A 57671-nucleotide genomic window follows, 5' to 3' on the forward strand; every position below is an offset into this window, starting at 1 on the left:
TGATGTTATTTGCCCACCACCTAAACACGCTTAATCTTACCAAGCTTTTCTGAATTTTTCAACAAATTTCTGCCAACTTGCAGAAATGACACCTGGCATTCATAATCCATGTATGCCAAAAAATTCTATTCATTTTTTACAAATTAGATTTTAAGGATCATTTTGAATTTCCTAAAAATTCAATTATGGAAGTTTGAATTTTCTCAACTTAATAAAGATTTTATGTTTAAACATCTAAATAAAGATTTTCCTGCAAGTATCGTCGTTTTTTTCGTAGCCATCCCGTTGTGTTTAGGAATTGCCCTTGCCAGTGGAGCTCCATTATTTTCAGGCTTAATCGCCGGTATGGTTGGAGGTATTGTAGTAGGTAGTATTTCAAATTCTCAACTTGGGGTTAGTGGTCCCGCAGCCGGTCTTGCTGTAATTGTTTTAGGAGCCATACAGTCACTTGGTAGTTATGAAATATTTCTCGTTGCGGTAGTAATTGCCGGATTGCTTCAAATCATTATGGGCGCTTTAAAAGCCGGAATCATTGGCTATTATTTCCCATCTTCAGTAATAAAAGGAATGCTGGCTGGTATTGGTATCACTATTGCCATATCACAAATTCCAAATGCACTGGGCCTTTCTCCCAATGTGGAAAGTTTTTCAATAGATCAGGGAGTTTGGGCTGCTTTTAGCCAATTAGCCAGTAATCTTCATTATGGCGCTATTTTAATTACTTTACTTGCACTTTCCATTTTACTATTATGGGAAAAGGTTCTAACAGGAAAGCACAAAATTTTCAGTATTATTCCAGGACCCCTGGTTGCAGTAGCCATGGGAGTGATTTACTACCTAATAGCAGAAGGTCCTGTTTTGGGAATTCAACAATTTCAATTAGTAACGGTACCAGTTCCTGATAGCGCAGCTTCTTTCTTTGGACAGTTTTCAATGCCAAATTTTGCTGAAATCACAAATTCGGAAGTATGGGTAGTCGCTATTACTCTGGCCATTGTTGCCAGTTTGGAAACTTTACTGAGCGTCGAGGCAATAGATAAATTAGACCCCTTAAAAAGGACAACGAATACCAACCGGGAGCTCTATGCCCAGGGAACAGGAAATATTATTTCGGGACTTATTGGGGGTTTACCAGTGACTCAGGTAATTGTAAGAAGTTCTACCAATATGCAGTCCGGAGGTAGAACAAAGATGTCGGCTATTTTGCACGGTATAATTATTCTTTTCTCCATTATTGCGATCCCTACAGTTTTAAATATGATTCCACTGGCTGTACTTGCTGCCGTCCTTTTAATGGTAGGTTATAAATTGGCAAAACCAGCCCTGTTTAAGCAAATGTTTAAATTAGGAAAGGGACAATTTCTTCCTTTTATAATCACCATTCTGGGGGTTGTGTTTTTAGATCTTCTTATGGGAATTGGACTTGGACTTGCAGTAGGCATTTCCGTTATTTTAATAAATAGCTATAAAAACTCTCATTTCTTGCATAAGGAAGGTTACGAACTTAACGATGGGCAATATAAAATCACTCTTGCCGAAGAATTATCTTTTCTAAATAAAGGAGCAATTTTAAGAGAATTAAATGAAATTCCTGATGGATCTACTGTAAGTATTGATGTTAGGAAAACAAGAGTGCTTGATTATGATGTATTGGAAATTTTAGATGAATTCGCTATTAAAGCAAAACGAAAAGATATTACCATTAAACTTATTTCTGACAAGGGTGAAGTAGTAAACCCTGATAGTTTCAGAAGGTTTTTTGGACTGGATGTTCCGGTTTAAAATTGAATAAAAAAGAATTTATAAGGGAAAGTCTGTTTATTCGGCTTTCCCTTATTCATTTTCCAAAAAGTCATTTTCTTGGTCTAAAATGTCCCTTTCCTTCGCTTCACGTATTACTGAAGGCAGAATAATAGGAGCAATAACTTTAACGGGCTTATAGAGTTTGGAGGCTTCAAGGCTTTCCTGGTCAACCAGATCGATTTCTTCGTTTGTAGCAGCAAAAAACATAATTACAACACTAGCTATAAAACCCATTTTTAATAATCCGAAAACCCCACCAAGTAATTTGTTTACAATGCCAAGGGCAGCAAAACCCGCCATTTTGGTTAAGATTTTTCCTGCCAGGGTAACGAGAAAAAGAATAAGGATAAAAGTGATAGCGAAAGCGATTAAATTTAAATACCGGGAATCCCATCCCATATTTTCAGAAAAGAAACTACTCAAAATATAAGAAAAATGAATAGCTCCGTAAATACCTGCTACAATACCTACTAAAGAAGCAATTTCGGCCAGGAGCCCTCTAAAGAAGCCTCTAACAAGTCCGTAAAGCAGAATTAACGCCAGGACAATATCTATTGTATTCATATATCAAATATAGTAAATTACCTTAGTCACTAATTCACCATATAAAATTGAAAGAAATCACTCCTGCCAGTAATTTCAAATACTAAGATATTATCTTTGTGGCATGACAAGAGACGAAAATTTGAAAGGCAGATGGAATAGCTTACAGAAGCAGCTCTCAAACCAGTTTGCCGATGGGGAACCTATGGATTTGGATGCGATAATTTATGTTATCGGAGTTCAGGAATTAGGTCAGCCTCATAGAAAATTTAAAAAAGACCAGAAGATAGATTTGATGCATATCGCTATTTGCCGTTTACTGGAACCCTATGGGTATTACGAATTTGACTATTTTGATGAAGAGGGATGGCCACATTATAAGATTTTAGAACAATTACCTACCCTTAAAGCAGGGGAACAATCGGTTTTAATGAAAGAAGCTATCGTGAATTATTTTATAAATAATGGATACATAGATTAAAGGTTGCTCGTGAGGTCTAAACCTACATTTTTACTAAATTTACCCCTTTGAAAAGAAAAGGAACTGATGATAGAAAAAATAAAGAAACATATTGCTGAAGTAGAAGCTTTTAAAACCGAATCGGCAAAAGAAGTTGAAGCTTTCAGAATAAAATATCTTGGTAAAAAAGGAATTTTAAACGATTTCTTCGCTTCTTTCAAAGAAGTTCCCAAGGAGCAAAAAAAAGAATTTGGACAGGCAGTAAATTCACTCAAAAAAGCTTCTGAAACCAAAGTTACCGAGCTAAAGGAAAACCTGGAAAATAAACAGGAAGTAAAAGGAATTTACGGCGATCTTTCAAGACCGGGAGAGCCTATTGAAATTGGTTCTCGCCATCCTATTTCTATCGTGAAGAACCAAATTATTGAGATTTTTTCAAACATAGGCTTTAATGTTTCGGAAGGCCCCGAAATGGAGGATGACTGGCATAATTTTACTGCTCTGAATCTGCCGGAATACCATCCCGCTCGGGATATGCAGGATACCTTCTTTATTCAGACAGATCCCGATATTTTGCTGCGTACCCATACCTCTTCAGTGCAGGTTCGCTATATGGAAGATAACAAACCTCCAATTAGAACAATTTCCCCAGGAAGAGTATTCAGGAATGAAGCAATTTCGGCCCGTTCCCACTGTATCTTTCATCAGGTGGAAGGACTTTATATTGATAAAAACGTCAGTTTTGCTGACTTAAAACAGACCTTGCTCTATTTTACCAAACAACTTTTTGGTAAATCAAAAATTAGATTAAGGCCTTCATATTTTCCATTTACCGAACCAAGTGCGGAAGTCGATATCTACTGGGGCCTTGAGACGGAAACTGATTATCGAATCACCAAAGGAACCGGCTGGTTAGAAATAATGGGCTGTGGTATGGTAGATCCCAATGTACTTAGAAATTGCAATATAGATCCTAAAGAATATTCTGGATTTGCTTTTGGAATGGGTATAGAACGAATAGCTATGTTGCTTTATCAAATAGGGGACATTAGAATGTTCTATGAGAACGATCTAAGGTTTTTGGAACAATTTAAATCTTCTTTTTAACAAACCTACCTAGCGCAGTTCTAGGACCATAACAATAAGAATTATGAAAAATATTGGGCTTTTTATCTTTGGTATAATTGCCCTGGCAGTTATAGTTATTCTAGTGAGTGGTATTGGAAATAATCGAACTGGCATTAGGTGCCATTTTATTAGGTGTTATTGGCCTTATTCTTTGGGGGGTGTTTAAATGGGCTAAAAAAAAGATTGATGATTAATGAAGAAAGATATAGATATTCCTAAAGTTCAAAAAGTATATGTAGCTGCCGTAAAGGTTTACAATGAGGCTTTTAAAGTAGACGAATGGAATGCTTATCTCATCAACGATAGAGATAAGTCCATTGAAATGGCTTTAATTGTAAGCAAAGGTTTCGATAAAGAAAAAGAAACATCAACGATTCGTCATAAACTGGAGAAACTCCCGGCAAAATCATTTGCTAAAATAGAGTTTATTCAGGAAGAAGTACTGGCTTTTAACAACCAGTTTCAGGTTACTTTTTTTGCTGAAGGAAAGATGTTTGAAAAGAAATATTTATTTCGAAAAAACAGTATACACGAAAAAGCCTTAAGGGAAATTCCCATAATTCCGAACAAAGGAATTTTGGCTGAATAAATAGATTCAAGTAAGTTTTTCAGCCAGCTTCTTTATAACCTTTTTTGGGTTTTTTCCTTCATATAGTATTCCGTAAACTGCATTAATTATAGGTGTTTTAGCACCTTTAGCCTGGTTGATTTTATAAGCACTTTCTGTGGCATAATACCCTTCTGCAATCATACTCATTTCCATTTGGGCACTTTTTACGGTATAGCCTTTCCCAACCATATTTCCAAACATACGGTTTCGGCTAAATACGGAATATCCTGTTACCAAAAGATCTCCCAAATAAGCTGAATCATTAATGTTACGCTTCATTTTATGCACTTTCTTTATAAAGCGCTTCATTTCTTTAATAGCATTACTCATCAGTACACTCTGAAAATTATCTCCATATCCTAATCCGTGGGCAATTCCCGCCGCAATAGCGTATATATTCTTCAACATTGCAGCATATTCGGTTCCTGTTACATCATCGCTTATTTTGCATTTTATATATTCACTGTTTAAATTCTTAGCAACGATTTTTGCTTTTTCCTCATCGGTACAGGCAATAGTTAGGTATGAAAGCCTCTCGAGTGCAACTTCTTCAGCATGACATGGCCCGGTAATTACTCCAATATTATCAGCCGGCACAAAGTGATATTCCTCAAAATGCTCGCCCACTATAAGGCTGCTTTCTGGAACAATTCCCTTAATAGCCGAGAATATGATTTTATTTTCCAACGAAACTGTTAATGCGTCCAATTCGCGCTTTAAAAAGGCGGAAGGAATTGCAAAAATAAGATAGTCCGCTGCTGCAATTGTTGCATTAATATCACTACTTAATGCTAACTGATTTACATCAAATTCAACCGAGCTAAGATAATTAGGGTTGTGGTCCTGTTTCTTAATATGCTCTATTGCATAAGTACTACGCATATACCAATAAATAGTATCTACATTTTCACTTAACATTTTTACAATCGCGGTAGCCCAGCTACCTCCGCCAATCACAGCAAATTTTGGAGATTTATCCATAGGTTGGTTTTCTGTAATTCAAAAATAAACAAATTTCTAAGTATATCTAAAGAGACGTTGTATATAAACAGGTTTCTTGAATAATAAACAAGAAAAGCCATTAAAAATTTAACATATTTAAATTCTGAACATTACAATTCTATAGGATTTTCAACGTTTTCTTTTAGATGACGGATCCTTCCTTGTGAAGGAGACGGATTTTCTTAGTTTTTTTGGTTGGTTATTTAGTTAGAAAACCGCAAACTCTCAATAGAATTGTAGTTTGCGGTTTTTGTTATTAAAAGACAAAAAACTAACAAAAATTTAGGACTAACAATAATTAGAATCCGACATTCCTTTCGTACTTTTCTTTTTACTAACTTAGTAATCAATGATATGGGGATATTTTCATTTATAAAAGATGCTGGAGAGAAGATCTTCGGAAAAGAAAAAGAGCAGGAAGAAGAAAACATGGAAATTACTGAGGCCAAGAGAGAAATTCTTAGAAAAGAAAATGTAAAAGCTGCGGAGAAACTTCTTGACACTATAAAAGCGATGGATTTAAAAGTAGAAAATGCTGTGATTGATATTGAAGGAAATACGGCTACGGTTTACGGTCTTACAGATTCACAGGCAATCCGTGAAAAAATAGTGCTTGTAATAGGAAATTCTGAAGGAATTGCCAAAGTAGACGACAGGTTAGCTGTTAAAATTGAAGCACCTGAATCTGGTTTTCATACCGTTGAAAGAGGCGAAAATTTAAGCAAGATCGCCCAGGAACATTATAACGATGGCAATAAATTTCAAGTGATTTTTGAAGCAAACCAACCAATGCTTAAAGATCCTAATAAAATATATCCGGGGCAGGTTTTACGCATTCCACACCTGGAAAAGAAATAAAGATTAAAGACTGTTTAAAATTTTGAGGTTGTTATTTTGAGGGCAGACGACGTCCTATAGTTTGTAGTTCCACAATGAAAAAAGTAGGTTCAATCAGCTAAAGCGGACAACTAAAATGAATTCTAAACAGTCTTTTTCTTAAATATACGTTACTTAAAAAAATTCATCAGTTGAATATAATCCCAGACCGAATCTGGTAACATAGGTTTTATAAACTTACCCTCTTTAACTGCCTTCCTAATAAATGTTGAAGAAATTTCCATCACCGGCGCCATAATTCGGCTAATTTTCGGATGATCTCTAAACTCATTTATCACATTCCCACCGGAAATTCTGGGATATACATAAATTTGATGATTTTCTAAGATCACCTCGTAATTCTTCCACTTATGGAAAGTCTTCAAATTGTCTTCCCCCATAATTGGGCAAAATTCATTTGTAGGAAATTGCTCCTGAAGATAGGCCAGAGTTGTACAGGTATAATTGGGTTGTGGTAAACCAAATTCAATATTGGAAGGCTTTATATGTTCATAGCCTTCGCAGGCTTTATAAACCATATCCAGCCTGTGATGATTTTCTAAAAGAGTATTTTTCTTTTTATGTGGATTATGCGGAGTAACCACTAACCAAACTTCATCCAAATCCGAAAACTCGGCCATATGGTTGGCAATAATAAGATGACCGACATGTATAGGGTTGAAAGTACCAAAGAACAAACCGACTTTCCTATTCATCTTGCGGATTTTTTTACACCAACATAAGTTGCCACCAGTTCGTAAGCTTCCTGAAGTGCAGTCTCTAAGTCGTGATTTTCAATAATAAAATCGAATTGAGGTGCTGTAGCTAATTCAATAGAGGCCTTTGCCACCCGCATATTTATTTTATCGTCACTTTCTGTTTTACGTTTTTTAAGCCGAATCTTTAACTCTTCAATACTTGGAGGTTTTACAAAGACTGCCAGCGTTTTCTCCGGGTATATATTTTTAATGTCCAATCCACCAACTACATCAATATCAAAAATCACATTTTTCCCGTGCGACCAGATTCGTTCTACTTCACTTTTTAGAGTTCCATAAAAATTATCACGATAAACCTCTTCCCATTCCAAAAATTCGTCGTTTTTTATTTTCTTCTTAAAATCCTCTAAGGAAAGGAAGTAATAATGCTGTCCGTCTTTTTCGTCCCCCCTTGGTGCCCGTGAAGTTGCAGAGATTGAAAATTCAAGATCTAATTCTTGGTGTTTTAATAAATGTTGGACGATTGTGGTTTTTCCAGATCCCGAAGGTGCCGAGAATACGATAAGTTTACCATCACTCATTTTAGAGTACGTTTAAAAGTTGTTCTTTAATTTTTTCCAATTCGTCCTTCATTTGCACCACCAATTGTTGCATAGGAGCATAGTTGGATTTACTACCTATTGTATTGATCTCCCGACCCATTTCCTGAGAGATGAAACCTAGTTTTCTTCCGTTTGAATCCTGAGAATTTATGCTTTCGTTAAAATACGCAAGGTGGTTTTCCAACCTCACTTTCTCTTCAGTAATATCAAATTTTTCGATATAGTAAACCAATTCCTGTTCAAAACGGTTTTCATCCACATTCTCTTTAAGATCAGTAACTCCCTTTCGCAGGCGTTCCTTTACAGCTTCCACTCTTTCCGGATCAATTCTTAAAACATCCTGCAATAATGTCCCAATATTATTTACTCGAAGTTTCAGGTCTTTTTCCAGCGCATCTCCTTCGTCAGTTCTAAACTGGTTTATCTCTTCGAGAGCTTCAATCACGGCCGCTTCTATTGCTTTAAACTCAGATTCGTCAATTTCTTCGCGTTCCGTGGTAACCGCATCTGGCATTCTTAAAGCCATTTTCAGTAATTCGGTTTGGTCGCCGTTCACAATACTTTTTAATTGTTGCATATAATTTTTTACCACACCTCGGTTTACAGAGGCAGTCGTTTCCTCGCCTGTCACTTCAACAAATATGGAAAAATCCACTTTCCCGCGAGTAAGCGATTTAGAAATTGTATTTCTTAACTGAAGTTCCTTCTCGCGATACTGCGAAGGAATCCGAGCGTTTACATCAAGATTCTTGCTGTTAAGCGATTTGATCTCAACGGTTACTTTTTTGGAAGGGAGTTGCGTTATGCTTTTCCCAAAACCTGTCATTGACTGAATCATGCGTGATTTTTAAGCTTGCGCAAAGATAATCAATTCTATAGCAGGGCAAAACAGGCGAATGGCTATTTTGCAGGTTCGGTATTTTCTGATTTGATTTGGTTTACAAATTCCAACGCCCGAACTTCATGATAATAAGGTTTTCTATGTTGGATAAACCCCACATGTCCACCGTGTTTTGGAATTTCCAAATGAAAAAATTCAGAATTTTTCGCCACCTCCACAGGATAAGAATTAGGGGAAAGAAAAGAATCATTTTTCGCATTTAACAAAAGTGTAGGAATATTTATATCAGCTAAAAATCCTATACAACTACACTTTTTATAATATTCTGAAGCATTCCTGAATCCATGAGCTCTGCTGGTGTATAGTTCATCTATGGCGAGTAAAGAATTACACTGAGCTATCTCTTCTTTACTAATTTTTGAAGGAAAATAGATTTGCTTTAGATATAATTCCTTTTTCAGGTTTTTGATAAATCGTTTTGAAAATAGAAAATTATGAGTTTTGTTAAGTTCATTTAAGGAAGCTCCAAGATCGCAAGGTGTAGAAATAGCAACCGACGATTTAACTTCCGATGGAATATTTTTTGCTTCTCCTAAATATTTAAGCATTAAATTCCCACCTAGGCTAAATCCAACCAAAGCAATTTCACTATACTGCCCTGGCTGTTGAAGATGATTTATTACGGCTTCAAGATCTTCCGTTGCGCCTGCATGATAACTACGGTAAAGTCGGTTCATTTCCCCGCTGCAACTCCTAAAATTCATTGAAGCTACGTCCCATCCATTTTCATGAAATTGCTTAGCCATTCCCAACATATAGGGTCGTTTAGCATTTCCAGCCAGACCGTGAAGTAAAATAATGACTTTGTTATTCCTGGTAGAATAAAAACTGCGTTCCAGATCCAGAAAATCACCATCGCTTAATTCTATTCGATCTTTAGAGGTAAACTTAAAATCTATTCTTCTTAAGATAGCTGCATAAATACTGGCGAAATGGGCATTTCTAAAAATCCCGAATGCATTATACTTGGTCTTTATTAAGGGCATATGGATCAAAATTAAGAAGTTTAAAATTAAGGCAACAAATTTGAAAAAGCTTACAGAGTTTTCAATAACACTTAAATGATTAGAAAGTAAAACTTAACGATAATTATGCACGCATAATATTTATGCTTAATTTTATTAAAAAATAGAGAGAATGTATACCAAAGAATTTGAAATACGCTGGAGTGACATAGACGCGAACAGGCATTTGGCCAATACAGCTTATGTAAATTTTATGAGCCATACCAGAATGGCATTTTTAATGGAAAATGGGTTTGGGCAAAAGGAACTAGCAAAAAATAATATTGGTCCCGTGGTTTTCTATGAACATGTTTATTATTTTAAAGAAGTTTTTCCTGGAAAACCAATAAAAGTAACATTACAGCTAAAAGGTCTTGCAGAAAATGGTATGTATTTTGAATTTATGCATAATTTTTATGACCAGGAAGGTCGAAATTTTGCTAGTTGTGAAATGATGGGTGCCTGGATAGATTTAAAAGAAAGAAAACTTACAAAATTGCCAAGAGCACTTCGGGATAATTTAAATAGTTTGAGCCATACTAACGATTTTCGGATATTAACCAAGGAAGATACCAGAAAATTCGGAAAACGACCACGGGATCTTGAACCAGAAAAGTTATGATTTTAGAAGTTCCTGCTTTTGAATTGCTTAAATTCACCCATCGAAAAACATAAGTTTTATATAAAATCAAATAAAGAACAAACCCTGGAAATTCTTAAATTTTCAGGGCTTGCTTTATTAATATTTCTAGGATTTGTACTCATTGGATTATTCCTGGAATGGTATTTTTTGCCTTTGCTTGCACTACCACTGATTCTTTCTGTCTTGGCACCGTTTATTGATACCCCTCAAGGAAAAAAACAAGGTAAATTAATTTACTATACGCCACTGTTTATTACGGAAAAAATAAAAAATGAAAAGATCATCATTCACGGGGGAACATTATTCGACTACTATTATGTTCTTGATAGAAACTGGAAGGAACGCCAAAGAATAAGGTTTATTCTTAGACAATATATTTTAGGTCTTTTGAAACTTTCGGAATCTTTCCATGCAAAAAATGCTGAATATATCAGCCTGGAAGGCACAAGCTATATACTCAATGAAAGAACCGCAGAAAAATTAGGTTTTCATAAAAAAAGAACAAATTTCCTTCAGCAATTTATTTTGACTTATAATTATCTACAGATACTTCTTGCCAATTCAATAGCCAAGGGAAAATTGAGTTTTCCTGATCTTGCCAGGGTAAACACTTACACAGCTCCCCTTTCGGCTATAAAGCAAAATAAAATTTTTTTAAAGCAACTTGCTGATAAACTAAAAGATTAAGGCTCAAGCTCGAATCTCTGTTTTCTTTTTAGTTACCATATAAACCCCTATAAATACCAGCATTGCTGCCACAATTTTTACTGTATTTAATTCATCAGCACCGCTTAAAATTGCGTAAGTAATTGCAATTAGTGGCTGCAGGTAAATAAACACGCTTATGGTGGAAGCGGAAAGTTGTTTAAGTGCATAAATATTCAGCAAGTAAGTAGAAAATGTTGTTCCTGCCACCACGAAAGTCATTTTCCAAATAGCATCAAAAGGCAAATTCGTCCAGTTAACATCGATAAATTCACCTATTGTTATAGGGAAGTTTATAATAACCCCAATAAGAAAGAGCCACTTCATTAAAGTAAATGCATGATATTTTGCAGTAAGCGGCTTTACAAGAATAAGGTAAAGTCCGTAACTAAATGCGTTTATTATAAAAAGCACATTTCCCATAGGTATGTTGGGGGCGTTCCCGGTGCTTTCGGCACTAAAAAGTACCAAAACCAAAGCTCCGGCCAAACCAACGATAATTCCTAGGCTTTTTAATAGGGTAATACGTTCCCTGATAAGGACGGAAGCCAGTATGAGGACCATTACAGGGGAAAGCGTTACAATCACCGAACTATTAATAGGCGTAGAAAGGCTTAATCCTTTAAAGAAAAAAAGCATATTGATTACCATCCCGAAGACCGCACAACCTAGAATTCTTGGCCAGTCAGAAGTGGCGATTTTTTCCTTTGGGCCCAAAAAACTAATTCCCCAAAATAAAATTGCAGCACCAAAAACCCTTAAAAAAATAAACCCGAATGGTTCAATATACGTAGGCATTACTCCTTTAGCAATGGTATGATTTAGTCCGTAGATCGCACTCGCTCCGATTGCTGCAAAGATTGCCAGAATACGTCTGTTATCCATTCACCGCTGCTTTGGCCGCCGCAACGGTTTTTTTAGAATTGCCTATAAAAATTTCATCATCACTGATAATCACCGGCCTTTTTAAAAAGGTATAATGATCTAAAATAAGCTCTTTATAATCGTCTTCAGAAAGTTCTTTTTCGTTGAGGTTTCTCTTACGGTATAGCTGTGCTCTTTTGTTAAACAACGCTTCATAACTTCCTGCTAAAGTTCTCATTTCTTCCAGTTGCTTTCTGGTTATTTCCTCTTCTTTGATCTCCTGAAATTCAAAAGAATCTGCCAAACTCAATTCATCTAAAATTCTCTGGCAGGTATTGCAATTAGATAGATGATACACTTTTCTCATAATAAGTTTTCAATTAGTAGTTAAGCCATTGATTCACTTTATTCCTGGAAAAAGATAGTTTTAATTCCCCTTCAGCATAACTGGCGGCTTCGTAACGGTTATAGATCAAGATCACTTGATTTTTAGTAAGGGCAATATTTTCCGGAAGCGCAAATTTATCATTTTCAAAGAAAAATCCTTTGGAATTAATACTTTGTCCTTCGGGAACTTCATATTTTATTCTGAATTCTTTTTCAGCAAAATTTTTGAAAGCATGAAGATCAGAAAACAACTCATCTTTTGTAAGTGTTTCGCCTGAAGCTATATCAAAATTAGTAAATAGTTTAGCTCCGTAACCGTGAGCGCCGCCCGTAAAAAGATAGAAATCAGTTTCCAATACTAACAAATCACCGTCCCTACTTAAAACAGATTGGGAAATCTCAACTTCATAACCCGCCTCCGAGTCAGGAAAATCGCTCTTAAAATACTGGTAATCTTTAACAAAGCCTTTAATAGCCGCTTTTAAACTTGGAGCAATGGTATCAGCTTCAGTATTACTGAATATTTTGATCAAGTTATTTTCATTATAACGGTTCATTGTCTTGGCCACCTCTTGGTCTTCTCTGAATTTTAAATAATTTACCCTAATTGTAGGACATTCTGTATTCTCACAGGCTTTAAAATCCTTGGAAGATAAACTTTCATTATAAAAACTTAAAGCTTCGGTTTGATCTTTATCCAAATTTTCACCAGCTTCAGATTTATCATCACGGCAAGAGGTAAAGATTAAAAAAACAAGAAGTAGGAAAATAAATTTTTGAGACATATAAAAGGCTGTTAAATATGCGAATAAAGATAAGTGTATTTTGCTTAAACACAATGCACATACTACCTTAGCTATAAAGCAAAAACCTATGAAGTTTAATACCAAAACTATACACGGAGGCCAGGAGAATATAGATCCCGCATATGGTTCTGTAATGCCTCCTATTTATCAAACCACAACATTTTCACAAAGTACACCAGGCGGTCATAAGGGTTTTGAATATTCCCGAAGTGGAAATCCAACCCGGGCCGCATTAGAAAAATCTATAGCCAGTATTGAAAACGGGAAATTTGGACTTGCTTTTGGTTCGGGACTTGCGGCTATTGATGCGGTAATAAAGCTTTTTAAACCAGGAGACGAAATTATTTCTACCAACGATCTCTATGGCGGCTCCTATCGTTTGTTTACCTCTATATTTGAAAATTTTGGAATTAAATTTCAGTTTATTGGAATGGGTAAAGCCAAAAACATTGAAAAATATATTAATAAAAACACCAAACTGCTCTGGATAGAAACACCAACCAATCCAATGATGAATATCATTGATATTGAAGCGGTTTCTAAAATTGCTAAAGCGCATAATTTATTGCTTGCGGTGGACAATACTTTTGCTACGCCTTATTTACAGCAACCCCTGGAACTTGGTGCCGATATTGTAATGCATAGCGCCACGAAATATTTGGGAGGCCATAGTGATGTAGTTATGGGAAGTTTGGTGGTTAATCAAAAGAAATTAGCAGAAAAATTGTATTTTATACAAAATGCAAGCGGCGGAATTTGCGGACCTCAAGATTGTTTTTTAGTCTTACGTGGTATAAAAACTTTGCACCTCAGAATGCAGCGACACTGTGAAAATGGTGAGGCAATTGCTAAATTCCTGAAAACTCATCCTAAAGTTGGGAAGGTATACTGGCCGGGATTTGAAGACCATCTAAACCACGATATCGCGAGCAAGCAAATGAAAGGCTTTGGCGGAATGATCTCTTTTACCACAAAAGAAGACACGCTTAAGAGCGCTACCGCTCTAGTTGAAAAACTTAAGGTTTTCACTCTTGCTGAGTCGCTTGGAGGTGTAGAATCTTTGGCTGGGCATCCCGCAAGTATGACCCACGCATCTATTCCGAAGGAAGAAAGGGCTAAAACCGGAGTGGTAGATTCATTAATAAGATTAAGTGTAGGGATTGAAGATGAAGAAGATCTCATCGCTGATCTAAAACAAGCCATGGGATAATAACATATCTAACAAAAATCCGCTAAAGGCCATATCAACAGATGATCTCTTAATGACGAAATTTAAAAATTCTGAGGTAGCTTTTCTATTCTGTCCCCCTGATGGGAATATTCAACAGTTTTTTAAAAACTTCTGAATATCGCCATATAATTATTAAATGATCTTTTTTAATATCCAAATTAGTCTTTGAACTTCATCAGGGGTGTTATAATGCACCAAACTCACTCGAACCACTCCATTTTTTTCTTTTAAACCAGCATCCTCAATAAGCTTTTTTGCATAAAAATCTCCAAACCGAATTCCTATTCTATAATCGTCAATCTTTTCTACAATTTCATTGCTTTTCAAAGTCCTATGTACAAAAGAAATCGTAGGTACTCTTTTTTCCCTGTCTGCAGTATTTCTGCCAATTATTTTGATGTCAGGATGTTCTATCAAATAAGTGATTAGAGGTTTACTAATTCGTTCTTCATGCCTGCTGATTAGCTCAAAGATCTTATCCATTTTCTCCTGAAAATCCACCTTCTTTTCTTTGGGGAATTCGTGTTTAAAAAACTCTTCAAAATATTCTATTATACCCAATAAACTGTAAGTGAGTTCAAAATTGAAATTGCCCGGCTGAAACTTATAGGGAACATCTTTTTTGGTGAAAAAGTAATGGTTAATTCCATCCATTTTGTATAACTGATGATATCTGCCATACATAACCGCAAGATGAGGCCCATAAGTCTTATACCAGCTAAAAACGTAAAAATCTACATCCAGTTTTCTGACATCAACGCGGCGATGCGGGGCATATGCCACGCCGTCAACACAAATCAACGCACCCGATTTATGAACCGTTTTAGCTATTTCTCTGATAGGATTTATACTACCTAAAATATTTGAAGCGTGGGTTAAGGCAACTAATCTGGTTCGCTTATTGAGCAATTTTTTAAGATCGCTTATTTCCAGTTCAAGGCTTTCTGGATTTGTTTTCCACACCTTAACGTTAATCCCTTTATCCTTTAAATCTGTCCAAGGAGAAACATTGGCTTCATGATCGGTATTTGTAACAATAACTTCATCGCCTTCCTGCCATTGCTTGCTTATGCACCAACTTAAAACGCGTAAAAGCATAGAAGAAGAAGGACCTATTACTACTTCCTCCGGTCTGCTTGCGTTTATAAAATTGCTCACCTGTTTAGTTGCATAAGTGAGCTTTTCACCTGCTTCCCTGGAAACTTGATATGAAGCGCCTAATTGTACGTTATGATGTAATAAATATCCGCTGATGCGCTCGGCTACTTTCTTTAGCGTTTGTGAACCACCTGCATTATCCATGAAAACAAACTCTCTTTCCAGAGCCGGAAACTGGTTTCTTACAAATTCGATGTCCATTAGTCCAAAAGGCTTTCGTTGAATAATTCCAGTACCCTTTTGTATTCATCGGTCCAACTGCTGGGTGCTATAAAACCGTGACCTTCCACAGGATAAATTGCTATTTCCCAATCTTCTTTACCCAATTCAATTAATCGCTGGGAAAGCCTGACTACATCCTGAAAATGGACATTTACATCTACCATGCCATGAGCAATCAATAAATCCCCTTCCAGTCCCTCGGCAAAATAAATGGGGGAAGATCTTCTATATGCAATAGGATCCAATGAGGGTTCGTTAAGGATGTTCGATGTATAGCCGTGATTATAATGTGCCCAGTCTGTTACTGATCGCAAAGCAGCACCGGCTTTAAAAGTCTCAGGTTCAGTAAACATGGCCATTAAGGTGATAAATCCACCGTAGCTTCCACCATATATTCCTACTTTTTCTGGGTTTATTTCGTGATTTTCTACCAAATATTCTACGCCATCAACCTGGTCCGAAAGATCTTTTCCGCCCATATGACGATAAATGCCTGTTCGCCAATCGCGACCATAACCAGCGCTTCCGCGATAATCAATATCAATTACAGTGTAACCTAAATCGGCCAAAAGATTATGAAACATGTATTCCCTAAAATAACTACTCCACCATTTATGAGCGTTTTGCAGGTAACCTGCGCCGTGGACAAAAACAACAGCCGCATTGTTTTTTACATCAGGTTCGGGTTTGTATAATCTAGCAGGAACCATAGCCCCATCTTCGGCCTCAAATTTTATTAATTCGGGTTCTCTCCACTGGTAGTTGCTAAATATTTCCGATTGTCCTTTTGTTAATTGTTTGGCCTTGCCATTTGCTTTTGTTTTTTTTAAATATAACTCCCAGGGCTTGTTGCTGTACGAATACAAAATAGCCATATGTTTTTCATCGGGGGATAAGTAAACATCGTTGTTCCCTTCCATTTGGGTAAGTTTTTCCATTTTACCACCCATTACCGGCATTTTATAAAAATGACGTTCACCGGGGCCAACTTCAGAAGTGGTTAAGAACCAATCTTTTTTATTATTGGAAAGTACAGGATCAAATACCTCGAATTCTCCTTGGGTAAGCGCTTTTTTCTTTCCACTGGTAACATCCAATAAGTACAGATGGGAATATCCGGTTTCTTCACTTTGAAAGTAAATATGCTTGTTATCGGGAAGCCACCCCATGTCTTCGCCGCCGTAAAATGTATAGCCTATCCCAGGGCCTGCAATCCAGGCTTCGTCACGCTGGCGGTCTAGAGTAGTTACATCGCCGTTTTCCAGATTGATTCTAGCAATCCACCGGTCTTTATTGTCCTTTGAACGCAAATTTACAACCGCGAGTTCCCCATTTTCTGAAAAATATACCTTAGTAGGCACTACTTCCCTTTCAGCTTTTTTCCATTCTTTATTGGGATAATCTTTTATATATGCAGGAAGGTCAGTGATTCCTGGCAAATCCTGAGTCTCTACCATATATACGGTGTCCTTTTGAAAATTATAGACTGCCAGCTCAACTTTTGTCTCGTTTTCCCCAACTTTACTGCGGGCAGACAGGTTTTCGGTATAACCTGTTTCATCAACGTAATTGGGAACATTTGTGCCTTCTCCGTCCTGCCGGGAAATTAGTTTAAAAGTAGCATATTGGGCATTAGGAGAAACCTGTAAACTACTGAGCTCCCGATCTTCCAGGTAAAATCTGAATTCCTCTTTCTTAGCCATTGCCTCGCGATAAGCCTCCTTCCTTTCTTCTTCATCCTTACGCCGGTTTACAACCTCCAAAAGTTGCAGGTTTTCCTCCCTTAACCAGGTCTCTTTTTCTGAAAGTTCGGTTGGCTTTTCTTCTTCAGCTTTCCCTTTTTGAATGTTGGTGAGCTGTTTTATACTTCCCTGTTCAAGATTATAGATGAATGCATTTAAATTAGAAATAAAACTAATCTTATTTTCATCAGCCAGAAATTCCACATTATATATGGGCTCTGAAAGATCTAACAACTCAGTAGTTACTCCGGATCTGACATCGTAAATCACCAGGTTTCCTTCTTTGCTGAGTATTTTTTTGCTTCCTCCTTTATTAAAATCGCCTTGACGGGGAATCAAATTGCGCTCTTCTTTCGGACTCACTTTAATTATTTTTGAAGTATTGCTCAGTTCTATTTTATAAAGCGAATCCTCGGTGTTTTTTTCAGGATTATAATCAAAATAAATACTTTCACTGTCCGCACTCCATTTCACATTAGAAGGAAATGTTCCCATCCAATCGGGGTCCTGCATAATTTTTTCTACAGAGAGTTCACTCTTTTGCGAAAAGCCGGTAACACTAATACTTAAAAATGTTAAAAACAGAAAGTAAGTTCTAAATTTAAGTAGGTCTTGTAAAGTTATTCTCATCGATTTAAGGACTTGTGGGTTTATTTTTTAAAAGCAGTGCCAATATAGTTAAAATGATAATATCTTTAAAGTCCAATAACTAAAGCCCCGAAATTATCGGAAAATCTCAGAAAACATGAGCAAATCCAAAGGATATTCAATGAAAAGGTGGAATAAATTAAGTGATAATTACTGGGAAGGAATAAGCCCGTATGAGAAATAAATTATGATTGTATGACCTACTTAATGAAGCGATGTCATTTATTAAAATGTTTGGGGTTTATTTCTTAGAATTATAAACTTTCAAGATCTTGGATTTTCAAATCTTCTATTGGCCATCCTGCAAGTTCGGAGCCGGCCTGATAAGCACTCTCCATAAAATCCAGCAAAGCCTGCCGCGGATTTTCTTCTTCCTTTAGGTTAGCGAAAGTTAGAATGGCCATAGGACTGCCGTTACTCATTTCCCAGCTTGCAGATGCCGGTTGTAATTCCTGGTTAGTAATACCTTCGGGATTAGGAAAAGTATAGGAATAAAATGCCGGTTCCTGCACCTTATCATCGCCTGGCCAGAAGCCAAAACTTATACATTCATGGCTGTAGGCATCCTTATCTGAAATTCTTGATTCAACGGGCATCTTTGGGACTTTTTTTCCGGAAAACCGGGTTACAGCGATATCCATTGAATGCCAGTATAGATGAACAGGAGAGGTTTTTCCGTAGAATTTTCCGCTGAATTCTTTAAAAACACTGTCTATCCATAATAAAGCTTTCCACAATTTCTCAACATAGGACTCGTCATAATGATGATATTCAGTAATAGCTGGAAACACTTTTTCAATTCCAAGATCATAGGGCTTCTCAACAATTTTCACCCGGATGTTCAGCTCTTTTAAAATCGTGAAAACTTGAACATAAAAATCGGCTACGCTTAAACCATTTTTAAGTTTTAAGGTTTTAAAATCGCCATCGCTGGTTTGTACTTCAAGTTGATGTTTAACTACATTGAAAATTATCGAAAAACTACTGAATCCCTTTTTATAGGGAATCGGCCCGGTGCTAAACCCCATTTCGGTAATATAATGGGTGACGTACCACCAGTGATTTTTTCGGGGTGTAAGTTTTAACCTGATTTTACCCACAACTTGCAGGAAAAGATGAAGCGTGAATTTCTCTTTTTCGAAGCTCACATATTTCAAATCTGGAAGCGAAGAAGTTTTCATAATAATACGTTTAAAAATTAGGCCAGTACTTCCTGGAATTCGGGTGTTTTTTCAATTATTTTTTTAGCAAACGGACACAGCGGAATCACTTTTAGCTTATTCTCCTTGGCAAAATCTACTGCCGCTTTTACCATTTTTTTGCCAACCCCATTACCTTTAAAATCTGGATCAACTTCGGTATGATCTATAATAAATTTGCTTTTTCCGACCCAGGTGTAGGTCATTTTTCCGGCTTGTTTTTCATCTTTCAAAGCCTGGAAATAGCCTTTCTTCCCTTGATCAATATGTTCAATCTTCATAATTCACTTATTTTAGATTATTGTTAGCCTCCGGCCTAATTGAGCTTTCCTCCCTTTGCGGTCCACCAGGGGTGAACTTCAATTTTTAACCTTCCAGCCTTTACCATTGGATCCTGGCTTGCCAAACTATCTGCTTCTTTCAGGGTGGCAGTATTATAAACCGCGATTCCACGTATTTCACCATCACTACCAAAAGGACCTATTAAACTTGCATAACCCTCTTCTGCCATGCGGCTTAAATAAGCCAGATGGTCCTTCTGTAATCTCGCGGCTTCGGTAGAATCCTGCTTACGGTTTTCGCCTCTTTTTAAAAATACAATATAATATTGCTGCATTAGATAGGTAGTATCTTCCGCTTTATATTTAAAGGTTTGATAGCCTTTTTCTTTTAAATCATTCTCTATGGAATCTATATCTAGGTTGGGCTTCAACTCCGTAATTTCCGCAGGGTCAGGGATATCTCGATCAGGATTCTTAATATCTTTACAGGAAATTATTAAAAAAGCAAGAACGGGTATATAAAGTATATTTTTCATCTTAAAGATTTACCATCTTTTGTAAGGATTTTCACTTAACTGAGAATTATAGTATTTTATTTCTCCCGTTACTTCCTTTCCCAACCAATGAGGTTTTTGAAAGGCATCGGTTTCCTGATTCAATTCGATTTCTGCTACGGTTAACCCTTCATTTTCTCCGTAAAATTCGTCAATTTCAAAAACAAAATCACCTGCTTTTACCAAATACCGGGTTTTCTCTATAATCCCCGGTTCGCATAGATCAAATAAGGCTTCAGCTTCATTTCTATCTATTTCCTTTTCCCACTCAAATCGGGTGAGTCCGTTTTTAGTCGATTTCCCTTTTATGGTTAAAAAAGCCTTATCGTCTGTCATCCTCAGGCGAACCGTTCTTTGAGGATCTTTATTTAAAAAACCCTGTTTTATATGAAAATTCTTAAAAGCTTCCTTTTTATAATCCTTTGAAACCACCAGGTATTTACGTTCGATTTCCTGCATCTAATTATTGTGTGCTATATTTTTAATTTCATCTGACGGAATCCTTTGTATGTCTAATTCTTTTGAATTAGCTATAGCTACCATCGCCCTGGCAATACTTTCAGCTGAAATAGATTTATATTTTCGCATGGTTCCTAGAAAAAATGGATTGATAAAATTGAGCATTACCTTGCCAATTTTCTCAAAGCTTCTACTTTCCTTACGTTCACCCGTAATAAGCGAAGGTTGCAAAATGTAAGTGTGCTTAATTTCCTGCTCCAAAACTTCCTTTTCCATCTTCCCCTTGGTTCGATTATAAAAAACCCGACTCTTTGGATTTGCACCAAGTGCCGAAACCACTAAAAAAGTATCTATCTTGTTTTCTTTACAAAGTTTTGCAGCTGTGACCGGGATTCCTCGATCTATCATAGTGTAGGTTTGGTGGTCCGGTGTTTTACTCTTAGTGGTGCCCACGCAACAAAAGACTTCGTCAGCACTGAATATATCTCTATAATCTTCCAGTTTGAAAAGATCTATTAAATGTTCGTCGATTTTAGAATGTTTAATTTCGACGGAGTTTCTTGAGAAAAGCTTGATTTTATCATACCTATTGTCTTCTAGTAATTGCTGAAGTAACATCCCTCCGGTAAGGCCGGTAGCGCCCAAAATTATTGCTGTTTTTGGCATTATATTTATTTTTTGATCGGTTAATATATGTCTGAATCAACAACATTATCTTTCAATAATTAATATAAACAAAATAAATTGCACCGGTTAGTGCCCTAACGAAACTTTAAGAAAGCCTGAGCACTTCGAAAATATAAAACCTAGACATGTTTCTTTAACTTTGCAAAGTGAATGAAAAACTTTCCAGTCGAAAAATTATTCATATAGATATGGATGCATTCTACGCCTCGGTGGAGCAACTTGATAATCCCGAATTAAGAGGTAAGGCCATTGCTGTGGGCGGAAGTTCACAAAGAGGCGTTGTAAGTGCTGCTAGTTACGAAGCGCGAAAATTTGGCGTTAAAAGTGCTATGAGCAGTGTAATTGCCAAACGTAACTGCCCGCATCTGATCTTTGTTAAGCCACGTTTTGAACGTTACCGCGAAATCTCGCAATCTATAAGGGAAATTTTCTTTGAATACACAGATCTTGTGGAGCCACTTTCTTTAGATGAAGCCTATCTCGATGTGACCGAAAACAAAAAAGGAAATCCCAGTGCGAGCCTTATCGCCAAGGAAATCAGGGAGAAAATTAAGGAGAAAACTGGTTTAAATGCTTCGGCGGGGATTTCAATTAACAAATTTATCGCTAAAATTGCGAGTGATTTCAATAAGCCTAATGGACAAAAAACGGTTAATCCGGAAGAAGTTGAACAGTTTTTAGAAACTTTAGATATCCGTAAATTTCACGGAGTCGGAAGAGTTACGGCCGAGAAAATGTATATGCTAGGTATTTTTACCGGAAAAGATCTTAAAAAAAAATCTCAGGAATACTTAACTGAAAAATTTGGCAAAAGTGGAGCGCATTATTACAACGTGGTACGCGGTATACATTTAAGTGAAGTCAAGCCGAACCGTATAAGAAAATCGCTTGGTGCCGAACGCACATTTAATGAAAATATCTCTTCGGAAATATTTATGCTGGATCGCCTTGAAAATATCGCTGAAGAAATAGAACGCAGACTTAAGAAAAATAAAGTCGCAGGGAAGACCGTTACCCTGAAAATAAAATACAGTGATTTCACCTTACAAACCAGAAGTAAAACCATCTTGTTCTATATTTCTAGTAAAGAACTTATTTTAGAAAACGCCAGGGAATTATTGTACCAGGAAAAAATGAAAAATTCAGTGAGGCTTTTAGGAATCTCCCTGTCCAACCTAAATACCGAAGGGAACGCACAGAAATTAGCAGAAGAAAAGAAAATAGAAGTTCAATTAAGGTTTGAATTTTAAGTAAGCCACGAGAATGAATTATATTCGTGGCTTACTAATATAATTTGGTTATTCTATTTCGGAAACCCTTAAAGTATTTACCATGCCTTTGTCCCCGATTGGCATCGCTGCAAGGTTAATAGCAAAGTCGCCTTTTTCTACAAAATCTTTCTCTTTTGCTATTCGGTTGATATCATCAATAGTTTCATCGGTACTTACGAACTTATCATAATGAAAGGCTTTCACCCCCCATAACAAACTAAGTTGAGATAAAATCCTGTTGTTGGATGTAAAGACCAGAATATGAGCTTCTGGTCGCCAAGCGGAGATTTGAAAAGCAGTATAACCACTATTGGTTAGTGTACAAATCGCTTTGGCTTTAATTTCGTTGGCCATATGGGCAGCATGATAACATACAGCTTTGGTTATATATCGGTTTGTACGAACGTGTGGCGGATCGTGAGGAACTTTAATCAAAGGTGAGTTCTCTACAGTTTCTAAAATCTGGGTCATCTTTTGAATTACCTGAACGGGGTACTGTCCTACTGAAGTTTCTCCACTAAGCATTACGGCATCAGCGCCATCCATTACCGAGTTTGCAACATCGTTAACCTCGGCCCTTGTAGGTGTAAGACTGGTTATCATCGTCTCCATCATTTGGGTTGCAATAATTACTGGAATTCTTGCTTTCTTAGCGGTAAGCACAAGTTTTTTCTGTATAAGTGGAACTTCCTGTGCAGGAATTTCTACTCCTAAATCTCCACGAGCTACCATTAGTCCGTCACAATATGCTACGATCTTATCAATATTGGCCACACCTTCGGGCTTTTCGATTTTAGCAATAATCGGAATTTTATATTCACTGTGCTTTTTTATCAAATCCTGAAGTTCCTTTAAATCTTCAGCGTGACGAACAAATGAAAGCGCCATCCAATCCACTTGCATTTCGCAAGCAAAAATAGCATCTTTGACGTCCTTTTCGGTTAAAGCAGGAAGAGAAATGTTTGTATTGGGAAGGTTTACACCTTTTTTAGATTTTAAAGGTCCGCCCTGAACAACCTTGGTTTTTACTTCATCTTTTTTATTTGTGCTAACTACTTCAAAAATTAGCTTTCCGTCGTCCAGAAGGATACGCTCTCCCGGTGATACATCTTTGGGAAAAGTCTCGTAATTCATGTAAACACGTTCTGCGGTACCTTTAAATTCCTTTCCAGTAGCAAAAATAATTTCATCTCCTTCTGAAACTACCACTTCATCTTTCATTACCCCAACGCGTAATTTTGGTCCTTGCAAATCTCCTAGGATTGCGGCATTGTATCCTTTTTCCTTGTTCAGATCCCTGATCATTTTTATGCGCTCTCTTACGTCATCATAATTGGCGTGGGAGAAATTAACTCTAAAAACGTTTACTCCGGCCTGGAGCATTTTATCTAAAGTTTCTTTGGAACTTGTTGCTGGACCTAAGGTAGCAACAATTTTAGTTTTCTTATCTGTTGGCATTATTCAAAAATTAAATTTTGTTTGGATTTCAATAACTCTGTGTCAATATTATAAACAGCTCTAACTTGTGGTATCTGGCTTATGGTATTAACAAGCCTATTGAGGTCTTTTTGACTAAGTTCCTCGTCTATTTTAAGAAAGAAATCTACCTTTTTATATTCAGGCACCAGGTTAACCTGTAAAGGTCTAACCTCTTCTTCTTCAAATAGAGAACCCGAACTTAATATTTTTTTGGGTTCTCCTTTAAATTTGTTAGCAACCAGGTGATACGACCGGAAATTTGCCTGATCCTTAAAGGAATAATGGGCGTAGTATGCTTCTACCGATTTATGGTTGAAGTCTATATCCCTACGTTCTCTTTTTAATTGAAGTTTGAGATACTTATTTAATAAATAAGCCATCTTGTATTCTTCTAAATCACCATACAGTGCTATTAAGCCAAATTCATCTTCTTCAACATCTTCCAACAGCGTTTTATGCAATAGCATAGACTTCTAATTTAAGGTTAAAGATAAGATAAGATTGAGAAAAATGAAGCTTTAAACTCTCAAAACTTCATATTTATCTACGAAAACGTTATAGTTTACGCTAATTCCTCAATTTTATGTGATTTTATTTTGAAGTGCATAATAAGCCCTTTTTGCAGTTTTTTCTTCAGCCTTCTTTTTTGAGGTAGCTCTAGCTTTTGCTACTACTTTATCATCTAAACGAAGTTTTACAGCAAAATGCTTCACCTCATCATTTCCGGTATCCTCATAAACTTCAAAATCGAACTCCCTTTTTTCCTTTTGGCACCATTCTATAAATAGGCTTTTATAGCTTATGACCTGGCCTTCTAATTGTTCGATATCTACATAAGGATCTATTACCCTTTCAAAAATAAAACGCTTGCAATATTTGTAGCCTCTATCTAAGTAGATGGCGCCAATCAAAGCCTCGAATAAATTTCCGTGAATATTTGCTCCAAATTGATCTTTTGAAATGCTAGTTTGAACGTGATCTATAAGTTTAAGATCTTTTCCAAGTTCATTTAAATGTTTGCGGCTAACTATTTTAGACCGCATTTTTGTTAGGTAACCTTCGTTACCTCCTGGAACTGCCTTAAAAAGATGGGAGGCAATTACAGCACTTAACATAGCATCTCCTAAAAACTCCAGGCGCTCGAAACTTATAGCATTACCCCTTTCATCTTTAATATTCAGAGAACGATGAGTAAAGGCTTTACGATAGTGTAAAATATTCCTGGGTTTAAATCCCAGTATTTTAGTTAACACAGAAAAAAAATTCCCGCCTTTATCAGAACGGGAATTTAATATATTTCGAAGAACACCCATAATACATTCGGTTATTCATCAAATTTTTTAAATAATACACAAGCATTGTGACCTCCAAATCCAAAGGTATTGCTCATTACAACCTTTACATCACGTTTTTGAGCTTTGTTTAGCGTAAGGTTCAAATCTGGATCAATGTTCTCATCTCTATGTTGGTGGTTAATAGTAGGTGGTACTATTCCGTGTTTCATAGACAGAATTGCCGAAATTGCTTCCACGGCTCCTGCAGCCCCAAGTAGGTGTCCCGTCATAGATTTTGTAGAATTGATATTCATGGTTTTAGCGTGATCACCAAAAACCTTGCTTATCGCTTTGAGTTCGGCAACATCACCTAGTGGCGTAGAAGTTCCATGTGTGTTTATGGCGTCTACATCCTCAGGTTTCATTTCTGCGTTTCTAAGACAATTTTCCATCACTGCAACCACTCCATTTCCTTCGGGATGTGGTGCTGTCATATGGTAAGCATCAGAAGATAAACCTCCTCCAAGAACTTCAGCATAAATTTTGGCTCCCCTGGCTTTTGCGTGTTCGTATTCTTCAAGAATAAGCGTTCCAGATCCTTCTCCTAAAACGAATCCATCTCGAGTAGCATCAAAAGGTCTTGAGGCTGTTTCGGGATTATCATTTTGAGTAGAAAGAGCATGCATGGCATTAAAGCCACCCATACCAGCCATGGTAACCGCTGCTTCAGAACCTCCGGAAACAATAATATCACTATGTCCCAGCCTAATATTATTCAGCGCATCTATCATAGCATTCGCTGCTGATGCACAGGCTGAAACAGTAGTATAATTTGCCCCCATAAATCCGTGACGAATAGAGATATTACCTGGGGCAATATCTGCAATCATCTTAGGAATAAAGAAAGGATTAAACCTTGGCGTACCATCTCCCGTAGCGAAGTTTATCACCTCGTTTTGGAAAGTTTCCAATCCGCCAATTCCGGCCCCCCATATCACACCAACACGATACTTATCTACAGTATCCAGGTTGATGCCGGAATCTTTTATCGCTTCATCTGAAGCAACAATGGCATATTGGGCAAACCTGTCCAGCCTTCTGACTTCTTTTCGGTCAAAGAAGTCCAGCGGGTCAAAATTTTTGAGTTCACAAGCGAATTTGGTTTTGAATTTTTCAGTATCGAAATAGGTAATAGGTGCACCACCACTTTTTCCGGCTACTAAAGCCTCCCAATATTCTTCAATATTGTTACCAATGGGGGTTAGGGCTCCCAGGCCCGTTACTACAACTCGCTTTAACTCCATATGGTCTATACTCTTTTTATTTTTTTGCGTCTTCAATATAAGAAATTGCCTGACCTACTGTGGCAATATTCTCAGCCTGGTCATCAGGAATCTGGATGTCGAACTCTTTTTCAAATTCCATGATCAATTCCACAGTGTCCAATGAATCAGCACCCAGGTCATTTGTGAAGCTCGCTTCGTTTACAACCTCGTTCTCGTCAACACCTAACTTGTCAACGATTATCGCTTTTACTCTTGATGCAATGTCTGACATAATACTTTTATTTTAATTTTGATTAGGAGGCAAAAATAAAAAACTTTATTTTAAAACCGATTTTTACTTTAAAAATGTGATTGTAATTTACATAAATTTAGTTGAAAGGACTTAATTTTACATTCTAATAATTGTTAACAAGCTTATTTTGAGCATTCCAACACATAACGTACAAAAAAAAATAGTTGTCTTTGCCTCCGGTTCAGGTACAAATGCAGAAAATATCATAAAATATTTTCAAAAATCCCATGATGCCAGGGTGGTAGCGGTTTTCTCGAATAAAAGATCAGCAAAAGTGCTCCAAAGAGCACACGATCTAAATGTTAAAGCCCTTTATTTTGATCGCGATGCACTATACAATAGTTATGATGTTCTGCATATTTTAGAGGATATAAATCCAGATTTAATTGTTTTAGCCGGATTTATGTGGATTTTTCCCAAAGACATTTTAAAACGTTTTCCTAACAGGATCGTAAATATACATCCTGCACTTCTTCCAAAATATGGTGGAAAAGGAATGTACGGTATGAACGTTCACGAAGCCATTATTCGGAATAAAGAGAAAGAAAGCGGCATAAGCGTTCATTATGTAAATGAAAATTATGATGAGGGTGAAGTGATTTTTCAGACGAAAACAGAAATTTCAGAAGAAGATACGCCTGAAACCCTTGCAGAAAAGATCCATAAGCTCGAGTACAAACACTTTCCAGAGATTGTCCAGCAATTACTTCAAAAGAAATCGCAATAGTGCAAACAGCCCAGGTACACATTTACACCGATGGCGCCGCTAGAGGCAATCCCGGTCCTGGCGGTTACGGTATTGTCATGGAGTGGGTAGGAAAAGCCTACCGCAAAGAATTTGCAAAAGGTTTTAAATATACCACCAATAACAGGATGGAATTGCTCGCTGTGATTGATGCCCTTAAAAAGTTAAAAAAACCGGGGGTTTCTGCAATCGTTTTTACCGACTCAAAATATGTAGCTGATGCAGTAAACAAAAAATGGGTCTTTGGCTGGGAAAAGAAAAATTTTAAAGATCGAAAGAACACCGATCTCTGGATAGAATTTCTTAAAGAATTTCGCAAGCATAATGTAAGTTTTAGGTGGATAAAAGGACATAATGATCATCCACAAAACGAACGTTGTGATGCTTTGGCTGTGGCTGCCTCAAAAGAAAAAAAACTTTTAATAGATCAAGGTTTTCATCAAAGCTAAAACGAACCGTCTATTTAAGTAATTTTGATTGAGCCCTTGAAAAACAAACTGTATATTTGCATCACATTTTTCAAAACAAATTATGAGTAAATTACTGATTGTAGGCACTGTAGCCTTCGATGCTATTGAAACCCCATTTGGAAAAACCGATAAAATTCTTGGAGGCGCAGGAACCTATATTGGACTTTCGGCCTCACAGTTTAATGTAGACAGTGCAGTAGTGTCCATTGTTGGAGACGACTTCCCACAAAAATACCTGGACCTTCTAATCAAACACAATATAAATATTGATGGAATTGAAGTGGTTCCCGGAGGAAAAACCTTCTTTTGGAGCGGACGATACCACAATGATTTAAATTCCAGAGATACCCTAGATACACAATTAAATGTACTGGCGGATTTTAACCCAGTGGTACCAAATCAATATAAGGATGCAGAAATAGTAATGTTAGGTAACTTACATCCTTTGGTTCAACTTAGCGTTTTGGAACAAATTAAATCTCCCAAACTAGCTATCCTGGATACTATGAATTTCTGGATGGATAACGCCCTGGAAGATTTGATGAAAGTGATAAATAAAGTAGATGTGATTACCATTAACGATGAAGAGGCTAGACAACTTTCGGGTGAATATTCTTTGGCAAAAGCTGCTAAAAAAATCGCCAAGATGGGTCCAACATATGTCGTAATTAAAAAAGGAGAACACGGCGCATTATTATTCCATAAAGAACAAGTATTTTTTGCTCCTGCCCTTCCGTTAGAGGAAGTTTTTGACCCTACCGGGGCGGGTGATACTTTCGCCGGAGGTTTTGCAGGATATCTTGCCAAAACCGGAGATATTAGTTTTGAGAATATGAAAAACGCGATTATATATGGTTCCAACCTCGCTTCCTTTTGCGTAGAGAAATTTGGAACCCAAAGGATGGAGGAATTATCCGGCGATGAAGTTAATTCACGCCTGGAAGAGTTTAAGAAATTAACTCAATTTGAAATAGCATTAACCTAAACCTATGCCCTGAATTTTCAGGGCATTTTTTATATAAAGACGGAATAAAATCCGCTAAGTATTTACTATGAGTGACGCCCTAAAACACGAATGTGGAATTGCCCAAATACGGTTGCTGAAACCTCTTGAATTCTATAAAAAAAAGTATGGAACTGCCTTTTATGGAATTAACAAAATGTATTTGATGATGGAAAAACAGCATAACCGCGGACAGGATGGTGCCGGTTTTGCCAACATCAAATTAAATACCGCTCCCGGAGATCGTTATATAAGTCGAATTAGATCCAATGCAGCACAACCGATTCAGGATATTTTCGAGCAGATCAATGGCAGAATTAACCAGGAGATAAAAGCTAACCCTGAATTTGCTGATGATGTTTCTTTGCAAAAAAAGAACCTTCCTTATGTAGGAGAGGTTTACCTAGGACATGTTCGCTATGGAACTTTCGGGAAAAATAGTATAGAAAGCGTGCATCCATTCCTTCGCCAGAATAACTGGATGCACCGAAACTTAATTGTTGCGGGAAATTTTAACATGACTAATGTCAATCAACTATTCAACAACCTGGTAGAGCTAGGGCAGCATCCAAAGGAAAAGGCCGATACCGTTACCGTAATGGAAAAAATTGGTCACTTTTTAGATTCTGAAGTTCAAAAACTATATAAGAAATTAAAAAAGAAAGGTTTTTCAAAAGTATCAGCTTCGCCCATAATAGCTGAGAAACTGAATGTTGCAAAAATCCTTAGAAAATCGTCTAAAAACTGGGATGGTGGATACGCCATGGCCGGTTTGCTGGGTCATGGTGATTCTTTTGTATTACGTGATCCTGCAGGCATACGTCCTGCCTATTATTATAAAGATGATGAAGTTGTAGTGGTTGCTTCCGAAAGACCGGTCATTCAGACCGCTTTCAATGTAGATTTTAATGATGTTCACGAACTTCCACCGGGACATGCTATTATTACCAAAAAAAGTGGCGAGGTTAATATCAAACAAATACTGGAGCCTTTAGAGCGAAAAGCTTGTTCCTTTGAACGCATTTATTTCTCGCGCGGAAGCGATGCCGAGATCTATAAAGAACGAAAAATGCTTGGCCGTTTATTGATGCCCGAAGTATTAAAATCTATAAACCACGATACGATAAATACAGTTTTTTCCTTTATTCCTAATACGGCTGAAACAAGTTTCTACGGAATGGTTGAAGCCGCACAGGATGAATTAAACAAACAGAAAAACGACGCCATCCTTGCCGAAAAAGATACTTTGACTGATGCACGACTTCAAGAGATTTTAGCGCATCGCTTGCGCACCGAAAAAATTGCGATTAAAGATGTTAAGCTCAGGACTTTTATTACTGAAGATAGCAGCAGGGATGATCTTGTGGCACACGTTTATGATGTGACATACGGTGTGGTAAAACCAGAAGATAGTCTGGTAATTATAGATGATAGTATTGTTAGGGGAACTACATTGAAGAAAAGTATCATTAAAATGCTGGACAGGTTAAATCCAAAGCAAATAGTGGTAGTTTCATCGGCCCCTCAAATTCGTTATCCAGATTGTTACGGGATTGATATGGCGAGACTAGAAGATCTTGTAGCCTTTCAGGCAGCCCTTGAACTCCTAAAGGATAGGGGGCAATATGATATTGTAGAAAAGGTATACGAAAAATGTAAAATCCAGGTAGATCTTGCCGATGTGGAAGTGAAAAATTTCGTTAAAGAAATCTACGAACCTTTTACAGATGAACAAATTTCCGATAAGATTTCAAAATTACTTTGTGATATCGATGTGAAAGCAGATGTAAAGGTAATCTACCAAACAGTAAATAATTTACATAAAGCCTGTCCTAAAAACCTCGGTGACTGGTATTTCACAGGGGATTACCCCACCTTTGGAGGGAACCGGGTAGTTAATAGAGCTTTTATAAATTTTTACGAAGGAAATGAAGGAAGAGCCTATTAAGTGCTTTTAAACAAATAATTATGCCTTTCGTCTAAAATGATTCCTGGAAGGAATATATTTATTTACATTAGCATTACCATAAACATAAGTAGGTTAAGTTCATGGTAGATTTGGGGCAAAAAAAGGTGGATCTAAAAATCCGCCTTTTTTTATTCTTAATTAATTCCTCCTGCTAAATTCTCACATTTCAAGGTCATTGATCTTAATTTTTCTTACACTCTTTTTTGATTTTTAATACTTTAACAAATAATGGTGCCTTTGGTCTAAAAAAGTTGTCGGTTAGAAACATTCCTATTACTTTAGAAGTACCATAACATAAGTAGGTTAAGTTCATGGTAGATTTGGGGCAAAAAAAGGTGGATCTAAAAAAATCCGCCTTTTTTTATTTCAGATTCAGACATAAAAAAGACCGCCATCAGGACGGTCTTTATTATATAAAGGAACTACAAATAATTATTTCTGCTTGGCATATCTGCTTCCAACTTCTTTCCAATCTATTACATTAAAGAAAGCTTCAATATAATCAGGACGACGATTTTGGTAGTTTAGATAATAAGCATGTTCCCAAACATCAATACCTAAAATAGGAGTTCCTCCACAGCCAATTCCAGGCATTAAAGGATTATCCTGGTTGGCAGTAGAACAAACTTCTACTTTTCCACCTTCGTGAACACAAAGCCAAGCCCATCCAGAACCAAACTGTCCGGCAGCTGCTTTAGAAAATTCATCTTTAAAAGCTTCAAAAGAACCGAATGCGTTATCTATTGCTTTTGCAAGATCGCCTTCTGGTTTTCCTCCACCGTCTGGAGACATGATCTCCCAAAATAATTTGTGATTATAAAACCCACCACCGTTGTTTCTAACAGCTGTATTAGACTTATCAAGATTTTCCAGAATATTTTCAATGGTTTTTCCTTCCAGATCAGTGCCTTCAATAGCTGCATTCAATTTTTTAGTATAACCAGCGTGGTGTTTGCCATGGTGAATTTCCATGGTTTTCGCATCTATATGTGGTTCTAATGCATCAAATGCATATTTTAACTTTGGTAACTCAAAAGCCATTTGTATATATTTTTTAGTGATTAGTAATAAATTCACTCAAATTTAGGTATTAAGCCATTTAATAAAAACAATTTAGTGTTATAAAATACTTAAAAGCCTCAGTATAGAACAAAAGTTTTTTATTTTATCTTTAAAAACTATAATCTTCTTAAAACACTAAGCTTCTTGACTAATAATTTCATCATTTACAATGCTTCAGCAGGATCTGGGAAAACCTTCACCTTGGTAAAAGAGTATTTACTTCTATTATTTAAAAGCAATAAAGTTGATGCTTATAAAAACATCCTCGCAATTACCTTTACCAACAAGGCAGTGGATGAAATGAAATCGAGGATTATTAGCAGTTTGAGAGATTTTACTGAACAAGAAACCTCATCAACTACTAATCCACTTTTTAAAATTATAGCTAAAACTACAGGACTTAAAGATGGGGATCTTAAAACGAAAGCTGCAAAGATCCTGAAAAGCATAATTCATAATTACGCGGCTTTTGAAGTTTCCACTATAGACGGTTTCACCCACAGGGTGCTTAGAACTTTCGCCAAGGACCTGGGTTTACCAGTCAATTTTGAAATCTCATTAAACACGAGGCAAATTCGGATGGAAGCTGTAGACCGCCTTATTAGTAAAGCAGGAACTAATAAAGATCTCACTAAAGTACTTGTCGCTTTTGCCATAAGTAAAACCGACGATGATAAAAGCTGGGATATAACGAAAGACCTTTTTGAGATATCTGAATTACTCATTGGCGAAAACCATCAAGAGGCGCTAAAAAAACTTCAGGGAAAAACTACTGAAGATTTCCAAAACTTTAAAGAAAAGATACGTTCAGAAATTAACAAAACCCAAGCGCTAATTACAGAAAGCAGCCACGAGTTTTTTGAACTAACTGCAAACAATCATATTGAGGAAAAAGATTTCAGCGGTGGTTATGTTTACAAGCATTTTATAAAGTTAAGAGATCAAAAACCGATTGACGGTTTTGAAAAATCCTGGATGCTAAAGCTTGAAAGCGCCCCCCTTTACGCCAAATCAAATAAAAATCAGGCTGTTAAAGAGGCCCTGGATCGTATTCAATCTATAATTGTGAGTCTTTTTGAGATTTCAAAAAGAGCTTATATAAACCTGGAATTTTTAAATTCAATTAAAAAGCACCTTACTCAACTTTCTTTGCTTAATGCTATAAATAAAGAAGTGGAACTCATAAAAAAGGAACGCAACCTTATTCTAATTTCCGAATTTAATCCAAAAATTAGTGCGCAGGTAAAAGACCAACCGGCACCCTTTATTTATGAACGGCTTGGAGAGCGCTATCAAAATTATTTTATAGACGAATTTCAAGACACCTCCCAAATGCAGTGGGAAAACCTGATTCCACTCATTGACAACAAGCTTTCGTCTGAAAATATTGAGGGTCCAGCCAGTGTGATGCTGGTCGGAGACGCCAAGCAATCTATTTACAGATGGCGTGGCGGAAAAGCAGAACAATTTATAGACCTTTGCTCAGATACCAACCCCTTTAGTATTGAAAAGCGTGTTGAAAATTTACCAGATAATTACCGAAGCGGAAGCCAGATTGTGAATTTTAATAACAGTTTATTTAAATATGCGGCTGGCACTTTACAACATCCGGCTTATGCCCATTTATTTAAGGAAAGTGGACAGAATCCGAAAAAAGGAGATTTTGGGTATGTAAATATCGAATTTATCGAATCCGAAAATACTGCTGAAGAACACGAAATTTACCCCGAAAGAATTCTGAAAATTATCCAAAATTTGGAAAATGAGAAATTCAAAAAGGGAGATATCTGCATTCTAACTCGCAAAAAGAAAGAAGGTGTGAACATTGCGAGTTTCCTAAGTGAGAACAATATTCCTGTGGTTTCTTCGGAAACCCTCCTGGTCGCTAATTCACCCGAAGTAAATTTTATCGCTTATTTATTGGAATTTTCAATAAGGCCTAATGACAACACTTTAAAACTGGAGCTATTTAACTTACTGGCCGATTTATTGAAAATAGAAAACCGCTACCCCATTATTTCGGCTAATTTAAACAAAGATGGTAAGGCCTTTCTAAATTGGTTAAAAGCGTATGATATTGGTTTTGATCTTGATGAAATAAGAGGTCTTTCTGTTTTCGAGGCGGCAGAATATATTATTCGAAGCTTCTCATTGGTAGAAACTTCCAATGCCTACGTACAATTCTTTCTCGATTTTATATTTGAAAGCACCCAAAAAGCAACCGCAGGCACATCCGATTTTATTGATCTATGGCATGAGGAAAAAGAAAGTTTAAGCATTGTAGTCCCAAAGGCGGAAGATGCGGTACAGATAATGACTATTCATAAATCCAAAGGCCTGGAATTTCCGGTAGTGATTTATCCTTACGCAAACTCCGATTCAAAAAGCACTAAATTGGATTCGCTTTGGTTGCCTATGAATCCGCCCCTGGATGCAATTCCTATGAATTACTTAAACGCCACAGATAAAATGCTGCATTGGGGCCCAGAGGCTTCAGAGATATATACTGAATTAGTTCATCAAAAGGAGCTCGATACTTTGAATGTTCTTTATGTAGCCTGTACTCGGGCTTCCCAACAGTTATATTTGTTGAGCAAAAGGGAAATAGATGCAAAAGGCATTGAAAAAGCTTATAAAACCTCCGGTTTATTAATAGGTTTTCTAAAAGAAATTGGAAGATGGGATGCCAATGTCAACAGTTATGAATTTGGGGAAATTGGAACCCCCAGGCACGCTGAAAAAACACATTTAGAAAATATTACCTCGGAAAAATTTTATTCCTCAGCAACACAAAATCAGGCGGTAAACATCGTAACTAAATCCGGAATGCTTTGGGACAGTAGGCAGGAAGAAGCGATTGAAAAAGGAGAAATTCTTCATGAATTACTGGCGCAAATAGATTTCAAAGACCAGGTTAAAACCGTTGTCGCTCTGGCAGTAAAAGATGGTATTATCATTAAGGACTCTGCTGAAAAGATCGAAAAATTACTTACCGAGATCACCAATCATCCGCAGCTTTCAAAATTTTATTCCCAGGGAGCAATAAGTTATAACGAACGTGATATCCTGACTCCCGAAGGAAAAAGATTAAGACCTGATAGAATTAATTTTACGGCGAACACCGTAGATATAATAGACTATAAAACCGGAAAGTTCGACGCCTCTCATGAAGTACAAATTAATAGCTATGCCACGATTTTAAAAGATATGGGTTATAGTATAGGTAGTAAAAATCTTGTTTATACAAATAAAGCGCTTAAAGTGCGCCTTGTTTAAAAGAAATGTAAGTTTGTAAAAAATAGAAATTATGTACGGAAAGATAAAAGACCATTTACAAAAGGAACTCAAACAAATTGAAGAAGACGGGCTTTTTAAAAAAGAAAGAATTATAACCGGTCCTCAGGATGCAGTAATCAAAATTTCTACCGGACAGGAAGTGATTAATTTCTGTGCCAACAACTATTTAGGATTATCATCTCATCCAGAGGTTATAAAAGCGGCAAAGGAGACCATGGACTCCCACGGATTTGGAATGTCTAGCGTTAGATTCATATGCGGAACCCAGGATATCCATAAGGAACTGGAGCAAAAAATCGCCGATTTCTACGGTACAGAAGACACTATTCTTTATGCCGCTTGTTTTGACGCCAACGGCGGAATTTTTGAACCTCTTTTAACCAAGGAAGATGCAATAATATCAGATTCACTAAACCATGCCTCCATTATTGATGGTGTGCGATTATGCAAGGCCGCAAGATACCGCTATCAAAACGGTGATATGGTGGATCTGGAAAAACAACTTAAAGAAGCTAACGAAAAAGGAGCCAGGTTTAAACTAATTGTAACCGATGGTGTTTTCTCCATGGACGGACTTGTGGCTCCACTGGATAAAATTTGCGACCTGGCAGATAAGTATGATGCTCTAGTGATGATAGATGAATGCCACGCTACCGGATTTATTGGAGAAAAAGGTATTGGGACCCTGGAGGAGAAGGGCGTTATGGATCGCGTAGATATCATTACCGGAACATTAGGAAAAGCACTTGGTGGCGCTATGGGTGGTTATACCACGGCTAAAAAAGAAATTATAGAGTTACTCAGACAGCGTTCAAGACCTTATTTATTTTCAAACTCCCTTGCGCCCTCGATTGTGGGCGCCTCAATAAAGGTTTTTGATATGTTGAAAAATGATAATAGCCTTCGCGAAAAATTAAAATCTAATACCCAGTATTTCAAACAAGGAATTAAAGATGCTGGATTTGATATTATTGATGGAGAATCAGCTATTGTTCCGGTAATGCTTTATGATGCCAAGTTATCTCAAAAAATGGCAGAAAGATTATTGGAGGAAGGGATTTATGTTATTGGATTCTTCTATCCCGTAGTTCCAAAAGAAAAAGCAAGAATAAGAGTTCAGTTGTCAGCGGCTCATAAAAAAGAGCATTTAGATAAAGCTATACAGGCATTTATCAAGGTTGGTAAAGAATTGGAAGTAATTTAAAGTTAACATCGTTAAAGCCAGACAAGTTAAGAACGAAAAAATAACTTAAATTATTAGTTTACAAATCTTAAAAAACGCTCAAAAACGCCATTATTCAAGGGTTTATTAAGAAAACTTTATTATTTTATGCTTTGTCGATAAGCTTTAACAGTCTACTTTTGTTAACAATTAACACTTAAAACTAAACTATTGAATATGAAACATCTTAGCAAAATTTTATTCGCTACAATGTTGGTTCTGGGCATTACTTCGGTAAGCGCACAGGATGCTAACAATCCCTGGTCTATTGGGGTTCAAACCAATGCGGTAGATTTCTATCCCACTGGTGAAGATGCCCCATTAGGAGGAACTTTTGACGAGTACTTTAATACTGGAGATCACTGGAACTTCTTACCGTCTGTATCAAGATTAACAGTTGGTCGTTATATCGGCGGTGGTTTTGTGTTTGAACTTGCTGGTTCTGTAAATCAGATTGAACAATATGGTGATATGAATGTTCCACAAATGGCATATTATGCTGTAGACGGTACTTTTAATTATAGCTTAAGAGCCCTGCTTAATGATGGTTGGCTTGACCCTGTAGTTGGTATTGGTGGTGGTTACACAAGCATTGCCGATAATGGTGATTTTCCAATATCAGATCTTAATGCAGCCACACTTAACGGTAAGGTAGGGGTGAACTTTTGGTTTACAGACAATATTGCATTAACACTGGAGTCAAACTACAAACATGTTTTTGATGTTGATGGTGCAACTCACTTTCAACATGCTGGTGGTGTGAAATTTATGTTCGGTGGAACCGACTCTGATGGGGATGGAATCTATGATAAAGATGATGAATGTCCTGAAACACCAGGTCTACCAGAATTTAACGGATGTCCTGATACCGATGGTGACGGAATTGAAGACCGTATGGATGAATGTCCTGAAGAAGCTGGTTTAGCTGAATTTGACGGATGTGCTGATACAGACGGTGATGGAATTGCTAATCCTGATGATGAATGTCCAGAAGTAGCCGGATTGGCTGAACTTAACGGATGTCCTGATGCAGATGGTGATGGAGTTGCTGACGGCGATGATGATTGTCCTAATGAAGCTGGTCCTGTTGAAAACGACGGATGTCCTTACGAAGATATGGATGAAGATGGCGTTTTAGATAAGGACGATGAATGTCCGGAATTAGCTGGACCTGCCGCAAACGACGGATGTCCAGAGCCAGATGTAGCCATTATTACTGAATTGAATGAATACTCTCAAACGGTATTGTTCGATCTTAACAAAGCTACCATTAGAGAGGAATCTGAAGATGCTTTAGAGGCTATCGCAGAAATTATGAACGAATATCCAAATACAATTTTCCATATAGAAGGTCATACAGATAGTACTGGTAGCGCTGAATACAACGAAGAATTATCTCGTGAGCGTGCTGAATCAGTAGAACTTTGGTTGGAAGAAAATGGTGTGCCAAGCAGCAGATTAACTTCTGAAGGTTATGGTGAAACAAGACCAATTGCTACTAACAATACTGCAGCTGGAAGACAGGAAAACCGTAGGGTTGAAATTTCTTTGGATAAGAACAAAGAAGTTAAAGATTCTTCTATGGAGTAAGCTGATAATTTCTTAAATAAATATTCTATAAAAACGTCTCGGATCCCGGGGCGTTTTTTATTTTTATCCTATGGTATCTTTTATTTCAGAAGTTCTTAAGGAACTCATTTCTTCCGAAGAAAACATTTCAGAAACTATTTTTATTCTGCCTAGCAAACGAGCAGGAAGTTTTTTGCTTAGAGAACTCTCCTTATTAAATAAAAAAAACTTATTTGCTCCGAAGGTTTATAGTATTGAGGAATTTACCGAGGTAATTTCTAAGGTCAAAACAGTGGACAATACAATCACCTTATTCGAATTTTACAATACCTATAAAGGCTTGACCCCCGTTGAAGAACAGGAAAATTTTGAAACCTTCACCGCCTGGGCACAAAGCCTAATCCACGATTTTAATGAGATTGATCGTTATTTAATCGATTATAAAAAGTTCTTTAATTACTTAGCCGAAATCCAGGACTTAAAACATTGGTCAATCCAGGAGCCCAAAACAGAACTCATCAACAATTATTTGGCTTTTTGGAAAAGTCTACCCAATTATTACGAAGCATTAAAGAATCAGTTACTTTCCAAAAGCACAGGTTATCAGGGTCTAATTTACCGTCTTGCTTCTGAAAATATTGCAGATTACGCTCTCCTCCATTCAAATAAACATGTTTTTATTGGTTTTAATGCACTAAATGCATCAGAACAGAAAATTGTTCAGCATTTGCTGGAAAAGAATCAGGCTGAGGTTTTTTGGGATCTTGATGAAGTTTTTTTGAAAGATCCTCAACACGAGGCTTCACTTTTTATAAATCAATATTTGAAAGACTGGCCTGTTTATAGGAATAAACAGCCAAAATTAAAAATAGACCAATACAGCAAACCCAAAAATATTCAAATTACCGGTGTTCCGAAAAACGTAGGTCAGGCTAAATATTTAGGAGAATTACTAGCTAACTTCGATGAAAAAGCACTTCAGGAAACAGCGGTGGTTCTGGGAGAGGAAGATCTATTATTACCGGTTTTAAACAGTTTGCCGCCCAATGTGAAAGATTTAAATATCACGATGGGGTTTCCTCTCAAAAATGCACCAATCGCTTCGCTTTTTGACCGCCTGTTTCAGATTCATCAAAATACAGCAACAACGTATTATTATAAAGATGTGATCTCGGTAATCAACCATCCTGCTTTAAACGAAATCTTAGATCAGGAAAGTGAATTTTTTATTGAAAAAATTCAAAGGGAAAACTCGGTAAACCTTTCGGAAAAAGACATTATAATCTCTTTTTCTGAAGAAGCAAACCCTTTAATAAAAGCTTGCTTTAATAGCTGGAATGATTCTCCGGGGAAAGCATTAGCAGCTTTTCAGGAAATTATTACCGAGATTAAAATTCAGCTAAAACACAGCAAAAATAAGCTTGGTTTAGAATTTTTATATCATTTCCATGTACTATTCAACAAACTGGAAAACCTCAATAGCAACTATCCGCATTTAAAAACCGTAAAATCGCTTTACCAGTTCTATAAAGAATTGATTAGTACCCAAAGTCTGGATTTTCAAGGACGTCCATTTAAAGGCTTACAACTTATGGGAATGTTGGAATCAAGAGCCTTAGATTTTAAGAATGTGATTATTTGCTCCGTGAACGAGGGGGTTTTACCTTCTGGAAAATCAGGAAGTTCCTTTATTCCATTTGATTTAAAACAAACCTATAAATTGCCCACCTACAAAGAAAAAGACGCGGTTTATACATATCATTTTTACCGTTTATTGCAACGTGCTTCAAATATTCATTTACTTTATAATACAGAAACCGATGGTTTAAATTCTGGTGAAAAAAGCAGGTTTCTCACACAGCTGGAGATAGAAAAACAATCTGCACATCAATTGAAACACGTAACGGTAAGCCCAAAAGTCCCTTCGATTAAAAATGAACTTCGGGAAGTCATAAAAACACCGGAGATTATGGAGAAACTAAAATCTCTTGCTGGATACGGCTTCTCCCCGTCTGCTTTAACTTCCTACATTAGAAATCCAATAGATTTTTATCAACAATACGTTTTAGAAGTAGGTGACCGGGAAGAGGTTGAGGAAACAGTGGCATACAATACTTTGGGAACTGTGGTACACGACAGTCTTGAAAAGTTCTATAAACCCCTTGAGAATAAACTATTAACCCCAGAAGACATTAAGGCTTTCAAAATGAGGGTTGAGGAAGAGATAAGGCTTCAGTTTAAACGATCTTATATGGATGGCCCTGTAAATCAGGGAAAAAACTTACTGATTTTTGAAGTGGCCAAACGCTATCTACGCAATTTTCTAAACCTTGAACTAGAGCGCCTTAAAATCGAGAAGATTAAAATCCTAAAAATTGAGGAAAATTTAAAATCTGAAATTAAGATAGAGAAGCTTGATTTTCCGATATTTATGCGCGGAAAAGTTGATCGCGTAGAGAATACCAACGATGTCATCAGGATTATTGACTATAAAACCGGGAAGGTCACACAAGATAAAATGGAAATTGTAGATTGGGAAAATCTGACTTCAGATTACGATAAATACAGCAAAAGTTTTCAAGTACTGGCTTACACTAAAATGATGATAGACCAAAATTTGCTCAGTTTACCGCTTGAAGCAGGCGTCATTTCATTCAAGAATTTAAAAAGCGGATTTCTGAAATTCGCCAAAAAAGACAAACCGCGAGCAAAAAATAAAGAAACCGCCATTGATGAGGCAATTCTTGAAGCATTTGAGGTAAAATTAAAGAAATTAATTACCGAAATTTGCGATCCAGAAATTCCGTTTAAAGAAAAAGAAATTTAAAAGCCTATGGAAATTACTAAAAGAACTAACCTTACAATTGATGGGAAACATAATAAACCCATCCTTATTGATCTGATTTTTAATGACGATAAAAAACCAAAGCCAATAGTGATTTTCTGTCACGGTTATAAAGGTTTTAAAGATTGGGGCGCTTGGGACAAAATGGGAGAATTTTATGCCGAAAAAGGCTATTTTTTTGTGAAATTCAATTTCTCACACAATGGCACTTCTCCTGAAAGTCCAACTGAATTTCTAAATATTGAAGCCTTTGGAGATAATAATTACATCAAGGAGTTAGATGATTTACAATCTGTTATAGATTGGGTATTAACTCCAGATTTTAATGAGGCACAACAAATAGACGCGACAAGTATCAATTTAATTGGTCACTCTCGCGGGGGTGCAATTGCAATCATTAAAGCCGCTGAGGAAGAAAGAATTGATAAATTAATAACCCTTGCCGCAGTAAGTGATTTTGCTTCACGTTTTCCAAAGGAAAAGGAACTTGAAGCCTGGGAAAAAAAAGGCGTACAATATATAAAGAACACCAGAACGGGACAGCAATTACCGCATCATTACCAGTTTTATAGAAATTTTAGAGAGAATAGAGAGCGATTAAATATTCAAAAGTCCACCAAAAAACTAGATATACCTCACTTTATTGCTCACGGTAGTAATGACACCACGGTTTCCATTGCTGATGCTGGAAATTTATTTGAGTGGAGTGCGATCTCAAAATTATTACTAGTCGAAAATGCCGATCATGTTTTTGGTATTTCCCACCCCTGGAATAAAAACGAATTAACAAAAGAATTTCAGCATGTTCTCAACAGAACTTCCGAGTTTTTGGCTGCCAGCGTTCAGGATTTAAAAGATGAATATCTGGATAATGATGAAGCTAATTCTGATTCGTAATCTTATTGAAAAGTTTATACGGAAAACTGTCTTTATTGAATTTTAAGACAGTTTTTTTGTTTTTAGACACAAAAAAACCACCGCGAACGGTGGCTTTGTGGAGAATATCGGAGTCGAACCGATGACCTTTTGGCTGCCAGCCAAACGCTCTAGCCAGCTGAGCTAATCCCCCAATAGGAAGGCAAATGTAATAATTTTCTGTAAATTCCAACACAAACTTTTATTTATTATTTCCAAATAAAAATGATTAGAAAAGCAGTTCCACACGATATTGACCAAATCAAAAAACTAACTGAAGCCTGTGCTGTGGCCCTTGAGAAGCAAAATATTTTCCAGTGGAATAGTAATTATCCTTCGCGGGAGAAGCTTAAAGAGGATATTCTTAGAGAAGAATTGTTCGTTTACGAATTAAAGCATTGTATTATCGCAATAATGGTACTTACCCCGAACATGGATAAAGTATATCACCACATAAACTGGCTTACCGAAACAAATAAAAATCTATACATCCACAGGCTGGCTACACATCCCGAATACTGGGGACAGGGTTATGCCAGGAAATTGATGGATTATGCTGAGGAAATTGCAGAAAACCAAAAATTCACTTCTGTAAGACTAGATACCTTTAGTGAAAATCTTCGAAATCAAACATTTTATAACAAACGAGGTTATAAAAAACTTGGCGATGTCTATTTTCCACATAAGAATGAAGCGGCCTTTCATTGCTACGAAAAACCAATAGGTAAATAGAACAAAAATCTAAAATAATTAAAACTTCCATTAGTCTTATTACAAAGCCTTCTATATTTGCTGCTGTAAATTAAACAGGTTTGGAATCATCCGTTAGTTTTCGAAATATAAACAGTATCGCCATTCCTGCCATTATCGCTGGAATCGCCGAACCTTTGATCTCTTTGACCGATATCGCTGTAATTGGAAACGTGGAGAAAAACTCGGTAGAAGCTCTTGCAGCTGCAGGTCTTGTTGGGTCTTTTCTTTCTGCTATAATTTGGATTGTAGCTCAGACTAAAACCGCAATTTCTGCCATTGTTTCCCAACACCTAGGAGCTAACCGAATTCATGCAGTAAAAACGCTTATTCCGCAGGCCATATACTTTAATTTTGTCTTCAGTCTGGTAATATATTTTACTACCGCTCTTTTTGCTCAGGCAATCTTCAGCGCCTACAATGCTGAAGGTTTAATTCTGCGTTATTCCGAGGAATATTATCAAATTCGTGCGCTAGGATATCCGTTAACTTTGGTGACTTTTGCCATTTTTGGTGTCTTTCGTGGGCTCCAGAATACACTTTGGGCTATGAAATGTAGTCTAGCGGGTGCCGCAGTAAATGTTGTTCTGGATTTCCTCCTGGTCTACGGTATTGAGGGACTTATTCCTGCTTTACATCTTAAAGGTGCTGCTTATGCCAGCCTTGCAGCACAAGCAACAATGCTTATAATGGCATTATGGTTTTTTTACAAAAAAACCCCCTTTCATTTAAAACTAAGTTTTGTAATTAACCCGCGCTTAAAAGGGCTGCTACTTATGGCCGGTAATCTATTTGTTAGAACTGCGGCTTTAAATTTTGCCATCTATTTGGCAAATGCCTACGCTACCGATTACGGAAAAAACTATATCGCTGCCCAAAGTATTTTGATGAATATATGGCTGTTTTTTAGCTTCTTTATTGATGGTTATGCTAATGCTGGAAACGCAATTGGTGGAAAACTTCTCGGTGCCAGAGACTACAGAAATTTATGGCAGCTCAGTAAAAAAATAAGCAAATATGCTGTGTTGATCGCATTTATGTTAATTGTCATGTGCGTATTTTTCTATAATCAAATTGGCATGGTTTTTAACAAAGACATGGCGGTGCTGGCATTATTTTCATCAGTGTTTTGGATTGTATTGCTAATGCAACCAGTAAATGCTATAGCATTTATGTTTGATGGTATTTTTAAGGGTCTTGGAGAAGCAAAATACCTTAGAAACTTACTTCTTGTGGCCACTTTTCTTGGCTTCACTCCTGCTCTGTTGATTTCTGATTATTTCGGATTAAAACTCCATGGAATCTGGCTTGCCTTTTTTGTATGGATGCTAATTCGAAGTGTAGGCTTAGTGATTAAATTCCGAAGGAAATACTTACACAAAGAAGTCTGATTTTTTCGGTTTAGTCTCCCTGGGTCCTTTTTAGCTTATATTTAAACTGAAACAGGATATTTCATTTTAATCTTTTTAAATTTGGCTATTCAGTTAAATGAAAAGTCATTTTATGTCAACATCACGAGAAAACGGGAGTTTATACACCAACATTGAAAATGGAATTGCACATCTGGAATTTGGTCACCCAGCCAGTAATTCATTTCCCTCAGAGCTTTTAAACCGCCTTGAGAAAGAATTTGAAAACTTATCTGAAGACAATAGCGTAAAAGTGATTTTATTGAAGTCCGAAGGAGAAAAAGCTTTTTGCGCCGGTGCTTCTTTTGATGAGCTGGTAGCTATTGAAACCATGCAGGCGGGAAAATTATTCTTCTCAGGTTTTGCCAAGGTTTTAAATGCAATGCGAAAATGTAAAAAACTAATCGTAGGCCGAATTCAGGGAAAAACCGTTGGCGGTGGAGTTGGATTGGTTTCGGCCTGCGATTATGCGATGGCTACAGATGCTGCAGCAGTGAAACTTTCAGAAATCAGTATAGGAATAGGTCCGTTTGTCATTGCCCCCGCAGTTGAACGTAAAATTGGTGTTGGTGCGCTAGCCGAATTAAGCCTGGCAGCCCACGAATGGAAAAACGCTTATTGGGCAAAAGAAAAAGGGCTTTACGCACGTGTATTTGAGAATTTAAAAGATTTAGATAAGGAAATAGCACTTTTTACCGAAAAACTAGCTTCTTACAATCCCGAAGCACTTTATGAAATGAAAAAAATGTTCTGGAAAGATACCGATCACTGGGAAAAATTACTTTCTGAAAGAGCAGCAATTTCAGGAGAGTTGGTTCTTTCTGATTTCACTAAAACAGCTTTGAAGAAATATAAAAAATAAATGAAAACAGAGGGTGGAATTCGGGATTAAGGAATTCCTACGGGCAATTTTATCGCCGAAAATTTCTTTTTGCTTTTACGCTGATTTCTCATCGTTGAAAGTCCATTTTTCTTCGAACATCTTAAAAAAATCAGAAGAATTAAGCTTTAGAATAAAAAAATTCCGGGCTTGCCGCTTCACGAGGGTTTAGAGGTTGCAGATTGAACTAAATTAGCATCGCTATAACATATTTTTAGGAGAGAAAAGCTTAATTTCCATCTTAGAAAATAATTTATGATTTCACCACAAGAACATCTACCACAAGATCGACCTGCAACCAGGGAAGAACAATGGGGTTTCACCATTTGGGAATTTATAGCCGATAATTGGCTTTACCTTATGGGTATAGTACTCATTCTTGCTATCTTTCTATACTCACGCTACAACTGGAGAAGAAGGCAGCAGAAAAATCGTATGAATTAATGGGAGAAAATACTTGGGAGTTTTTAAGTTTTCTTAGTGGAATGGGGTTCTGGTTAATTTTAGCGATCATATTAATAGCAGTTGTGCTTTATAAAAAATTCAAAAAATAACTACCTGGTTTTCAACCAACCTGTAATACTTAACCTGGCGGTTTTTACCGGTTTCACCTCGTGTTCCAGCACCTGACTTTCAAAGATTACTACGCGACCGGGCATAGGATAAATCGATTTATAAATCTCAAGGTCATTTTCTTGAGAATAAATTACCAGTTCCCCTCCATTCTCGGGTTTCCAGTCTTCTTCATTCAAGTAGCAAACTAAAGAGAGCTTTCTTCTCCCATCATTCTGAAATGTATCCAAATGCCGTTGATAAAAAGTTCCTTCAGGATAAAGTGCGTAATGGAATTCTTTGGTTAAAATTCCCAGAAAACAGGTTTTATTCAAATATTCAACCAAAGAATTGATTTTGGTAAAAAAAAGTTTTTCAGCTTCTCCGCCTTCAGCTTCATTGAGCCATAGAATGAAATCCCCACGGATTGATTTTGCTACAACTTCATTTGTTTTATTGCCAATTGCAGCCTTCTTGAATTGCGATTCCTCAAACTTTGCTTTTAATGAATCCCGCAGCATTGCAACTTCTTCTAAATCAAAAAAATCATCTACAATACAATACTGGTGATCCACCAAATTGGTAATAATCTTTTCGTAAAATGGATTTTCTTTAAAATCCAGTTGTTCAAAAAGCTCGATAGTATTCTTTGATTCCATTTTCAAATTAAAAAAGTGAACAAATATACAATAGAAAGTTATTTATGCAGTCAAAAATTTTACCGCTAAAAACCATTAACTTTGCAAAAAATAAGCTGCAATGAGCAAGATTAGGATTACTAAAAAGTTTTCTTTTGAAACCGGCCACGCCCTATACGGATACGACGGTAAATGCCGAAATGTACACGGTCACAGCTACAAACTTAGTGTTTGTGTTATTGGCGAACCTATTACTGATAAAAATAACGTAAAGTTCGGAATGGTCATAGATTTTGGGGATCTTAAAAAGATCGTAAAAACTGAAATTGTAGATAGATTTGACCACGCCACAGTTTTCAATAGGAACACTCCACATCTGGAATTGGCTGAGGAATTAAAAAATCGCGGTCATCATGTTATACTCGTGGAATACCAGCCTACCAGCGAAAATATGGTGGTTGATTTTGCTGAAAAAATCCAGAGACATTTGCCAGACCATATAAAACTTCATTCGCTAAAACTTCAGGAAACTGAATCCAGTTTTGCGCAATGGTGCGCAAGTGACCAGGTCCAGTAATATACCTGGGTAGGAAAGCTAATTGAATTTTAACCCCTTTAAGCCTTATTAAAATATTTATCTTTACAGCTTAGAACAGTAATTTATGACTATTCCTGAAGGCAAAAAAGTTTATTTTTCCAGCGACAATCATCTTGGAGCGCCTACTCAGGAAGACAGCAGGCCTCGGGAAGTAAAATTTGTAAAATGGCTGGATGAAATAAAAGAAGACGCCTCTGCTATTTTCCTTTTAGGGGATTTATTCGATTTCTGGTTTGAATATAAACACGCTGTTCCAAAAGGTTTTGTAAGAGTTTTAGGAAAATTAGCAGAAATTAAAGATAATGGGATCCCTGTTTATTTTTTTGTTGGAAACCACGATTTGTGGATGCACAATTATTTTGAGAAGGAACTCAATATTCCTGTATTTCATAAACCAAAAGAATTCCTATTTAACGATAAAACCTTTCTTATAGGTCATGGGGACGGATTAGGTCCAGGAGATCATGGCTATAAACGGATGAAAAAAGTATTTACCAATCCTTTTTCAAAATGGCTTTACCGTTGGCTGCATCCCGATGTAGGAATTCCATTGGCCCAGTATTTTTCTGTTAAAAACAAGGCGATTTCTGGAGATGAAGAGCAGAAATTTTTAGGTGAAGAAAAAGAATGGCTTATTCAGTATTGCCGTCGTAAATTAACAGAAAAGCACTATGATTATTTTCTCTTTGGGCATCGGCATTTACCGTTGGAAATAGATTTGAACGGCAAATCGACATACATTAATACCGGCGATTGGATCAATTTTTACACCTACGCGGTTTTTGATGGGGAAAAGACAAGTTTAAAAAAGTTAAAATAATAAAGAAGTACTTTCTGAAATTGGAGCAACAGACTGCAATCTTAAGGAGTTTATTTTAAATTTTCTAAAATTAAGCTTTAATGTTAAAATTTGGCCTACTTATAAGTTACAAGTATGCCAATACTTACTTGCAGAGTTCGAACATTACTTTTTAACGCCACTTGGCATAAAAGACTAAATCAAACGTGTTACTCAGTATTTTTTTGCAACAATAGAGCAAAATTTCATTTCTCCCTTATTGTATAATACATCAAAGTACTTTAAAGCCAACCCTTTGTTTTTAACCTTTGCCATAATCGGAGTAAACATTTTTTTTACAAAATCGTTTAATTCTTGCCACATCCGTTTATATAATCCTCCAGTTTCAATTTAAATAAAGTCCCTTCTATTAAATCGGAAATTTGTTCTAGTTCCTGAAAGCTCACGGCGAAATCCATTTTTTCAAGTGGAGACCTCAATAAGATATTTCTGCAGGATTTAGATTTCCTGCAGTTGGTGCAATTATAATATTTAGCAGTTTGGATATTCTTGGAAAAATACTGAATTTCTTCAGGTAAGAGATAAAAACCCATGTCCTTAAACACCATTTGAATCCTTTTAGAATCAGTATTGGGAATACTATTTTTCCACCGAAATGCAATCCCAAGATTGTTATGATAGACTATTGCAACATCTTCCATTTTAAAAAACAGTTTGCCCAAATATAATATTATTATTTAAAATGAATCTAAATAGAGGAAGTTTATTCACTAATATCTTTTAATTTTAACTGAATGGAAACATTCCCATTCCATTCATTTTCATCTAAAGAATAGACGGCTTTAAAGCATTTACTCTCTTTAATTATTTCGAATTTTTCTCCTAAGCCGAAACCGATCGTATCAAATATACCAGACTTTCCTTTTTGGGTAACCTGGCATTTTAAATGGTCTTTTTCGACACCAACGCATTTTCCATAACCGGTATCGGTAAGATATTGGGACATAAAAACCGGGGTCATATTCCCGGGCCCAAAGGGAGCGAATTGTTTTAAAATCCGGAAAAATTTCGGCGTAATTTCCTCCAGGTCAATTTCGGCATCAACGGAAATTTCAGGAATTAGCAGACGTCTATCCATAGTTTCAGAAACCACGGATTCAAACTTAGTTTTAAAATTCTCATATTCCGATACTTTTAATGTAAGCCCCGCTGCATATTTATGTCCCCCAAACTGCTCAATATGTTCTTTACAGGCCTCCAATGCATTATACACATCGAATCCTTTCACCGAACGTGCGGAAGCGGCAAGGTCTGCCCCGCTTTTTGTAAAGACAAGAGTTGGGCGGTAATAGGTTTCTATAAGACGAGAAGCGACAATGCCAATTACGCCCTTATGCCAGGTCTCTCGATAAACTACCGTGGTATTTTTTTTCTGTTCTTTTAAATCTTCAATTTGTGCGAGAGCTTCAATTGTAATCTCTTTATCGGTAGATCTTCTCTCCTCATTAAAACTCTCAATTTCAGCAGCCAATTTAATTGCAACAGCCTGGTCTTCCTCGGTAAGTAAATCTACTGCGTGAAGGCCATGTTTCATCCTTCCTGCTGCATTGATAAGCGGCGCTAGGATAAAAATTAGGTCACTACTAGTGAATTTCTGCTTTTTTACTCTGGATAGAATCGCCTTAAACCCCATTCTTGGAGCTACATTGATCACATTTAATCCATGATAGGCCAGAATCCTATTTTCACCAGTCATAGGGACCATATCGGCACCAATTGCCGTGGCTACAAGATCAAGATATGGAAGTAAAACTTCCGGGGCTCCCCCTCTTTTGGTATTAATTGCTTGTATTAATTTAAACCCGACACCGCAACCACAGAGCTCCTTGTAAGGGTATTCACAATCTTCACGCTTGGGATCCAGAACCGCAACGGCTTGTGGAATGGTGATTCCGGGACGGTGATGATCGCAAATTATAAAATCAATGCCTTTTTCAGCCGCATAAATTACTTTGTCAATGGCTTTAATTCCGCAATCCAGAGCAATAATCAATGAAATTTCATTATCTGCCGCAAAATCAATTCCCTGGTAAGATACGCCATATCCTTCAGCATATCTGTCAGGAATGTAAGTTGCTACATTTGGGGTAAGGGTTTTTAGGAAGGAAGACATCAAGGCGACACTTGTGGTTCCATCTACATCATAATCCCCATAAACCATAATTTTCTCTTCGAAAGCGATCGCTTGTTGAATTCGTTTTACAGCCATCCTCATATCTTTCATTAAATATGGATCATGAAGATCATCCAAACTGGGTCTAAAAAATTTTTTTGCGGCTTCAAAAGTATCGATACCTCGCTGAATCAAAAGCGTAGCTATAATTGGCGTAACGCCTAATTCCCCGGCAAGTTTATTCACAACCAAAGAATCAGGTTCAGGTTTTAAAGTCCAGCGCATTTAATTTTTTTTCAAAAATACATATAGTATTCCAATCCCAATAAGAGAGATTTGACTAAAACCCACTTCCAAAATAATTCGGGCAATTAATTATATTCCTTAATTTCACACTATAAAATCAGCCTGGTGCTGAACATAAAAAATAAGAAGACATTGGCTAAATATTAACCTGGGAAAAATTATAAAATGGTGAAAATTATACAGGGACAGCTCGTAGATATTAAAAATAGAAACATCTTCTCTGCACAGATCAGCATCGAACACGGAAAAATAACAAAGATTGAGGAAAAACAGCACGATGTAAAAAACTATCTAATGCCGGGATTCATCGATGCGCATATACATATTGAAAGTTCTATGCTGGTCCCTTCTGAGTTTGCAAGATTGGCAGTAGTTCACGGGACGGTAGCCACTGTTTCAGATCCTCATGAAATTGCTAATATTCTCGGAAAAGAAGGGGTTAAGTTTATGATTGAAAATGGAAATAAAAGCCCCCTTAAATTCAATTTTGGTGCGCCCTCCTGTGTTCCCGCAACAAATTTTGAAACCTCCGGAGCGGTTATTAATTCTGATGATATTAAAGAGCTCCTTGCGTATCCAGAAATTAAATACCTGGCCGAAATGATGAATTACCCCGGGGTGATTTTTAAAGATGAAGAAGTGACCAAAAAAATCGACTGGGCCAAACATTTTAGTAAACCTATTGATGGACACGCTCCCGGTTTACGTGGGGAAGAAGTAAAAAAATATGCTAAAGCCGGAATTTCTACAGATCATGAATGCTATACCTATGAAGAATCTGAAGAAAAAATTGGTTTAGGGATGAAAGTCATCATCCGGGAAGGTAGTGCGGCTAAAAATTTTGAAGCACTTATCGATTTGCTTCCCAAACATCACGAAAATTTAATGTTCTGTTCAGACGATAAGCATCCTGACGATCTAGTTGAAGGACACATCAATCAGCTTTGTGCTCGCGCTGTTGCCAAAGGTTTTGATGTTTTCAAAGTTCTGGAAGTGGCATGTATAAATCCTATAAAACATTATCATTTGGAAGTTGGCCAATTAAAGGTTGGTGATCCTGCCGATTTTATTGTCGTAAAGGATTTAACGCAATTTGATGTGCTACAAACTTATATTGAAGGAGAATTGCTTGCCCAAAATGGCAAGTCTCTTATACAAGCTTCTGCATTTGAGAAACCAAATAATTTTAATACCTCTATTAAAAAACCAGGAGATTTTAATGTAAAAGCGAGCGCTAAGAGGGTAAAAGTAATAGAGGCTGTGGATGGAGAACTTTTCACTAACGAACTTCAGCTAAAAGCCTTGGAAAAAAATGGAAATCTCGTTTCCGATATCGAAAATGATATTTTAAAAATCACCGTAGTAAACCGGTATGAAGACCAGCCCCCGGCCATGGCTTTTATAAAGAATTTTGGACTAAAAAAAGGAGCCATAGCTAGCTCTGTAGCGCACGATTCTCATAATATTATCGCTGTTGGAATATCGGATGAAGAAATTTGTAATGCAGTAAACCTCATCATAAAGCATAAAGGCGGAATATGCAGCGTGAATAAAAATGTTCATAAAGTGCTCCCCCTACCAATTGCAGGAATTATTAGTGAAAAAGATGGTTGGGAAACCGGAAAATTATACCAGGAAATTGATAAAATGGCAAAAGATTTAGGCAGCACTTTAAAAGCTCCGTTTATGACGCTTTCTTTTATGGCGCTCCTGGTAATTCCTGATTTAAAACTCTCGGATAAAGGTTTATTCAGTGGAAAAAAATTTGATTTTGTCGATTTGGTAGACCCGAATTAGTATTCAGTTTATTCTAGTCTAAACTGATACTTCAAAAAGAATGATTATCAATTTACTTTGATTTTCCCTCTACTACAATAACAATTTCACCCTTGGGTGGCTTTTGAGTGTAATGCTGAAGTACTTCAGCCATAGTTCCCCGACGTGTTTCTTCGTGAAGTTTTGTGATCTCCCTGGAAACTGATACCAGACGGTCTTGGCCAAAATATTCCATGAAATGCTTTAATGTTTTAAGCAATTTATGCGGTGATTCATAAAAAATCATGGTTCTGGTTTCCTGGGCAAGTAAATTCAATCGAGTTTGCCTGCCTTTTTTTACTGGTAAAAATCCCTCAAAAATAAACTTATCATTCGGGAATCCACTGTTTACTAAAGCAGGAACAAAAGCTGTAGCTCCCGGTAGGCAATCTACTTCAATGCTTGCCTGCACACAGGCCCGTGTCAACAAAAAACCTGGATCGGAAATTGCTGGAGTTCCCGCATCACTTATGAGGGCCATATTTTCACCATTTTTAATACGCTCAACAATGCTCTCTACCGTCTTATGCTCGTTGTGCATATGATGACTTTGCATGGGAGTACTAATTTCATAATGCTTTAGAAGCTTCCCACTGGTTCGAGTGTCTTCGGCAAGGATAGTATTAACCTCTTTTAGTACTTTTACGGCCCTAAAAGTCATATCCTCTAAATTGCCTATTGGAGTGGGTACCAGGAATAATTTCCCCATCATGAATCGATTTAACTATGGAATTTATTTTCTACTTTTTCCATAAATCGTTGTTCATAATCTTCTTTTCCCTCCCAGTGATTATAATCTGGTTTTACTACCAACTGGATGAACTTTTGAGCTTCATTTAATGAGCTAAAAGTATTTAACTGAGAAAGTACTCGGTTATAATCGGAAGAATTCCCATCAAAAAGATTTTTTATAAAGGAAAGACGTTCGTTGAGTCCAATATTGATTCCTTTTTTCAACCTGTCGTTTACAGATCTTGGCTTTTGGTCTTTCTGCCGATTATTTAAAGGTTCAAAATCAGGAAGATTATCATAGTCGACCCCAATATTGCTAAAATCGTTTTTGGCCGCTTCGTTTTTTGGCTGTTCAGGCTCTTCTTTTACTTCGGGCGCCTGTTGTTTAACTGGTGGAGCCTGAGGTTTGGGGTTTGCCTGTTCAATAAGTTCGTCTACACGCTCAGATTCTGCAGGCATTTGCGCAACAATATCTTTGATCTTCTCCGTATTGGGCTCTGTTATGGCGTCAGCATCTTCGCGATATTCGGTACCATCAGGTGCGTATTGGTCACTTTCTTGCCCTACCGGGGCCTTATGCAGGTTTTTATTTTCAAGCTTTGGAGTCGGTATAACTTCAGGAGCTTCAAATGCTTGTAGGTTTTGCTCGGTAAAATTCAATATAGAAAGTTGCTCATACAAGCTCGCCGCTTTAATTTTAAGCGCCTTGGTATCCAGTTTATCCTTTTCAGAAATTATTTCTGCGGCAAGTTTTACCAGCTCTTCTTTAAGTTTATTTTTCATTTTTCAGCAATATTTATGAACCCAATTTTTATTTTAAAGCCTCTTTTAATATTTAAATTAAACTCCTACAAAAAAAATGCCTCACTCACTAAATGAGATTTAAAATATTTTGACCAGTAGGTCGAAAATATTATTTTTTTCGCCATCCTGCTATGTAAATTTGCCTGTAAGTAGTTTAATAACTTTAGCGGTCAGCAACTGTTAATGGCTTGTATTTTTAATAAATTTGTTCCACCTTTATCAAAAAGAGTAAGTTCCCATTTCGATTTGAAAATTACAAAATGTTTCTCGAAAATACAGTAAATCACGAAGAGCAATTTGGCTGGATTGAAGTTATTTGCGGCAGTATGTTCTCTGGCAAGACTGAGGAGCTAATACGTCGCTTAAAAAGAGCTCAATTCGCCAAACAGACGGTAGAAATTTTTAAACCTGCCATAGACACTCGTTATGACAAGGAAATGGTGGTCTCCCATGATTCGAATGAAATTAGGTCGACACCAGTACCATCGGCTTCGAATATTAGGATTCTCGCCGACGGTTGCGATGTAGTGGGAATTGACGAAGCCCAGTTTTTTGATGATGAAATTGTTACCGTATGTAACGATTTGGCTAACCGTGGAGTTCGGGTAATTGTTGCCGGCCTTGATATGGATTTCAAAGGTAACCCATTTGGTCCGATGCCGTACCTTATGGCTACTGCTGAGTATGTAACTAAGGTTCATGCGGTTTGTACGCGCACAGGCAATCTGGCTCAGTTTAGCTACCGGAAAGCCATTAACGACGATCTTGTTTTTCTAGGCGAGAATGAAGAATATGAACCGCTAAGCCGTGGTGCCTATTACAAGGCAATGCTTAGAGAAAGAGTTAAGAAATTAGACGTGAATGATGCAGAAGAACTCCACCCAAATTTAAAGAAAAAGAATGCCTAAAGCAGAAGAAACCGTTCTGGAAATAGATCTAAACGCACTTGTCCATAATTTTAAAACTTTAAAATCGCAGTTATCACCCGGGGTTAAATTTATGTCGGTTATAAAAGCTTATGCATATGGGAATGATTCTGTAGCAATAGCCAAAAAACTGGATGAACTGGGTACCGATTATTTCGCTGTTGCTTATACTGAAGAAGGTATTAGACTGCGTAAGGCAGGGATTAGCAAACCTATTTTAATATTACATCCTCAGCCAATAAATTATGCTGCGATTATAGAAAATTGCCTAGAACCTAATTTGTATAGTCCTAGAACGCTACAGCTTTTTATAGAAGCCGCTGAAAAACGAGATCAGAAAGATTATCCTATTCATTTAAAATTCAATACGGGAATGAATCGTCTTGGGTTTACCCAAGAAAATTCTCATCATATTCCTGAGAAATTAGAAAATACAAAATCGGTAAAAGTAGCCTCAGTCTTTTCACATTTAGCAGCCAGTGAGGATTGGAAGGAAAGGGAATTTACCTTATCCCAAATTTATATATTCAAGGATTTAGTTGGCAAACTATTGGATCAAGTAGGATATGAACCACTTTTACATCTCTGTAATACTTCGGCTATCTTCAATTATCCTTCAGCAACTTTTTCTATGGTAAGAAGTGGCCTGGGCCTTTATGGTTTCGCTAACGATGCTATTTTGGACAAAAAATTAAAACCGGTTGGCACCCTTAAAACACTGATTTCTCAAATTCAGAATTTAAAACAAGGAGATACGGTTGGTTACGGCCGTGCTTTTATAGCTGAAGAACCTACCAGAATTGCGACACTTCCTATAGGCCACGCTGATGGTATTAAACGAATTTATGGTCACGGAAAAGCCGGTGTTTTTGTAAATGGTTTATTTGCACCGATAGTGGGAAATGTTTGTATGGACATTATTATGATAGACGTCACTAAAATTGAATGTAAAGAGGGGGATGAAGTAATTATTTTTGGAGGTCCCCAACACGTAACAAAACTTGCCGCTGATGGAGGGACAGTTTCCTATGAACTTATTACCGGGGTTTCCCAAAGGGTAAAACGTGTAATTATCCAGTGATTTTATTTTGCTGTAAAATTCGTTTTTAAATTTTGTGTAAATTAGTCTGGTTCTAATTAATCAACCCAATTTATCATGAGTTTTATCAAAGATTTCAAAGCTTTCTTACTTAAAGGCGACATCATAGCACTGGCTACAGCAGTAGTGATTGGTGCTGCTTTTAATAAGATTATTGCCTCTGTAGTTGCAGATGTAATAATGCCTATTATTGGTCTAATTACCGGGGGTACCGCTTTTACCAAAAAATTTATTTCTTTAGATGGCGTTTCTTACGATACCCTTGAAGCCGCTAGAGAAGCAGAAGCGGCAGTAATTACCTACGGAAATTTATTAGACACTATTATTAATTTTATAATCGTCGGCTTTTTCATATTTTTGATATTGAGGGCATACGAAAAGACGAAAAAAGAAAAAGAAGCACCAAAATTGGTGGAACCAAAAGGTCCAAGCCAGGAAGAATTGCTTACTCAAATTAGAGATGAGCTGAAAAAACAGCGCAATACGCCGTAAAATCATTAAAATTAAGAGCACCGCTATACTGCTCATTTATTGAATAAATCGCAATTAAACCAAACCCCACAGTTTCCTGTGGGGTCTTTTTTTAACGAAAAACACCAATTAGTTTAAAAACAATAATTCTTTAGAATTTTAAGTCCTGAAAGTGGGCTAGTTAAGTTCAGGTCAATAAATTTGCGGCTGGCTTTTATGAACTTTTAAATTGATTTCCATCATATCGTATGCTAATGCATAACCCAAGTGTGGAAATACTAAAATAAATTATTATGAGAATAGCAGTGGTGGGCGCCACCGGAATGGTTGGCCAGGTAATGTTAAAGGTATTGGCAGAAAGAAATTTTCCGGTAACCGAATTATATCCCGTGGCTTCAGCAAGGTCAGTGGGGAAAAAGATCAATTTTCAGGGAAAAGACTATAAGGTTATAGGTCTTCAGGAAGCAGTGGATATCAAACCCGATATCGCTTTATTTTCAGCCGGAGGAGATACCTCACTAGAATGGGCTCCTAAATTCGCGCAAAACGGTACTACAGTTGTTGATAATTCTTCAGCCTGGAGAATGGATGAAACTAAAAAATTGGTTATCCCAGAAATAAACGCTTCAGAATTAACTAAAGAAGACAAGATCATCGCCAACCCAAACTGTTCTACAATCCAGTTATTAATGGCATTAAAACCTCTCCACGATGCTTTCAAAATTAAGCGTGTAATTGTATCTACATACCAGTCAATTACCGGAACTGGAGTAAAAGCAGTGGAACAATTGGAGAATGAATATAAAGGTGAAAAGGGTGAAATGGCTTATCCTTATCCTATTCATAAGAACGCATTACCGCATTGCGATGTATTTCAGGATAACGGCTATACCAAAGAAGAAATGAAACTAACTAAAGAAACCAAGAAAATCCTGGGCGATGATTCAGTTTCAGTAAGTGCTACTGCAATCAGGATTCCGGTTGTAGGCGGACATTCAGAATCTGTGAATATCGAGTTTGAAAATGAATTTGATGAAGCTGAAGTTAGAAAAATCTTAAGCCAATTTCCAGGAGTGACCGTCCAGGATAATCCTGAAACCAATACTTATCCTATGCCTATTTATGCTGAAGGAAAGGATGATGTATTTGTAGGAAGAATTCGAAGGGACTATTCTCAACCAAAGAGTTTAAATATGTGGGTAGTGGCCGATAATCTTAGAAAAGGTGCAGCCACCAATACAGTGCAAATTGCAGAATATCTAATTAAAAATAAATTGGTATAGTTTTTTTATAAAACAGAGAAATAAACTAATGCCCGTAAATTGTAACTTACGGGCATTTTTTATTACTAACTTTATGCATCAAATCATATTTTTATGAAAAGAACATTCTCCGGAATTTTTGCACTTGCCATCTTGTCTAGCTGTAACAATTCCGAAACCGAAAAAGAAATTAGCTTGAATTATCCCAAAACCAAAAAAGTAGATACCGTAACCGCCTATTTTGATACCAAGGTCAAAGATCCATATCGCTGGTTAGAAAATGACCGAAGTGAAGAAACCGAAGAATGGGTAAAGGCTCAAAACAAAGTTACCTTCGACTATTTGAACAGCATTCCCTATAAAAAGGAGCTTGAAAAAAGACTTTCAGAAATATGGAATTACGAAAAAATAGGTGCTCCTTTTAAAGAAGGAGATTATACTTATTTCTACAAAAATGACGGTTTACAAAATCAATATGTAGTTTATAGAAAAAAAGGAGAAAATGGGAAGAAAGAAGTATTTCT

The 57671-nt window shown here is 36.8% G+C and carries 58 protein-coding genes and 1 tRNA gene (2 of these 59 cut by a window edge); 31 read left to right on the forward strand and 28 right to left on the reverse strand.

What is annotated here, in order from left to right; translation table 11 throughout:
- Both DET49_RS08200 and DET49_RS08205 read left to right on the forward strand, forming a co-directional pair.
- Positions 1 to 34, forward strand: partial view of a hypothetical protein gene (locus DET49_RS08200; protein WP_133547614.1) — the 3' end only. It extends 221 nt beyond the left edge of the window; 34 of the gene's 255 nt are visible here — the last part of the coding sequence; the start codon falls outside the window, past its left edge; the stop codon is at positions 32 to 34.
- A gap of 188 nt (positions 35 to 222) precedes the next feature.
- The gene (locus DET49_RS08205) at positions 223 to 1782 is read left to right on the forward strand and encodes a SulP family inorganic anion transporter (RefSeq protein WP_133547615.1); all 1560 of its coding nucleotides are present in this window, start codon (positions 223 to 225) and stop codon (positions 1780 to 1782) included.
- A 51-nt stretch (positions 1783 to 1833) separates the two neighbouring features.
- Here the strand turns inward: DET49_RS08205 and DET49_RS08210 are convergent, their stop codons facing one another.
- Positions 1834 to 2367, reverse strand: coding sequence for a CvpA family protein (locus tag DET49_RS08210; RefSeq protein WP_133547616.1), 534 nt, complete (start codon positions 2365 to 2367; stop codon positions 1834 to 1836).
- Between the two features lie 103 nt (positions 2368 to 2470).
- Here DET49_RS08210 and DET49_RS08215 point away from each other — a divergent pair, with 103 nt between their 5' ends.
- From DET49_RS08215 to DET49_RS08225, 3 genes are all read left to right on the forward strand, one after another.
- Positions 2471 to 2827 carry a hypothetical protein gene (locus tag DET49_RS08215; RefSeq protein ID WP_133547617.1) on the forward strand — a complete coding sequence of 119 codons (357 nt, stop codon included), beginning with the start codon at positions 2471 to 2473 and terminating at the stop codon, positions 2825 to 2827.
- Between the two features lie 66 nt (positions 2828 to 2893).
- Entirely contained in the window at positions 2894 to 3913 is a 1020-nt protein-coding gene (pheS, locus tag DET49_RS08220) for a phenylalanine--tRNA ligase subunit alpha (RefSeq protein ID WP_133547618.1), read from the forward strand.
- 214 nt (positions 3914 to 4127) lie between these two features.
- Complete coding sequence (locus tag DET49_RS08225; RefSeq protein ID WP_133547619.1) at positions 4128 to 4523, forward strand: hypothetical protein; 396 nt, start codon at positions 4128 to 4130, stop codon at positions 4521 to 4523.
- A 6-nt stretch (positions 4524 to 4529) separates the two neighbouring features.
- Here DET49_RS08225 and DET49_RS08230 read toward each other — a convergent pair whose 3' ends face one another.
- Positions 4530 to 5525 carry an NAD(P)H-dependent glycerol-3-phosphate dehydrogenase gene (locus DET49_RS08230; RefSeq protein WP_133547620.1) on the reverse strand — a complete coding sequence of 332 codons (996 nt, stop codon included), beginning with the start codon at positions 5523 to 5525 and terminating at the stop codon, positions 4530 to 4532.
- A 375-nt stretch (positions 5526 to 5900) separates the two neighbouring features.
- On the opposite strand from DET49_RS08230, the gene lysM reads away from it, so the two are divergent.
- Positions 5901 to 6404 carry a peptidoglycan-binding protein LysM gene (gene lysM, locus DET49_RS08235; protein ID WP_133547621.1) on the forward strand — a complete coding sequence of 168 codons (504 nt, stop codon included), beginning with the start codon at positions 5901 to 5903 and terminating at the stop codon, positions 6402 to 6404.
- A gap of 149 nt (positions 6405 to 6553) precedes the next feature.
- Here lysM and nadD read toward each other — a convergent pair whose 3' ends face one another.
- The 4 genes from nadD to DET49_RS08255 all read right to left on the reverse strand — a co-directional run bounded on the left by nadD (position 6554) and on the right by DET49_RS08255 (position 9630).
- Positions 6554 to 7138 (reverse strand): nicotinate (nicotinamide) nucleotide adenylyltransferase, encoded by a 585-nt coding sequence (gene nadD, locus DET49_RS08240; RefSeq protein ID WP_133547622.1) that lies wholly within the window; start codon positions 7136 to 7138, stop codon positions 6554 to 6556.
- On the reverse strand, positions 7135 to 7722 hold the full coding sequence (gene gmk, locus DET49_RS08245) for a guanylate kinase (protein ID WP_133547623.1): 588 nt from the start codon (positions 7720 to 7722) through the stop codon (positions 7135 to 7137). The genes nadD and gmk overlap by 4 nt, the downstream gene beginning before the upstream one ends.
- Position 7723: 1 nt before the next feature.
- Positions 7724 to 8581, reverse strand: a complete 858-nt coding sequence (locus DET49_RS08250; protein WP_133547624.1) for a YicC/YloC family endoribonuclease — start codon at positions 8579 to 8581, stop codon at positions 7724 to 7726.
- A gap of 62 nt (positions 8582 to 8643) precedes the next feature.
- Positions 8644 to 9630 carry a YheT family hydrolase gene (locus tag DET49_RS08255; RefSeq protein ID WP_133547625.1) on the reverse strand — a complete coding sequence of 329 codons (987 nt, stop codon included), beginning with the start codon at positions 9628 to 9630 and terminating at the stop codon, positions 8644 to 8646.
- Between the two features lie 151 nt (positions 9631 to 9781).
- On the opposite strand from DET49_RS08255, the gene DET49_RS08260 reads away from it, so the two are divergent.
- Both DET49_RS08260 and DET49_RS08265 read left to right on the forward strand, forming a co-directional pair.
- Positions 9782 to 10270 (forward strand): acyl-CoA thioesterase, encoded by a 489-nt coding sequence (locus DET49_RS08260; RefSeq protein ID WP_133547626.1) that lies wholly within the window; start codon positions 9782 to 9784, stop codon positions 10268 to 10270.
- Positions 10271 to 10288: 18 nt separating this feature from the next.
- Entirely contained in the window at positions 10289 to 10978 is a 690-nt protein-coding gene (locus DET49_RS08265) for a hypothetical protein (RefSeq protein WP_133547627.1), read from the forward strand.
- Between the two features lie 3 nt (positions 10979 to 10981).
- Here the strand turns inward: DET49_RS08265 and DET49_RS08270 are convergent, their stop codons facing one another.
- The 3 genes from DET49_RS08270 to DET49_RS08280 are packed head-to-tail and all read right to left on the reverse strand — an operon-like array spanning position 10982 to position 13032.
- A complete protein-coding gene (locus tag DET49_RS08270) occupies positions 10982 to 11881 on the reverse strand; it encodes a DMT family transporter (protein ID WP_133547628.1) in 900 nt (299 codons plus the stop codon).
- The gene (locus DET49_RS08275; protein ID WP_133547629.1) at positions 11874 to 12227 is read right to left on the reverse strand and encodes an arsenate reductase family protein; all 354 of its coding nucleotides are present in this window, start codon (positions 12225 to 12227) and stop codon (positions 11874 to 11876) included. Before DET49_RS08275 ends, DET49_RS08270 begins: the two co-directional genes overlap by 8 nt.
- A gap of 13 nt (positions 12228 to 12240) precedes the next feature.
- Positions 12241 to 13032, reverse strand: coding sequence for a DUF3298 and DUF4163 domain-containing protein (locus DET49_RS08280; protein ID WP_133547630.1), 792 nt, complete (start codon positions 13030 to 13032; stop codon positions 12241 to 12243).
- 88 nt (positions 13033 to 13120) lie between these two features.
- On the opposite strand from DET49_RS08280, the gene DET49_RS08285 reads away from it, so the two are divergent.
- Entirely contained in the window at positions 13121 to 14263 is a 1143-nt protein-coding gene (locus DET49_RS08285; RefSeq protein WP_133547631.1) for a trans-sulfuration enzyme family protein, read from the forward strand.
- A gap of 153 nt (positions 14264 to 14416) precedes the next feature.
- Here the strand turns inward: DET49_RS08285 and DET49_RS08290 are convergent, their stop codons facing one another.
- The 7 genes from DET49_RS08290 to DET49_RS08320 form a co-directional block, all read right to left on the reverse strand.
- The gene (locus tag DET49_RS08290; RefSeq protein WP_133547632.1) at positions 14417 to 15643 is read right to left on the reverse strand and encodes a cysteine desulfurase-like protein; all 1227 of its coding nucleotides are present in this window, start codon (positions 15641 to 15643) and stop codon (positions 14417 to 14419) included.
- Positions 15643 to 18036, reverse strand: a complete 2394-nt coding sequence (locus tag DET49_RS08295; protein ID WP_133547633.1) for a S9 family peptidase — start codon at positions 18034 to 18036, stop codon at positions 15643 to 15645. Before DET49_RS08295 ends, DET49_RS08290 begins: the two co-directional genes overlap by 1 nt.
- Positions 18037 to 18308: 272 nt before the next feature.
- Entirely contained in the window at positions 18309 to 19235 is a 927-nt protein-coding gene (locus tag DET49_RS08300) for a DUF5996 family protein (RefSeq protein ID WP_133547634.1), read from the reverse strand.
- 17 nt (positions 19236 to 19252) lie between these two features.
- Complete coding sequence (locus tag DET49_RS08305; RefSeq protein ID WP_133547635.1) at positions 19253 to 19534, reverse strand: GNAT family N-acetyltransferase; 282 nt, start codon at positions 19532 to 19534, stop codon at positions 19253 to 19255.
- Between the two features lie 35 nt (positions 19535 to 19569).
- Positions 19570 to 20070, reverse strand: a complete 501-nt coding sequence (locus tag DET49_RS08310; RefSeq protein ID WP_133547636.1) for a YciI family protein — start codon at positions 20068 to 20070, stop codon at positions 19570 to 19572.
- 9 nt (positions 20071 to 20079) lie between these two features.
- Positions 20080 to 20547, reverse strand: a complete 468-nt coding sequence (locus DET49_RS08315; protein WP_133547637.1) for a CYTH domain-containing protein — start codon at positions 20545 to 20547, stop codon at positions 20080 to 20082.
- Positions 20548 to 21213, reverse strand: a complete 666-nt coding sequence (locus DET49_RS08320) for an NAD(P)H-binding protein (RefSeq protein ID WP_133547638.1) — start codon at positions 21211 to 21213, stop codon at positions 20548 to 20550.
- Between the two features lie 167 nt (positions 21214 to 21380).
- On the opposite strand from DET49_RS08320, the gene dinB reads away from it, so the two are divergent.
- A complete protein-coding gene (gene dinB / locus DET49_RS08325; protein WP_262707981.1) occupies positions 21381 to 22484 on the forward strand; it encodes a DNA polymerase IV in 1104 nt (367 codons plus the stop codon).
- Positions 22485 to 22532: 48 nt separating this feature from the next.
- Here dinB and pyk read toward each other — a convergent pair whose 3' ends face one another.
- From pyk to DET49_RS08350, 5 genes are all read right to left on the reverse strand, one after another.
- Positions 22533 to 23963 carry a pyruvate kinase gene (pyk, locus tag DET49_RS08330; RefSeq protein WP_133547639.1) on the reverse strand — a complete coding sequence of 477 codons (1431 nt, stop codon included), beginning with the start codon at positions 23961 to 23963 and terminating at the stop codon, positions 22533 to 22535.
- A complete protein-coding gene (locus DET49_RS08335) occupies positions 23963 to 24451 on the reverse strand; it encodes an IPExxxVDY family protein (RefSeq protein ID WP_133547640.1) in 489 nt (162 codons plus the stop codon). Before DET49_RS08335 ends, pyk begins: the two co-directional genes overlap by 1 nt.
- A 114-nt stretch (positions 24452 to 24565) precedes the next feature.
- Entirely contained in the window at positions 24566 to 25297 is a 732-nt protein-coding gene (rnc, locus tag DET49_RS08340) for a ribonuclease III (RefSeq protein WP_133547641.1), read from the reverse strand.
- Positions 25298 to 25308: 11 nt separating this feature from the next.
- Positions 25309 to 26562 carry a beta-ketoacyl-ACP synthase II gene (gene fabF / locus DET49_RS08345; protein WP_133547698.1) on the reverse strand — a complete coding sequence of 418 codons (1254 nt, stop codon included), beginning with the start codon at positions 26560 to 26562 and terminating at the stop codon, positions 25309 to 25311.
- A 16-nt stretch (positions 26563 to 26578) separates the two neighbouring features.
- The gene (locus tag DET49_RS08350) at positions 26579 to 26815 is read right to left on the reverse strand and encodes an acyl carrier protein (protein WP_013069791.1); all 237 of its coding nucleotides are present in this window, start codon (positions 26813 to 26815) and stop codon (positions 26579 to 26581) included.
- A 148-nt stretch (positions 26816 to 26963) separates the two neighbouring features.
- Between DET49_RS08350 and purN the strand changes: the two genes are divergently transcribed.
- The 4 genes from purN (at position 26964) to DET49_RS08370 (ending at position 31002) form a co-directional block, all read left to right on the forward strand.
- Entirely contained in the window at positions 26964 to 27563 is a 600-nt protein-coding gene (gene purN, locus DET49_RS08355; protein WP_133547642.1) for a phosphoribosylglycinamide formyltransferase, read from the forward strand.
- Positions 27563 to 28030 (forward strand): ribonuclease HI, encoded by a 468-nt coding sequence (gene rnhA, locus DET49_RS08360; RefSeq protein ID WP_133547643.1) that lies wholly within the window; start codon positions 27563 to 27565, stop codon positions 28028 to 28030. The genes purN and rnhA overlap by 1 nt, the downstream gene beginning before the upstream one ends.
- 82 nt (positions 28031 to 28112) lie before the next feature.
- Entirely contained in the window at positions 28113 to 29036 is a 924-nt protein-coding gene (locus tag DET49_RS08365; RefSeq protein WP_133547644.1) for a PfkB family carbohydrate kinase, read from the forward strand.
- Between the two features lie 67 nt (positions 29037 to 29103).
- Positions 29104 to 31002, forward strand: coding sequence for an amidophosphoribosyltransferase (locus DET49_RS08370; RefSeq protein ID WP_133547645.1), 1899 nt, complete (start codon positions 29104 to 29106; stop codon positions 31000 to 31002).
- Positions 31003 to 31455: 453 nt separating this feature from the next.
- Here the strand turns inward: DET49_RS08370 and DET49_RS08375 are convergent, their stop codons facing one another.
- On the reverse strand, positions 31456 to 32064 hold the full coding sequence (locus DET49_RS08375; protein ID WP_133547646.1) for a superoxide dismutase: 609 nt from the start codon (positions 32062 to 32064) through the stop codon (positions 31456 to 31458).
- Between the two features lie 165 nt (positions 32065 to 32229).
- Between DET49_RS08375 and DET49_RS08380 the strand changes: the two genes are divergently transcribed.
- From DET49_RS08380 to DET49_RS08400, 5 genes are all read left to right on the forward strand, one after another.
- Positions 32230 to 35361, forward strand: a complete 3132-nt coding sequence (locus DET49_RS08380; RefSeq protein ID WP_133547647.1) for a UvrD-helicase domain-containing protein — start codon at positions 32230 to 32232, stop codon at positions 35359 to 35361.
- Positions 35362 to 35392: 31 nt separating this feature from the next.
- Entirely contained in the window at positions 35393 to 36586 is a 1194-nt protein-coding gene (gene kbl, locus DET49_RS08385; RefSeq protein WP_133547648.1) for a glycine C-acetyltransferase, read from the forward strand.
- Between the two features lie 195 nt (positions 36587 to 36781).
- Positions 36782 to 38194, forward strand: a complete 1413-nt coding sequence (locus DET49_RS08390) for an OmpA family protein (protein WP_133547649.1) — start codon at positions 36782 to 36784, stop codon at positions 38192 to 38194.
- A 70-nt stretch (positions 38195 to 38264) separates the two neighbouring features.
- Positions 38265 to 41000 carry a PD-(D/E)XK nuclease family protein gene (locus tag DET49_RS08395; RefSeq protein ID WP_133547650.1) on the forward strand — a complete coding sequence of 912 codons (2736 nt, stop codon included), beginning with the start codon at positions 38265 to 38267 and terminating at the stop codon, positions 40998 to 41000.
- Positions 41001 to 41006: 6 nt separating this feature from the next.
- Positions 41007 to 41915 carry an alpha/beta hydrolase family protein gene (locus DET49_RS08400; RefSeq protein WP_133547651.1) on the forward strand — a complete coding sequence of 303 codons (909 nt, stop codon included), beginning with the start codon at positions 41007 to 41009 and terminating at the stop codon, positions 41913 to 41915.
- A gap of 98 nt (positions 41916 to 42013) precedes the next feature.
- Here the strand turns inward: DET49_RS08400 and DET49_RS08405 are convergent.
- Positions 42014 to 42087: transfer RNA gene (locus DET49_RS08405), tRNA-Ala, on the reverse strand.
- Positions 42088 to 42158: 71 nt separating this feature from the next.
- Between DET49_RS08405 and DET49_RS08410 the strand changes: the two genes are divergently transcribed.
- The 4 genes from DET49_RS08410 to DET49_RS08425 all read left to right on the forward strand — a co-directional run bounded on the left by DET49_RS08410 (position 42159) and on the right by DET49_RS08425 (position 45416).
- Positions 42159 to 42665 carry a GNAT family N-acetyltransferase gene (locus tag DET49_RS08410; protein WP_133547652.1) on the forward strand — a complete coding sequence of 169 codons (507 nt, stop codon included), beginning with the start codon at positions 42159 to 42161 and terminating at the stop codon, positions 42663 to 42665.
- 80 nt (positions 42666 to 42745) lie between these two features.
- A complete protein-coding gene (locus tag DET49_RS08415; RefSeq protein WP_133547653.1) occupies positions 42746 to 44074 on the forward strand; it encodes an MATE family efflux transporter in 1329 nt (442 codons plus the stop codon).
- A 112-nt stretch (positions 44075 to 44186) separates the two neighbouring features.
- Positions 44187 to 44954 (forward strand): enoyl-CoA hydratase/isomerase family protein, encoded by a 768-nt coding sequence (locus DET49_RS08420; protein WP_133547654.1) that lies wholly within the window; start codon positions 44187 to 44189, stop codon positions 44952 to 44954.
- A 273-nt stretch (positions 44955 to 45227) separates the two neighbouring features.
- A complete protein-coding gene (locus DET49_RS08425; RefSeq protein ID WP_133547655.1) occupies positions 45228 to 45416 on the forward strand; it encodes a hypothetical protein in 189 nt (62 codons plus the stop codon).
- A 110-nt stretch (positions 45417 to 45526) separates the two neighbouring features.
- Here the strand turns inward: DET49_RS08425 and DET49_RS08430 are convergent, their stop codons facing one another.
- Positions 45527 to 46183 carry a 2OG-Fe(II) oxygenase gene (locus DET49_RS08430; RefSeq protein WP_133547656.1) on the reverse strand — a complete coding sequence of 219 codons (657 nt, stop codon included), beginning with the start codon at positions 46181 to 46183 and terminating at the stop codon, positions 45527 to 45529.
- 100 nt (positions 46184 to 46283) lie between these two features.
- Here DET49_RS08430 and DET49_RS08435 point away from each other — a divergent pair, with 100 nt between their 5' ends.
- Positions 46284 to 46739 carry a 6-pyruvoyl trahydropterin synthase family protein gene (locus DET49_RS08435; protein ID WP_133547657.1) on the forward strand — a complete coding sequence of 152 codons (456 nt, stop codon included), beginning with the start codon at positions 46284 to 46286 and terminating at the stop codon, positions 46737 to 46739.
- A gap of 85 nt (positions 46740 to 46824) precedes the next feature.
- Positions 46825 to 47580, forward strand: a complete 756-nt coding sequence (locus tag DET49_RS08440; RefSeq protein WP_133547658.1) for a UDP-2,3-diacylglucosamine diphosphatase — start codon at positions 46825 to 46827, stop codon at positions 47578 to 47580.
- Positions 47581 to 47906: 326 nt separating this feature from the next.
- Here the strand turns inward: DET49_RS08440 and DET49_RS08445 are convergent, their stop codons facing one another.
- Together DET49_RS08445 and recJ are read right to left on the reverse strand one after the other, a co-directional pair.
- The gene (locus DET49_RS08445) at positions 47907 to 48260 is read right to left on the reverse strand and encodes a hypothetical protein (RefSeq protein WP_133547659.1); all 354 of its coding nucleotides are present in this window, start codon (positions 48258 to 48260) and stop codon (positions 47907 to 47909) included.
- Positions 48261 to 48322: 62 nt separating this feature from the next.
- Positions 48323 to 50017, reverse strand: a complete 1695-nt coding sequence (gene recJ, locus DET49_RS08450) for a single-stranded-DNA-specific exonuclease RecJ (RefSeq protein ID WP_133547660.1) — start codon at positions 50015 to 50017, stop codon at positions 48323 to 48325.
- Between the two features lie 186 nt (positions 50018 to 50203).
- On the opposite strand from recJ, the gene ade reads away from it, so the two are divergent.
- Positions 50204 to 51835 carry an adenine deaminase gene (gene ade / locus DET49_RS08455; protein ID WP_133547661.1) on the forward strand — a complete coding sequence of 544 codons (1632 nt, stop codon included), beginning with the start codon at positions 50204 to 50206 and terminating at the stop codon, positions 51833 to 51835.
- A 52-nt stretch (positions 51836 to 51887) separates the two neighbouring features.
- Here ade and rsmI read toward each other — a convergent pair whose 3' ends face one another.
- Together rsmI and DET49_RS08465 are read right to left on the reverse strand one after the other, a co-directional pair.
- The gene (gene rsmI / locus DET49_RS08460) at positions 51888 to 52562 is read right to left on the reverse strand and encodes a 16S rRNA (cytidine(1402)-2'-O)-methyltransferase (RefSeq protein WP_133547699.1); all 675 of its coding nucleotides are present in this window, start codon (positions 52560 to 52562) and stop codon (positions 51888 to 51890) included.
- Positions 52563 to 52573: 11 nt separating this feature from the next.
- Positions 52574 to 53368 carry a hypothetical protein gene (locus DET49_RS08465; RefSeq protein WP_133547662.1) on the reverse strand — a complete coding sequence of 265 codons (795 nt, stop codon included), beginning with the start codon at positions 53366 to 53368 and terminating at the stop codon, positions 52574 to 52576.
- Positions 53369 to 53649: 281 nt separating this feature from the next.
- On the opposite strand from DET49_RS08465, the gene DET49_RS08470 reads away from it, so the two are divergent.
- The 5 genes from DET49_RS08470 to DET49_RS08490 all read left to right on the forward strand — a co-directional run.
- Positions 53650 to 54297: a thymidine kinase gene (locus DET49_RS08470; RefSeq protein ID WP_133547663.1), complete on the forward strand. Its 648-nt coding sequence runs from the start codon at positions 53650 to 53652 to the stop codon at positions 54295 to 54297.
- Positions 54290 to 55396 carry an alanine racemase gene (alr, locus tag DET49_RS08475; RefSeq protein ID WP_133547664.1) on the forward strand — a complete coding sequence of 369 codons (1107 nt, stop codon included), beginning with the start codon at positions 54290 to 54292 and terminating at the stop codon, positions 55394 to 55396. Before DET49_RS08470 ends, alr begins: the two co-directional genes overlap by 8 nt.
- A gap of 75 nt (positions 55397 to 55471) precedes the next feature.
- Positions 55472 to 55906 (forward strand): large conductance mechanosensitive channel protein MscL, encoded by a 435-nt coding sequence (gene mscL, locus DET49_RS08480; RefSeq protein WP_133547665.1) that lies wholly within the window; start codon positions 55472 to 55474, stop codon positions 55904 to 55906.
- 272 nt (positions 55907 to 56178) lie between these two features.
- Positions 56179 to 57168 carry an aspartate-semialdehyde dehydrogenase gene (locus DET49_RS08485; RefSeq protein ID WP_133547666.1) on the forward strand — a complete coding sequence of 330 codons (990 nt, stop codon included), beginning with the start codon at positions 56179 to 56181 and terminating at the stop codon, positions 57166 to 57168.
- Positions 57169 to 57261: 93 nt separating this feature from the next.
- A protein-coding gene (locus DET49_RS08490) for a prolyl oligopeptidase family serine peptidase (protein WP_133547667.1) crosses the window boundary here: on the forward strand, positions 57262 to 57671 show its start. It continues 1747 nt past the right edge of the window; the window shows 410 of its 2157 coding nt (coding positions 1–410); it begins with the start codon at positions 57262 to 57264; its stop codon lies beyond the right edge, outside the window.

The sequence above is a fragment of the Salegentibacter sp. 24 genome (assembly GCF_004362395.1).
Lineage (GTDB): Bacteria > Bacteroidota > Bacteroidia > Flavobacteriales > Flavobacteriaceae > Salegentibacter.

Coding starts and splice junctions, on each gene's coding strand:
- DET49_RS08205 (WP_133547615.1), top strand. CDS start 223: ATGTTTAAACATCTAAATAAAGATTTTCCTGCAAGTATCGTCGTTTTT.
- DET49_RS08210 (WP_133547616.1), bottom strand. CDS start 2,367: ATGAATACAATAGATATTGTCCTGGCGTTAATTCTGCTTTACGGACTT.
- DET49_RS08215 (WP_133547617.1), top strand. CDS start 2,471: ATGACAAGAGACGAAAATTTGAAAGGCAGATGGAATAGCTTACAGAAG.
- pheS (WP_133547618.1), top strand. CDS start 2,894: ATGATAGAAAAAATAAAGAAACATATTGCTGAAGTAGAAGCTTTTAAA.
- DET49_RS08225 (WP_133547619.1), top strand. CDS start 4,128: ATGAAGAAAGATATAGATATTCCTAAAGTTCAAAAAGTATATGTAGCT.
- DET49_RS08230 (WP_133547620.1), bottom strand. CDS start 5,525: ATGGATAAATCTCCAAAATTTGCTGTGATTGGCGGAGGTAGCTGGGCT.
- lysM (WP_133547621.1), top strand. CDS start 5,901: ATGGGGATATTTTCATTTATAAAAGATGCTGGAGAGAAGATCTTCGGA.
- nadD (WP_133547622.1), bottom strand. CDS start 7,138: ATGAATAGGAAAGTCGGTTTGTTCTTTGGTACTTTCAACCCTATACAT.
- gmk (WP_133547623.1), bottom strand. CDS start 7,722: ATGAGTGATGGTAAACTTATCGTATTCTCGGCACCTTCGGGATCTGGA.
- DET49_RS08250 (WP_133547624.1), bottom strand. CDS start 8,581: ATGATTCAGTCAATGACAGGTTTTGGGAAAAGCATAACGCAACTCCCT.
- DET49_RS08255 (WP_133547625.1), bottom strand. CDS start 9,630: ATGCCCTTAATAAAGACCAAGTATAATGCATTCGGGATTTTTAGAAAT.
- DET49_RS08260 (WP_133547626.1), top strand. CDS start 9,782: ATGTATACCAAAGAATTTGAAATACGCTGGAGTGACATAGACGCGAAC.
- DET49_RS08270 (WP_133547628.1), bottom strand. CDS start 11,881: ATGGATAACAGACGTATTCTGGCAATCTTTGCAGCAATCGGAGCGAGT.
- DET49_RS08275 (WP_133547629.1), bottom strand. CDS start 12,227: ATGAGAAAAGTGTATCATCTATCTAATTGCAATACCTGCCAGAGAATT.
- DET49_RS08280 (WP_133547630.1), bottom strand. CDS start 13,032: ATGTCTCAAAAATTTATTTTCCTACTTCTTGTTTTTTTAATCTTTACC.
- DET49_RS08285 (WP_133547631.1), top strand. CDS start 13,121: ATGAAGTTTAATACCAAAACTATACACGGAGGCCAGGAGAATATAGAT.
- DET49_RS08290 (WP_133547632.1), bottom strand. CDS start 15,643: ATGGACATCGAATTTGTAAGAAACCAGTTTCCGGCTCTGGAAAGAGAG.
- DET49_RS08295 (WP_133547633.1), bottom strand. CDS start 18,036: ATGAGAATAACTTTACAAGACCTACTTAAATTTAGAACTTACTTTCTG.
- DET49_RS08300 (WP_133547634.1), bottom strand. CDS start 19,235: ATGAAAACTTCTTCGCTTCCAGATTTGAAATATGTGAGCTTCGAAAAA.
- DET49_RS08305 (WP_133547635.1), bottom strand. CDS start 19,534: ATGAAGATTGAACATATTGATCAAGGGAAGAAAGGCTATTTCCAGGCT.
- DET49_RS08310 (WP_133547636.1), bottom strand. CDS start 20,070: ATGAAAAATATACTTTATATACCCGTTCTTGCTTTTTTAATAATTTCC.
- DET49_RS08315 (WP_133547637.1), bottom strand. CDS start 20,547: ATGCAGGAAATCGAACGTAAATACCTGGTGGTTTCAAAGGATTATAAA.
- DET49_RS08320 (WP_133547638.1), bottom strand. CDS start 21,213: ATGCCAAAAACAGCAATAATTTTGGGCGCTACCGGCCTTACCGGAGGG.
- pyk (WP_133547639.1), bottom strand. CDS start 23,963: ATGCCAACAGATAAGAAAACTAAAATTGTTGCTACCTTAGGTCCAGCA.
- DET49_RS08335 (WP_133547640.1), bottom strand. CDS start 24,451: ATGCTATTGCATAAAACGCTGTTGGAAGATGTTGAAGAAGATGAATTT.
- rnc (WP_133547641.1), bottom strand. CDS start 25,297: ATGGGTGTTCTTCGAAATATATTAAATTCCCGTTCTGATAAAGGCGGG.
- fabF (WP_133547698.1), bottom strand. CDS start 26,562: ATGGAGTTAAAGCGAGTTGTAGTAACGGGCCTGGGAGCCCTAACCCCC.
- DET49_RS08350 (WP_013069791.1), bottom strand. CDS start 26,815: ATGTCAGACATTGCATCAAGAGTAAAAGCGATAATCGTTGACAAGTTA.
- DET49_RS08365 (WP_133547644.1), top strand. CDS start 28,113: ATGAGTAAATTACTGATTGTAGGCACTGTAGCCTTCGATGCTATTGAA.
- DET49_RS08370 (WP_133547645.1), top strand. CDS start 29,104: ATGAGTGACGCCCTAAAACACGAATGTGGAATTGCCCAAATACGGTTG.
- DET49_RS08375 (WP_133547646.1), bottom strand. CDS start 32,064: ATGGCTTTTGAGTTACCAAAGTTAAAATATGCATTTGATGCATTAGAA.
- kbl (WP_133547648.1), top strand. CDS start 35,393: ATGTACGGAAAGATAAAAGACCATTTACAAAAGGAACTCAAACAAATT.
- DET49_RS08390 (WP_133547649.1), top strand. CDS start 36,782: ATGAAACATCTTAGCAAAATTTTATTCGCTACAATGTTGGTTCTGGGC.
- DET49_RS08395 (WP_133547650.1), top strand. CDS start 38,265: ATGGTATCTTTTATTTCAGAAGTTCTTAAGGAACTCATTTCTTCCGAA.
- DET49_RS08400 (WP_133547651.1), top strand. CDS start 41,007: ATGGAAATTACTAAAAGAACTAACCTTACAATTGATGGGAAACATAAT.
- DET49_RS08410 (WP_133547652.1), top strand. CDS start 42,159: ATGATTAGAAAAGCAGTTCCACACGATATTGACCAAATCAAAAAACTA.
- DET49_RS08420 (WP_133547654.1), top strand. CDS start 44,187: ATGTCAACATCACGAGAAAACGGGAGTTTATACACCAACATTGAAAAT.
- DET49_RS08425 (WP_133547655.1), top strand. CDS start 45,228: ATGATTTCACCACAAGAACATCTACCACAAGATCGACCTGCAACCAGG.
- DET49_RS08430 (WP_133547656.1), bottom strand. CDS start 46,183: ATGGAATCAAAGAATACTATCGAGCTTTTTGAACAACTGGATTTTAAA.
- DET49_RS08435 (WP_133547657.1), top strand. CDS start 46,284: ATGAGCAAGATTAGGATTACTAAAAAGTTTTCTTTTGAAACCGGCCAC.
- DET49_RS08440 (WP_133547658.1), top strand. CDS start 46,825: ATGACTATTCCTGAAGGCAAAAAAGTTTATTTTTCCAGCGACAATCAT.
- DET49_RS08445 (WP_133547659.1), bottom strand. CDS start 48,260: ATGGAAGATGTTGCAATAGTCTATCATAACAATCTTGGGATTGCATTT.
- recJ (WP_133547660.1), bottom strand. CDS start 50,017: ATGCGCTGGACTTTAAAACCTGAACCTGATTCTTTGGTTGTGAATAAA.
- ade (WP_133547661.1), top strand. CDS start 50,204: ATGGTGAAAATTATACAGGGACAGCTCGTAGATATTAAAAATAGAAAC.
- rsmI (WP_133547699.1), bottom strand. CDS start 52,562: ATGGGGAAATTATTCCTGGTACCCACTCCAATAGGCAATTTAGAGGAT.
- DET49_RS08465 (WP_133547662.1), bottom strand. CDS start 53,368: ATGAAAAATAAACTTAAAGAAGAGCTGGTAAAACTTGCCGCAGAAATA.
- DET49_RS08470 (WP_133547663.1), top strand. CDS start 53,650: ATGTTTCTCGAAAATACAGTAAATCACGAAGAGCAATTTGGCTGGATT.
- alr (WP_133547664.1), top strand. CDS start 54,290: ATGCCTAAAGCAGAAGAAACCGTTCTGGAAATAGATCTAAACGCACTT.
- mscL (WP_133547665.1), top strand. CDS start 55,472: ATGAGTTTTATCAAAGATTTCAAAGCTTTCTTACTTAAAGGCGACATC.
- DET49_RS08485 (WP_133547666.1), top strand. CDS start 56,179: ATGAGAATAGCAGTGGTGGGCGCCACCGGAATGGTTGGCCAGGTAATG.